We start from the raw sequence: 56978 nt of genomic DNA, 5'->3' as shown, positions 1-56978 counted from the left end.
GCCGATCTGTCGCCCGAGCTGACGGAGGAGCTTCAGCGCATCACGCTCGAGGCGTGGCGCGCCGTCGGTGGGCAGGGATACGGCCGCGCTGATTTCCGGATTGACGCCGAAGGACGGCCGTGGCTTCTCGAGGTGAATCCGAATCCCGACATTTCTCCCGACGCCGGACTCGCCCGCATGGCGCGCGTTGCGGGGATGGATTACAACGCGCTCATTCGTCGCGTGTGCGAGGCAGGGCTCAGTCTGCGCATAGACACGTCGCCGGAGCTGTGGCAGCGCGCGCTCCGTCTCTCGGGGATGGAGCTTCTGATGGCGGCGACGCCGTGATCATCCGGACTCCGCAGAAACCTCTCGTCGCTCCGCCGCGAATCCTCGTCGGAGATCTCGGCCCCGGGTACCGCGAGAGCGTACGCGACATTCTCGTCGCGACGCACGTCTTCCGCGAAGACGAGGTCGCGGTTGCGATTGAATTGTTCGACTCGGTGTACGGCGCGGATGCGGCGCATACCGGGGTTCCCGTGAATCCTCCAGCCAGCTCTGATTATTTCTTCCTCGGCGCCTTCACCCCGGAAGAGGAGCTGGTCGGCTTTGCCTGCTACGGGCCCACGCCCGGCACGGACCGCACCTACGATCTGTACTGGATCGCCGTGCATCCTGCCGCTCAGGGATCCGGCAGCGGAACCATCCTCCTTGGTGAGGTTGAACGAAGGCTAAAGGGACTGAACGCCAGAATAGTGGTAGTGGAAACATCGTCCCGATCCGACTACGGGAACACGCGCGGGTTCTACATCTGCCGTGGATACGTCGAGGCCGCGAGGGCGCGCGATTTCTACGCGCCGTCGGACGACCGGATCACATTCACAAAACGGTTGCAGAGCCGCGCCCCATCCCTGGGATGGCCGACGCATGGAGTGATGCCACAATGAGTGACTGGCAGAAAATCCTGAAGGAAGAGAGCATCGCCACACTCGACAAGCTGCACGAGAAGTTCGGCGACGCGATTGACGTCGAAGCGCTGAGGCCTGCGTTCGAAAATTTCCAGATGCGCCTCACGCCCTCGGTGCTCGATGCGATCAAGGAAGTCGGCGATCCGATGTGGCAGCAGTACGTGCCGACCGTCGAGGAGCTGGATGTCGTGGACGGAATCATCGATTCGCTCGACGAGGATGGCGACTCGCCGGTGCCGAACATCACCCATCGGTATCCGGACCGCGCGCTGTTCCTGGTCAGCCCGGTATGCGCCAGCTACTGCCGCTTCTGCACGCGGCGGCGGAAGGTCGGCGATCCGGAGAAGATCCCGCTCAACCAGTACGATTCGGCGTTCGAGTACCTGAGGCAGCATACGGAGATCCGCGACGTCATCTTGAGCGGCGGCGACCCGATGATGCTGAGCGACCGGCGGCTGGAGTACATCTTCCAGCAGCTCAGGGCGATCCCGCACATCGAGATCATCCGCATTGGAAGCCGCATCACATCGCACCTGCCCGAGCGCATCACGCCGGAGTTCTGCGAGATGGTGCAGAAGTACCACCCGATCTTCATGAATACGCACTTCAATCATCCCGACGAGCTGACGCCCTCCGCGGTGGCGGCGCTCGACCGCCTATCCAGGGCCGGCGTGTCGCTCGGCTGCCAGACGGTGCTGCTCAAGGGCGTCAATGACGACGCGAAGGTAATGATGAAGCTGATGCACGAGCTGCTGAAGGCGCGTGTGCGGCCCTACTACATCTTCATGGCCGACCAGGTCGCCGGCGGCGAGCATTTCCGCACCACCGTCCAGAAGGGTCTCGAGATCATTCAGGCGCTGCGCGGCTGGACGTCGGGCCTGGCGGTGCCGCAGTTCGTGATAGACTCCCCTGGCGGCGGAGGAAAAGTCCCGCTGCTGCCCGAATCTGTCGAGGAGATCAACGACGACGAGGTGATCTTCCGCAACTACGAGGGAAAGCGGTTCACCTACAAGCAGCCGAAGCAGATTCCGGCGGCCGAGCCGCTGCCCGCCGTTGCAGCAGAGATGGACGTCGTGCCGATCGGGCGAGGGAAGAAGAAGAAGGAGGGAGCGGTGCGCACGCGGCGGAGAAAAGCGGCGGGAGAGTAGTTCTCTTTGTCATCGGAAAGGCCGCCCATTCAGGCGGCCTTTCTTCGGTCAATGCAGTGTCCTGGAGAAAAAGGGCATGACTTTCGACTCTATTCGCGACCTGATGCGGCTGCCGTGAGTTCCCTCGTAAAGCTCGGCCGCGTGATGTATTCCGAGAGCGGTCATCAGCGAATCGAGCTTCTGAACGTTCGCCGGAATATCGCGGAATCCATCGGCAGTGCCGGCGTCGAACGCAATCGCCATCCGCGCGAGACCCGCGACATGCGCCGGTACGAGCGTGAGCGGCGTTACCGTCCAGCTTGTCGCGAGCGCCGCGTTCGAGATCAGCGAGTCGCCCTCCAGCGCGAGTGGAAACCGAACGTAGAATGGCGGGTTCGCCGGGTCGGGTGAATAGACGGCGGCCATGCCGTAGATGATGTTCGGAATGAATCCCGCCTTCGAGAACTGCGATCGATCCGTAAGGCCGAGCGCGATCTTCCACGCGCGTGTCATCCCGGCGTCGGGAGAGTCGGCCAGGCTTCCGAGGCAGCATGGGCTGAGCGCATACAGCGCCGAGAACATTTCGGGATGGCGCATGGCGACCCGGAGCGCGCCGAAGCCGCCCATCGAGTGACCCGCGAGACCACGGCCCGTCCGGTTGCGGACCGTGCGATACTTCCGGTCCACGTATGATACCAGGTCGCGGACGATGAAATCCTCCCAGTTGCCGGTAACGACTGAGTTCGCGTAGAAGCTGCCATCGTACGCATCCCGCGCATTGGGTGTGACGACGATCATCTCGCGTACTGCGCCGGCGCGGATCAGGCTGTCCATGGACAGCCTGATATTCAGATTCTGGTACGCGCCGCGCATGAACGCGCGGTGGTCAGCCGCGAATCCGTGCAGCAGGTACACGACGGGATATCGCTTCGCCGGCCGCTTCGAGTAGCTCGGCGGGAGATACACCGTCACTTCGCGCCGGTCGGGATCGCCGAGGAGGTTGGCGCGGAGCGACGGAGCGGCGACGGTGTCCACGTGCGTGACGCCGTCGTTCTGTGCCGGGAGGCGGGCCGGTACGACCGCGAGCGCGACTGATGCCGCAAGCAGGGAAAGCAGTTTTTGTGGGGATCTCATGGCGGGGAAGATCGCGACCAAACGGGTAACGGGTAACGGGTAACGGGTAACGGGTAACGGGTATCGGAAAAAGGGCCGCCCCTCATCAGGGCGGCCCTTTTTCACTACTCGACAGACGATTCAGTTTTCGGTCTGGTCTCCCTCGTTGTCATAGCCAAGTGCATCCGCTTCGCGAAATCTGTCGAAAATCCCCGCTACGAAGTCCGTTCCTTTCTCCCCGATGCTGCCGGCGGTCGTCCATCCCTTCTGGAACCACGCCCCGAGATTGAGCACGTCCTCCGCTCCTTCCGCGCCAACGCCAGCCTGGGGATCAGGCGTAGCGTGCGCTCCGAAGAGCTCCATCACAACCTCCACTGGAAAACCTCCTGTCCTTGTACGCCGCTCGACATAACAAGTTTCGGGCCGTCCCACGGAAACCAGAAACGCCAGCACATTAATCACGACTGGCGCTGCGAGCAACACTATATGTTACCTGGTTGACATCAATTCGTCGCGGCGGCCCGCCGGCGGAGGTCAGATCACGTTTTCGGGCGGAACTCCTCTCGTTGCGAAAAGCCGCGCCACCGCGTCACCGATCTTGTTATTGGGCGTGCTCGCTCCCGCCGTGATTCCGATCTGAAGCGGGCCCGGACTCGCCAGCCATCCCACCTCGTCCACGTCTCCGTTCGATCCGGGAGGACGGTGGCGCACCGTTCCGGTCACGGGATCGATGGCGGCCGCATCCTCGATATGATACGTACGGACCTTCTCCGAGCAGAGCGCGGCGAGGGAGATCGTATTGCTCGAGTTGTAACCCCCGATCACCACCATGACGTCTATCGGATGCTGGAGGAGCTCGATCACCGCGTCCTGCCGCTCCTGTGTCGCGCTGCAGATGGTGTCGAACGTCCGGAAGTTGGTCTTCGCGTAGTCGTCACCCTTCGCGCGCGCCATCGCCTCGCCCACCGCGACGCCGATCGCCAGTGATTCCCTCGCCAGCATCGTGGTCTGATTCGCCACGCCGATCCGCTGGAAATCGCGCACCGGATCGAAGCCCGGCGCTGCGGCGTGCGCGAACCTCTCCATCAGCTCATCGGCGGAAAGTCGTCCTTCGATGAAATCGCAGACCACCCTCGCCTCGTCCATGTTCCGGACCACGAAGTAGGGCGCGTTCGGATACTTCGCCGCCTGCGACGCTGTCGCCCGCGTCTCCTCGTGGTAGTACTTCCCGTGGATGAGCGACGTGAAGCTGTCCTTGGCGTAGCTCTCGACGCGCTTCCAGACGTTGAGCACCGACCCGCAAGTCGTGTCCACCATCACGCAGCCGATCTCGCGCAGCGTCTGGAAATCGTGGATGGTGACTCCAAACGCCGGCAGGATCACGACGTCGGAGGGTCCGACTACGCTGTAGTCAATTCCGTTCGGCCCGATGTCGAGAATCTCCACACCCATGTCACGCAGCTTGGTGTTGACGTGAGGGTTGTGGATGATTTCGCCGGCCAGGAATACCCGGCGGTCGGGGAACTTGCGCCGGGTCTGGTAGGCGTAGTCCACCGCCCGCTCCACCCCATAGCAGAACCCGAACTCCCGGGCCAGTCGGATCGTGGTGTCCCCGGCTTCGAGGCAGAACTCCCGCTGCCGGAGCAGATCCACCAGCCGCCCGCTATAATCAGACGCAAGCTCAGCCTGCACCTCGGCCTTGAGCCCGAATCCCTTCCGGAAGTAGACGTCCGGGCCCGCACCCTGCTTCTTGGCCGTGGCAATGGCGGCCGACGGGGCCGAATGTTCGGGGTTCAACTCCTTAACCGGCGAATCTGGCATATCACGCAATCTAGTGAGGGCACTACGGTCCCGCTTCCGTCGGGAAATGGTACTCCGGAGCCACTGAATCCGTCGCCGGTCATCGAGCTGATCCGGCCCACCGCCATCGCGCGCGGCGAGGCGATCGGCGTCGTGGCGCCATCGTATTCACCGCGCGAAGGCCAGCTCATGCGCGGCGCCAAGGCGCTGGAGCGCGCCGGCTACGAGGTCATTCTCGATCCGGACATCCTCGAGTTGCGGCGCTTCACCAGAAAACAGGACGAGCGCCGCGCGGCCAACTTCATGGGCATGTGGCTCGACCCGCGCGTGAAGGCAGTGATCGGCGGCACCGGCGGCTACGGCGTCACGAGAATGATCCCCTATCTCGAGCCCGAAGTTTTCCGTCGGAATCCCAAGATATTCGTCGGCTATTCCGACATCACGGCGCTCCACCTCTGGCTCATGCGTCAGGCGGGGCTGCGCGTGTTTCACGGCCCGACGGTGGACGACCTGATTCCCATCGCTCGCGATCCGACCACTGCGTCGCTGCTCACCGCGATCACGACGCCGAGGCCTCCGACGCGATTCGGAAAGGATGTAACCCGCGCCGTGAGACCCGGCCGCGCGACGGGTCGGCTCACCGGCGGGAACCTCTCGCTGGTGCAGCAGACCATCGGCACCGCCTATGAAATTGACACTCGCGACGCGATCCTGTTTCTCGAGGAGACGCACGATCCGATGTCGGTGGCCGACGAGCGGCTCGTGCATCTTCGCGCGGCGGGGCTGTTGCAACACGTAAAGGGAATCGTGTTCGGACAGCTCTCGCTCGACCGTTCGGAGGAAGACGAGTTCGAGGATTTCCTGCTCGACCTGCTGTCAGATCTGGACGTTCCCATCCTGATGGATTTCCCCGCCGGTCACGAGGTGCCGAACCTCACGCTCCCGCTGGGCACCGAGGTCGAGCTGGTCGCCGACGGCTCGACCGGATGGCTCAGCTACAAGGAGGACGCGCTCTCGACGGCAGAGCCGGTGGAGAGCGCGGAAGACGCGCCAGAAGCACCGCAGACCGCCGAGACGGTCACTCCCTAGCGTCGCCGCCCAGCGCCTTGTCCACGGCGCTGCACCAGACGTGGATGAGCATCAGGTGGACCTCCTGGACCAACGCGCCGTCAGTGCTCGGAACCGCCAGCACGTGATCCGCCTCAGCGCCGCTGAGTCCGGCGGCACCGGTGAGAGCGATCGTCACCACACCGCGCTGTCGCGCCAAGCGCAGCGCGCGAAGCACGTTCTCCGATTTCCCACTCGTCGTCAGCGCGACGGCGACGTCGCCCGGCTGCGCGAACGCCTCGATCTGCCTCTCGAATACAGCGTCGTAGCCGAAGTCATTGCTGATACAGGTAACTGTTGCCGAATCGGCCGAAAGCGAGATGGCGGGAAACGGCCGCCGTGTTTTCCGGAAACGGCCCACCAGCTCTTCCGCCAGATGACTCGCTTCCGCCGAGCTGCCGCCGTTGCCGAAGGTGAGCACCTTGTGGCCCGCGCCGAGCGCTGCCACGAGCGCTTCTCCCGCCAGCTCCGCCGCGGACTCGAGTGCGACAATGCTGTCGGAGACCGCCTGCTGGTGCCTGCTGAAATGACGGTGGAATTCTGTGCTCATCGCCCGCGAAATCTACGGCCCGACCCGCCACCCCGCCCCTTCGGGCCACCGTCTCCATTGTCCGGCCCTTCGCGCTTCCCTCCGCGCTTTTCGCCACGGGAGCCGCCACCACCTTTTCGCGGACCGCCTTGCCGCCCTCCCCGACCATCGCGCCCATCCCGGCCGCCCCGGTGCCGCGTGGCAAGCTCTCGCGCCCTCCGCTCCTCACTCGACTCATTGTCGCGCGCGTGACGCGCGTCATCCACCTCGTCAGGCGACCACGGCTGCGCCAGGGCATCCTGCAAATCCTCCAGCGTATCCGCGCGGATTGCGCCGCGCTGTCCGCGTATCACGACGAATCTCAGCGGACGATCGAGAACCGGGAGCTCCGCTTCGGTGATGGACCGCGCGAGTTTCTCCGGAAGCCGCAGCCGCGCCACCGCCGCGAGACCGCCGTCTCTTTCCTCCACGTCATATTCGATGTCCACTTCGCGATCGCGGATCACAGCCGTCTCCGGCAGCCCTGCGTATCGCTCGCGCACCTCACGCGGCACGATCTCGTCGCGGTCGAGCGTCAGGCGCGCGTTGCGGAAATCGTTCATCGAGCTCACGCCGGCCAGCCGCTCTTCGTACCATGCGGTTAGATCCTGCAATCCGAACCTCGGTGTCAGCCCGCCTGAGCGACGATACGTCTGCCTGATCTCCTCCACCGCTGCGCGGTTCCGCTTGACCGACAGATGCCGCGCCTGTCCGCGCGCGAGGGCTTCGGCCAGCGCGTCCCGCGCCCTCGCAGCGAGCTCGGGCGGGATCTCCTCGAGCACTTCGATCTCGCGCTCCAGCTCGAATCCGAAGTACTCGAGCGTGTGCTGGAGGACGAGCTGCCCTCCCTTGCGAGCAGGATCGTAGGCGATCTCGGAAATTCCGCGCGTGGCGTACTTCCGGATGAGCTGCATGGGAACCTGGGTTCCCTCGATCGCGGCGCGTGGATTTCCCGACCTGTCGGCGAAATAACGGAGGTCTCCGGCAATCGGACCCCAGCTTCCGCACACGCTCGTCTTCGATACTCGCGCTTCGCTACCGTCGGCAGTCTCTTCGTCAATGACGAGATCGAAAGGCATGAACCGCGCGAGCACCGCGGCAAACTTGCGGAGCACGTGGTCGCGCGCGACCGGCATCCGCGATGGCAGCTCCATGCCCAGACCGCGGAACACGCTCGCCATCCCGAGCGCAGTGTCCTCGATGGACTTCATCAGCACGCCGCGGCGCTCGGCCCACGCCTCGAGATCATCGGTGAAGAGATGCCGCGGCAGCCCGTACACTTCGCCCATGTAGCCGCACCGCGTGAACGCTTCGGCATAGAGGTTGTACGCGGTCAGATGATCGCTGCCCGGAATGACCAATCCATCGAGATCGCGCTCCTCGCGCGTCATGCGATGGAGCGACTCGATCGAGCTCATCACGGCGATGTACGGCACGAGCTCGTCGTCTGCGTTCACCAGAAGTTCGGCCCACTGGCGATCCACCGGCAGCGCTTCGACCGACTTGCCGTACACCGACAGTCGTCCGTTCTCGATGATTCCTCGGCTCTCGAGAAGTGAGACCGCGCGACGATACGCGATGCGATCGAGCGGCACCGGCAGATCGAGCTGCGACGCGTCCACGCCCATGTCGGCGCAAGTCATGGCGACGCGCTCGGAGTCGCCGGCAAGCTGGAACTCGGGCGCAGTTGGACGCAGCGCCTCGAAGCGGATATCGCGGTCGGAGAGAATGAACACGCGCCCGCCCTCGACGCGGCCGTGCACGCGACCCGCCATCTGAAGGATTTCGTTCGCGCCGAGATGCATGCGGGTGAGGACGTTCTTCCCGCGCTCGATGATGTTGCCGAAGCGCCTGTCATCAATGATGACCGTGTCGAGTCCCTTCACGTTGAGGGCGCTCTGCCCCGCCGCCGTCATCGCGAGGAAGTACGGCTTCTTCTCGCCGCCCTCGAGAAACGGGCGGATGATTCGAATCGGCTCGCCGCCGTGATAGTACGCGGTGTTGATGCGCGGGAACTGCGACGACACCCGCTCGGCCGCCTGCTCGACACCGGCGCGCGTAGGGAGGAACATTCCGACGCCGAGTCGGTCCTTGATCACGCGAAGGAGAAAGCGGTCGTCGAGAAACTCCTGGGGATCCTTCCGCACGACCTTCACGTCGGCGGCGCGCGCGGGGTCGAAAGCGAAGCTCTGCAGCACGGCGGCGGCGGCGAGGTAGGTGGCGTAAAACGTTGGATCCACCGTTGCGGAGAGCCAGATGAACCGGCAGCCCACGCGCTTCCCGAGCGCCAGACACAGTTCGAGCTCCGCCGATGTCTGGTGGATCTCATCAACGACCAGCGTGTCGGTGGGGAGAATGTCACCGTCCTGAAACCAGCGGCGGGCGATTCCGGTGGTGACGATGATGACGTTCCAGGTCGGCGTTTCGGGCGTCGCTTCACGCTCGCGATTGACGACCCCCACGCGAAGATCTGTCGTGCTCAGAATCGTTTCGGCAATCGGGCGGATGGAGAGCGTCTTTCCGGTGCCGGTTCCGGCGACGATGCCGAAACCCTTCCCGGCCGCAGCGAGATCCCTGATCTCCTGGCCGTGCTGCTGCTCGAGGATCGTCTCGATGTGGAGACCGAGCGCCAACTCGATCGTTTCGCATGCGGCGCGCGTCGGGGCGATGACGATGATGCGGCCGGTGGGAGGCTCCGCGGCGACGAACGCGGCGTGATCCGGAGGGAGGTATCTGTCGCGAACGGTTCGCATTGCAGCCCAAGTTGCAATAAAACGGCCCCGGGTGGAATCACTCCACCCGGGGCCGGGTCCTGCAGGCGACCGCGTTTTCAGTTAATCGCGGCGGTTGCCCTTGTTGTTACCCTTGTTGTTGCCCTTGTTCTTGTACCAGCCGTTGTGCTTGCCGTTGTCGTGACCGTTGTTCTGGTCCCAGCGGTCATTGCGGCTGCGGCCGTTGCGATCTTCCCAACCGTCGTTGTTCCGGTCGTTGTCGCCGCGATTGACCTGACCGTTGCGACGGTCGTTGGCGTTGCTGATGACACGACGGTCAATCACGCGATATCTGCCGAATGTGTCGCGGCGCGCGCGCTCCTGAATGAGATTGCCGTTCGAATCGTAGCGGGTGCGAACGTAGATGTTGTTCCCGTTGCGATCGCGCGACTCACGGCGCCACTGGCCATCTGCCCGTGTGCTGCCGTAGATGTTTCCGTCGCGAGTGTCAACGCGCGACGTGCTTCCGCTTCTCGTTCCCGTATTCGCCGGATCCCACCAGGGCCCGCTGTTGCGAGACTGCGCAGCGAGCGGAGCCGCGAACGTCGCCGCGGCGACGAGACCAAGTGCAAATGCAATGCGTTTCATCGTTGCTTCTCCTTATTGGTCAGGGGAGTCGTTGCTGTCCATGTCCTTGTCTTTTTCCTTCTTCGACTTCCCCTTCCTGGACTTTTCATTGCCACGCTTCGGCGAATTGTCGCCGAAGATGACGGAGCCATTGACTGGCCGGTTGCGGACAGCTGTGACGCAGTCAGTAGGTGCCGGCTGTTGTCCGGCAGGAACTCCCTCGATCCAGATACGGCACATTCCCGCCGGCGGCCGATAAGCCGGAGGCACCATCGGCCCTTGTGTGCGCTTCGGGAGCCCAGGAATCTGCATCGGGAGCTCCCGAGGGAACCCCTGCGCATTCGCTGGCCTCCCCGCCGCGAGGATCCCCGCGGCAAGGAGTGCGAACCCCCATCTATTGATCTTTCCCGCGTCATTCCGCGAGAACGAAAGGATTGTCATGGGGGAGTGGATTTGCATGGGGGATGCCAGGCATGGTATGATGACGTATCTAGCGACATTACAACCACTTACGCTATTGGCTGAGGACGAAGAGGCCCTCTCGATGTCCCCTTGGGAGGACATTTTTCCTGCAACGATTGGACGCTTTTTCGATCAGGTGGAATTCTCATTCAGCAGCTTCAGAATCTCGCCCGGCATTGCGTGGCGGCCGAGCTTCGATTTCTCGAACACGGGAATGCCATCGCGGGAGACTTCGAAGCGTCCGTGGCCGGACGGAATCATCTCGATATCCACGCCGGGAATGCGGTCTTTGAGCTCAGCCGCCAGACTGGCGGCTCGGGGCTGGTAGTTTCAAACGGTGCAGTATTCGATCGTGATCTTCATCGCTCTTCTCCGGTGAATCGGCGGTGGCTGTCGCCATAGATGTAACGCAATCGCCTGTCGAATGCGGTGGTTTGCTCCCCGTGGGAAGCAGGTGGTGTCATGACCCGCGGCGCGACTTGGTAGCAATTCTGCATCAACCGCGGCGGGGCGACATGACGGGACGAACGAGCGACGGATTCACTATCATCGAGGTAACCGTGGTCATGACTGTGGCCGCTGCGCTCTTCGTCATCGCTCTGCCGCGCGCGTGGGCGTTCGTAGACAGCATGGAGGTGCGCGGGGCGGTGACGGAGATAGAATCCATGTTCTCGCTCGCGCGCCACGTCGCCATCGCGCGCGGCACACAGGTGACCCTCGACATGGATGCGCCGCGTCGGGTCATCTCGATTCGCGCCGGGACGGAGCCGATCAGAGCTCGCGAGATCGGCGCCGCGCATGGGGTGTCGCTGTCGACGAACCGCACGTCCATCACGTATTCTCCGATCGGTGTCGGATACGGCGCCAGCAATTTCACGATGGTAGTGGCGCGGAATCGTGCCGCCGACACGATCATCGTCTCGCGTCTCGGCCGCGTCCGGCACTGACGGAATCGCAAGGCCGCGGCTAACGCTACGGCTATCGCTACGGCTATCGCTACGGCTATCGCTTTGGCCGCTATGCTTCCGCGGGCTCGGGCTCGACCTTCAGCGAGCCGAAGTCGAAACCGGGCACCGAGATGCGCGGGATCGGCTCGCCAATTACACGCTCGATCGCGCGCACCATGGCGATCTCGTCGGGCGCCATGAACGTGAACGCATCGCCCGTGGATAGCGCCCGCCCCGTGCGCCCGATGCGATGCACATAATCCTCGGCCTGTTGCGGCACGTCGTAGTTGATGACGTGGCTGATGCCCGAGACGTCGAGACCGCGCTGAGCGATGTCGGTCGCGACGAGGACGCGCACCGTTCCCTTCTTGAAATCCTCGAGCGCGCGCGTGCGCTCGCCCTGCGACTTGTCGGCGTGCATCGCGGTCGCGCTGATACCCTTCGATGAAAGGTGCCGCACGACCTTGTCCGCTCCATGCTTGGTGCGCGAGAAGATGAGAACGGAATCCATTCCGTCCTTCTGCAGGAGCTCGGCGAGGAGGTCGGTCTTCTTGTCGCGCGGCACCGGATAGACCGCGTGCGTGACGGTGCTCGCCGCCGACGACCTGCGCCCAACCTGAACAACGATGGGCTTACGCAGATACTTGCGCGCCAGCGCCTCCACCTCGGGCGGCATCGTCGCGCTGAACAGCAGCGTCTGCCTGAACCGCGGCACTTCCGCCACGATACGGTTGAGCTGCGGCGCGAAGCCCATGTCGAGCATCCTGTCAGCCTCGTCGAGAACCAGCACCTCGAGGTCGTCGAAGGCGACGTTCTGCCGCTCCATGTGATCGAGCAGCCGGCCGGGCGTGGCGACGATCACGTCCACTCCCTGTCGGAGTTCCTTCGTCTGCGGCTCGACGCCGACTCCGCCGTAGATCGCCGCGACTCTGAGCCCGGTGTGCCTGCCGTATTTGCGGAAGCTCTCATCCACCTGGACGCAGAGTTCGCGCGTCGGCGTAAGAACGAGAACGCGAACACGGTGCGCGCTGGCGCGTGCCTGGCCGTGCCTTTCCTCCAGCAGACGCTGGATGATCGGGAGAGTGAAGCCGGCGGTCTTTCCTGTTCCTGTCTGCGCGAGACCGATCAGATCGCGCCCCTTGAGGGCCAGCGGAATCGCCTGCTGCTGAATCGGCGTCGGATTTGTGTAGCCCGCGTCCTCGACCGCTCTCAGAAGTTCGGGCATGAGTCCGAGATCAGGGAAGCCGAGGAGCGAGGATTTCTTTTCGGCGGAGGGTTCGGCCGCCGGTTGCACTGGCTCCGCAGTGGTTTTCGATTTCTTCGTGGCGGAAGTGCTCTTTCGTCGGGAATTTCCGGCTGCCGGGGTTTTACTCATTCTGAGTCGAAATATAGCCGGACCGCGCATCCGTTCGGAAAAAATCGGCGATGGAGCGGTTCACGATCGCCGGTGTCTCGTCGAACATGACGTGTCCGCCGCCCTCGATCACTATCGCCGGCTGGCGCCCGCTGGCGCCCGCGTACCGGGCGACGTCGGACGCCGGCGACAGCGAGTCGTCAGTACCGACTACTGTCATCCACGGCACTTCCATGCGCGGAAACAGCGCGGCCCATTCGAACTCGTGAAGCAGATGACGGAGAGCGCGCGTGAAATCAGGAAACTGCGTCGGCGCCCAGAACTCATCCACGTCCCGCGGCGATGCACGTCGCCTCGATCCGTAGGCGACGCTCAGCATCAGACGAACCAGCGCGCGTGTCGCCAGCAATGGAAGAAGAGGGATCGCGAATCGCGGTGTGATTGCGCGAAACAATGTCATGCCCCGCACACCCGCGAATCCGACAGGCACGACGAGAACGACTCCGCTCACCCGGTCAGGAGCGAGCGCAGCGACGCTCGCCACGATGGCCGCGCCCATCGAGTGGCCGACCAGCGCTGCCTTCGACAATCCAAGCGAATCGAGAATTTCCAGCAGATGATCGCGCATGGAATCCGCGGTATACTCGCTCGGCTCCCGCGGCTTGTCCGACAGACCGTGGCCTTTGAGCTCGACGGCGATGACGTGGAATCCGGAATTCGCGATCTCGCGCAGGTTCTCGTGGAAGATCCACGCGCCGCATCCCCAACCGGGTACGAGAACGATTGCGGGGGCGCCGGCGTCGCCGGCTTCGACGACGCGCACTCGAAGACCGGATCGCAGCGCGACGAATCGGGTCCGCACTCCAGGCTCCCCCGCGGGATACATCTCTACGGGTCGGAGCCGGCGAGAGACCCACATCATCGCCTTGCCTAGATAACCTTTATTACGCGGCCGAGCAGCTTGCCGATGAGCCCGATGCGGAATGTGACGTCTGCCCAGGCGGCGCCGGTGGCTTTCGGCGTGCCGCCCGGCGAGAGGTCCTCGAGGGGGAACATCGGCCATACGCGCGGATTGCTCGTCGCGGGAATATTGGTGCCCTTGTGCGGGTGCCAGACTCCCGTCCGGCCGCGATCGTCCTCGAAGCGCTCGAACATCTTCACCCAGTTGTCGTTCCGGCGAAGGAAGCCGAGCCGCGCCATCGTTTCGAGCCACATGAGCGCAAAAGGCACGTCCGCCTCGACGACGTTGCGGTGCGGAAGTCGGTCGCCGAGCACGAACTGCGGCTGCTCCACCATCTTCTTGCCGATGAGTTGTACGGATTCCTGTCGCGGATGCGGCTGTGAGATGTACCGGTAGATGCGCTCCGTCTCGGTGTAGTTCTCGTTCCTGAAGATCGGCATGTGCGCGAGCATCGTCAGGATATGGAGGGTCGGCGGACAGACCTCTGGTGCGAGGACGTGTACGTTTCCGATTCTCTTCCATGGCCTCTCGGCGAGCGGAGAGCTGAGGTAGGCATCCACTCGCTCGAGAATTCGCCGCGCTGCGCCGCGAAGTCGCGGATCGCTCTCGTACCCCGCCTGCGCCAGCGCAGCTGCGGCTGCTTCGCGAAGCTGGAGACGTCCCCGCTTCACTGCTTCGTCGTCTTTCGCCTTCGTGCCAAGCTCGTAGAGATATGCTGGATCGTTGTCTTCCGCGAGCAGCCGGAACAACGGGCGGCGAGCCAGCGCGAGCGGCGGTGACTCGCGATCCCATCCGTACTCGAGGAGCCGGCGCACGGCCGGAATCGTTCCGACGGTGGAGAAATCGGCGCTCCGTCGCGGCACCGAGAGCATCGAGCCGTTCCAGATCCCGTCAACGTTCTGCGACAGTGCGAGGCGCAGCGCCGGACGGAATCCGTACGGGAGCCACTCCATCTCGCGGGCCGTCGACTCGGAAACGCGCGCGACCTCGGTGGCCGCGCGGTATTGCACCGGCCCCGAGGCGTTCTCCAGCAGCCAACCCAGCGGGAAGGACATGGTTTCACCAGTCCCACGGAGTGGCGGAAGAGTTATATCGGCGGCGGAACTGGGAACAGTCACAATCGGCGCTCGACGTCAGGTTCGTTGGAAAAAAGCCAGGGATCTCTCAGTCAGGCAGCCCGGCCGTGAGCGACGGCTTGAAAGCCGCCCGGCGAGGCATGGTAAGGAAAGTGGCCCTGTAGTGGCGCGTAAGAATAGCACTTTTTGTACTCGGCGCTAGGGCAGGCGGGTCAAGTCATTCGGAGGAAACGACTTACAGGGAATTGAGTGGCCTTCGCCCGACCGGCATCGAGCTTCATGAACCGTCGGTCAACCTTTTCCGCAGGGTCGGAGTATACAGAAGTGTCAACAGTACCCGAGCGGGTACTTCGCACAGTCTACTTCGGAGATGGGAATGAGCTGGATCAGAATGGCAGTGGCTGGAATCGCGCTGTGCGCTGGTGCAACGGTTGCGAGCGCGCAGGGTGCACCGCCTGCCGGAGCACCGCCGCAGGGTGGTCCCCCGGGCGGCGGAATGCGTGGCGGACGTGGAATGGCGATGCTCCTCGAGGGAATCACCCTCACCGAAGCGCAGCAGAAGCAGGCTGACGAGATCCGTACGAAGAACATGGCGGAGCGTCAGAAGATGATGCCGAACGGCATGGGAGGCGGCCCGCCCGACGAGGGCATGCGCGCGAAGATGATGGAGATGATGGGGAAGCAGCAGGCTGAGTTCCGCGCCATCCTCACCGCCGATCAGCAGAAAGTGTTCGACGCGAACGTCGAGAAGCGGAAGCAGATGATGCAGAGGCCTCCGCAGAGTCGTAACTAGCTCGCTCTACCCGGGTCTCGGTGGCAGATCGGCCTCCGAGGCTCAGGCGCGATGCATCACGACTCCGGTTCCAGCGCCGCCTCGGTGTAACGGCTGCCGGGGTTCCACAGTATCCAGCTCCGATAACCATTGTCGTAGCCGGCCTTCATCTGCGCGCGCACCTGCTCGGCGTAGTAGTGCGGTGGGCCCAGTGTGAAGTCCTGGTACCACGGGATAATCCTGGCGGCGTTAGGGACTTTTTCGCTGCGGCGCCTGATGTCCTTCATCGCGCGGTTTATCGTCGCGTACGGATTCGCGTTGGGGTTGCCCAGCTTGTACGTGCCGGGCGCGAAGTGGGACGGATAGACCATCGGAAGCACGACGTCCGCCTGATCCACGAACATCTCCCATCGCTGCCCAATTCCCATGTCGGTGGTATCGGTGGCGGTGAGGCCGAAGACGTCTATCGTCACCGGCACCGCCTGCGGTTTGAGCGCCGCGCGCACGTAGCCGATCTGGTCGCGAATCACCTGGGCCCGGACGCGGCCGTTGGATAACGGATACACGGCCTCCCTCACCAGCCGCTTCTCGTCGGGAAAACGCACGTAATCGAACTGCACTTCGCTGAAGCCGAGGCCATACGCTTCCTTCGCGAGATCCACAGCGTACTGCCACACTTCGCGATGGTGAGGGTCAAGCCACGGCTTGCCGTTCTTGTCGAGCCACGGCTGCATGTTGTCCTTCCGCTTGATCGCCCACTCCAGCTTCGCGCCGGCGAGGAGCGGATCCTTCGCCACGACGATGCGCGCGATCGGATAGATCCTGTGCGCGACCATCGTGTCGAGGATGGCGCGGAGCTTCGTGTGCGACATCGCGCTGTTGGTGTCGGCGCCTATCTGCACCGCAAGCGGAACGCGCGACTTGTACAGCACGAAGCCACGATCGTCCTTCACGTCAATGACCAGTGCGTTGACCTCGGTCTTCTTCGCCAGGTCAATGAGCTGTCCCATCTTCCTGCCGACTGCGGCCCACCGGTTCACGTACAGTCCGCGCACTACGTCCGGAGTCGGCACGCGAACTATTCGTGCCCGCTCGACCGAATCCTTTCTGATCGGGTCGGCGCGCGCCGACTGCGCGGCCACCGCCGGCCCGTCGCTGCACGAGGCGGCGATCAGAAATGCGACGACAGAAAGGCCTTTCAGGCTTTGCATGTGCTCATGTTGTTTTCCCGGAGGGGAGGCCCTGCGCTGCTAGAGCGCGTTGACCTCGGCGGCCGCGTCAGAGAGGTAACCCATCTCTTTTACCACGATCTGCGCCTGTTCTGTCACCATGGTGAGTCCATTGGGCGCACCACCCATGCCCGAAGAGCGATACCGCAGCAGCTCGAGGCGCATGCTTCGGAGGAGCTGACGGCAGTGCTCGAGCTTCGTTTCCGCCTCCGACCGCTTCTTCCCGAGATCGGCGACGACGCGGCGCTGACGCTTGAGATGCGCGAGACGGCGAACGCGCTCTTCGCTGGCGCGATAGTCGAGCGGATTCGCCTGTGCCTCGAGCAGGGTTATCTCCTTCTCGATGGATTCGGGTGTATCACGATTGTCGCGCAGGTCGAGCTCGGCCAGCGTCGTGGCGACCTGCATCGCCTTGCGGTAGATCGCGTCCGCCGATTGACCGACGTCGGGGATCTGCTCGCGCTCGTCCTTCGTCATCGTCTGGAGCTGGCGATAGATCTCGTCGCGATCCATCCTGACCGACGCCAGCGCTGATCCGTACGGCGAGTTGTCGGCCAGCAACGCGGGGGGCGGATTGCCTTCGCCGGGGAGCGGAGACCGGGGCATTCGGGCGCTCGACCCACGGCCGAGCGCCGGTGGCAAACGGTCATTGAACAGGCCGCCCGCAGCGCGCTCGCGCGCACGCGCACGCACCTTCTCGCGCTTCGTCTCGTCGAACAGCGCGCGCGCGTCGTCGATCGTCTCGGCAGCGACGTCGAAGATGAGCCGGTCGCGCGGCTGCCTGAACACGTCGCGCCAGTTGTAGCCTTCCTGCCAGAGCTTGGAGTACTGCACGGCCATGCCGATGGACCAGAACGCGGTGATAACGAGGAATCCGCCGTCTCCGAAGATCGAGAGCGGAATGAGGATCGCGTTCACGGCGAGATACGGCGCCAGCTTCTTCCGGAATCTCCGCACGGGATCGGCATTCCACCGTTCCATTTCATCGGGAGTCGGAACCGAGGAACCCCTGAGGCCGGAGCCGGTGCGTGTCGCTACCGCGCCGCGCTGCACCGTTCCCCGATTCGTCGCTGGCAATCCGGCGAATCCGTATGGCGCCGATGCCGGCGCCTGAGCGGTTCGCAGTGTCGGCATCACGCCGCTGCTCAGCGCCACCACCACCGACTCCGCATCGGGGAACCGATCAGCCGGATCCTTCTCCAGCATGATCATGATTGCGCGCGCAAGATCCATCGGCAGATCCGGCTGGCGCTCCTCCACCGGTGTCGGACGCTCCGACAGGTGCTTCACCAGCATGGATGGAGTATTGGGCGCGTTGAACGGCAGATCGCCACACGCCATTTGATATCCGACGACGCCCAGCGAATAGATGTCGCTGCGGCCGTCTATGTTCGAATCTCCCGCCGACTGCTCGGGCGACATGTAAGCGGGCGTCCCGATCGCCATTCCCGTCGCCGTGAGGCGCGAATCGCCCTGGTCCGTGAGCGCGCGAGCGATTCCGAAGTCGGTCACCATCGCCCGTCCGCTGTCGGCGTCGAGCAGAATGTTGTCCGGCTTGATGTCGCGGTGCACCACGTTGCGCTTGTGCGCGTAGGCGAGCGCGTCGGCTACCTCGCGGAGAATGCGCCGGACGTCGCCCGCTTCCAGCGGGCCGTGCTGCTGCAGTCGCGTGGCGAGATTGTCGCCCGCGATGAAAGCCATGATGAAGTAGACGAGATTGTCCCGCTCCTCGACATTGTAGATCGGGACGATATTGGGATGGCTGAGCTGCGCGGCGGTCTCCGCCTCACGCAAAAAGCGCGAGCGGATGTCCGCGCGAAACGCCAGCTCCGGGGGCAGGAGCTTGATCGCGACATTGCGCTTCAGACGCTTGTCCATCGCGCAATACACGATCCCCATTCCGCCGCGTCCGATCTCGCTGTCTACTTCATAGTACGGCTCGAGAACGGACGCCACATGGGCGCCAAGGGCATCGTCAGGTCTTAATGGCATGCTTGACGCGTCATCCCGACAGACAAGAATTGTGAATCATGCCCCCCTGGCGTGAATCAGTCGCTCAAAAGATGCAGTATTAGGAACACCACTAGAAAGACGTACTTCTAAAAGTAGTCGTTTCAATTCTCAGGGAAAAACATGGGACAGCGTCAAACTATACCCGTTCTGCCTCTTCGCGGAACAGTAATTTTTCCGGGCCTCACCGCTCCCATCGCCGCCGGCAGACCGGGAACGCTTCGCGCGATCGAGGCAGCGCTGAAGGGCGATCGACTCGTATTCGCCGTCGCCCAGCGCGACAACACCGACGAGCCCGCGCCGGAGATTCTCTATTCAATGGGAGTCATCGCGCGGATCGGGCAGATCCAGCGGGGACTTGGCGGTGTGCAGCTGCTGCTTCAGGGCGAGCAACGCGCAACCGCTCTCCAGTACACCACCATCGAAGGCTACCTCAGCGCGGTGATCGTCCCCGCCGAGGAGATGAGCCCGGTGGACGAGAACGATCCGGCGTTCACGGCTCTCCAGAAGGAGACCCGCGAGCGTGCCGCCGAGCTCGGCGAGCGGCGCGGGCTTCCGGAAGAAGTGGTGCATCAGGTGCTCGACGCCGTCACCGAGCCTGGCAAGTTCGCCGATCTCGTCGCCGGCTACATCGAGCTTTCCGTTCCTGAGAAGCAGGGTCTTCTCGAGACGCTGAACATCGAGGATCGCCTGCGTCGCGTGCTCGTCCACGTTCAGCGCCAGGTCGGACTGCTCGAGGCGCAGGAAGACATCAAGTCGCAGGTCCAGGAAGAGCTCGGCGAGCGTCAGCGCGAGATGTACCTGCGCGAGCAGATGAAGGCGATTCAGAAGGAGCTCGGCGACGACGACCAGAGCAAGGAGATGACCGATCTCCGTGACAAGCTCAGCAAGCTCGAGCTCCCGAAGGTAGCGCGCGCCGAAGTCGAGCGTGAGCTGGGTCGTCTGGAGCGGGCGGGCCGCGAATCAATGGAAGCCCAGGTGATCCGGACGTATCTCGAGTGGATCGCCGAGCTTCCCTGGAACACCCGCTCGGACGACCACCTCGATCTGAACAATGCATCGAAGGTGCTCGAGGAGGATCACTACGGTCTGACCGATGTGAAGGACCGCGTGCTCGAGTTCCTGGCCGTCCGCCAGCTTCGCGCGCAGCAGCTTGCGCAGGAGGTGGAGCGCGAGGGCGAGGTGCCCGCGTCGGTGCTGCGCGCCGAGAAGGATGAGGCGACTCCGTCGCTCGCGGTTGGCGTGGACGAGGAGCGTCCCATCACCGACCAGAAGGAGGCGAAGGCCAAGGCGATGGCCAAGGGCCCGATCCTCATCTTCATCGGACCGCCTGGCGTCGGCAAGACGTCCATCGCCAAGTCGGTCGCCCGCGCGCTCGGACGCGAATACGTCCGCGTTGCGCTCGGTGGCGCGCGCGATGAGGCCGATATCCGCGGCCACCGCCGCACGTACGTCGGAGCGATGCCGGGTCGCATCATCCAGGGAATGAAGCAGGCCGGAACGAAGAATCCCGTGTTCCTGCTGGACGAGGTGGACAAGCTGGGAACGTCGTATCAGGGAGATCCATCGAGTGCGCTGCTCGAGGTCCTCGATCCCGCCCAGAACGACACGTTCACCGATCACTACCTCGGCATTCCGTTCGACCTGAGCGAGGTGCTGTTCATCGCGACCGGGAACTTCGTCCAGAGCATTCCCGGACCGTTGCTCGATCGAATGGAAGTAGTTGATTTCGCCGGGTACACCGAGAAGGAGAAGGCGGAAATCGCCAAGAAGTATCTCATTCCGCGCCAGCTTGAGGAGTCGGGCCTGGGCGACAAGGGGATTCACTTCACGGACGACGCGGTGATGAGCGTCGTGTCCAATTACACGCGCGAGAGCGGCGTGAGACAGCTCGAGCGCCAGCTTGGTGCAGTGGCGCGAAAGGTTGCGCGCAAGATCGCGATGGGCGTGACGGGCGAGCTCGTTGACGAGGAGATCACCGCCGACGAGGTCCGTGAGCTGCTCGGCCGGCCGAAGGTGCATCCGGAGCGGGCGCAGGAAGCGAACGAGGTTGGCATCGCCACCGGCATGTACTACACGCCGATGGGCGGCGACATCATGTTCGTCGAGGCGTCAATTCGACGGTACTACGGCACGCGGCAGACCGATTCCGAAACCACAGGGCCGGCTGGAGCGGTGTCGCTGATTCTCACCGGACAGCTTGGCGACGTGATGAAGGAGTCGGCGCGCGCGGCGTTCACCTACGCGACGAACAACGCCGCGAAGCTCGGAATTCCGAGGGACCGGCTGGGCGCGATCGAGGCGCATATCCACGTTCCAGCGGGAGCCATCCCGAAGGATGGTCCTTCCGCCGGCATCGCGATGGCGACGGCGCTGGTGTCAGAGATGTCGGACCGCGAAGTGCGGCGCGATGTCGCGATGACAGGCGAGATCACTCTGCGCGGGCGGGTGCTGCCGATTGGCGGCCTGAAGGAGAAGGTGCTCGGCGCCCATCGTGCGGGCATCAAGCACATCATCATCCCCAAGGCGAACGAAGGCGACATCGAGGACGTGCCGGAGGAAGTGAGGAACACGCTGACCTTCCACCCGGTCGAGACGCTGAGCCAGGTGCTGGAGATTGCACTTGTGAAGCCGACGGCAACCGAGGACGTGAAGCCGCTGGAGAGCGCGGCGTAAAACCCCGTTACCTGCTACCCGCTGCCCGCTGCCCGCTGCCAACAGCTGAGAGCGTCGGGTAACAGGTAACAGGTAACGGGTAACGGTCTTACCACGCCCATCCGATCGACAGCCGCGCGATGGGCAGCCCGTCCGCGCCGAAGTCGTTTCGGAACAGCCGCTTCGCGCCGATTCCGCTGGCGACGGCGAATCGCTGATCGCGCCCGAGTATCCAGACATAGTCGCCGCGCACGCCGATCGTGAACGCGGTCGCGCTGTTGTTGCTGCACAGGTTGCAGTTGCTGCCAATGGCGACGAATCCCGCGCTTGCGCCGACGGACAATCCGCGAATCGCCTTCCCGGTGGGATAGTAACGAACGATGCCATCCACCGACGTGTAGTTGTCGCTATCGAAGTCGAATCTGGACGCTGCAACCGCGACAGAACTCGTCGGTGTCAGGGCGTGCTCAATTTCGCCGTTGTACCACTCGAAGATGAGTCCGATCGGGTTCGCGGATATGAGATTGACGCGCGGTACGTGGGAGGGGTCTGCATCCAGAACCTGCGCGGAAGCTGACGAAGCGACCAGGACGGACGCGAGTGACACGAGGACGGCCAGACGAAGACGATTCATTGGAATGGGGTTGAGGACACGTGACGAGGCCAGTCGTGGCAGCCGCGGGATAATCTAGGACGGTTGGAGCCTTGGTCCCACGGGATTCTTCTCAGAACCCGATCGGGCCCCAGCGGAAGATCTTCCACGGGTCGACGCGGAACGGCGCCGGTTCCGTGCCCTCCACGAAATACTCCGTGTAGCGACGATCGGCCGGCGTGGCGGGAGTCGCGAGCTGACCGGTGACGCGGTCCAGCTCCCCACTGATCACTCCGATCGGCGGTGTCCACTGGGAAGCGGAGCGCTCGAGTGACGAGCGGCCGGCGCTGCTGGCGTAGTAGCGAGCCATCATCTTCCCCCAGATCGGGGCCGCGAGCGAGCCACCCGCGGCTCCCGGAGTGATCGTCTTCGGCGTGTCGAAGCCGAGCCAGACGCCGGCGACGATGTCCGGCGTCAGGCCGATGAACCAGACGTCGGTATTGTCGTTGGTCGTGCCGGTCTTTCCGGCGACGGGGACGCTCGCTGGAAGGAATCGCCGGATGGACGATGCGGTGCCGCGCTCCACGACATCGCGCATCATGTCGCGCACGACGAACGCGGTACGCTGATCCATCGCCGGGGGAAGCGCGCGGACCGGCGCGGTAAAGACGGCATTGCCCGCCCGATCCTCGATGCGGTGGATGAATCGCGGCTCCACGGCAGTCCCGAGGTTGGCGAAAGTCGTGTACGACGCGATCATGTCGAGCGGTTGCACCGCCGACGCGCCGATGGCGCTGGAAGGATAGGGTGCGATCGTCCCCTGAATCCCCATCCGCCTGGCGAGCGCGATGACGCTGTCCATTCCGACTTCCTGCCCCAGCTGCACAGCGACGACGTTGCGCGACCTGGCCAGTGCCTCCCGCAGCGTGATGGCGCCGAGGAATTCGTGGTCGGAGTTGTCGGGCCTGTAATACGTGCCGTTGGGCAGCGGGATAGCGATCGCGGTGTCGCCGACGATGGCGTTGGGTGGAATGCTGTCGGCGATGGCCGCGGCATACACGATCGGCTTGAATGAAGAACCGGGCTGGCGTTTTCCGTCTATCGCCCTGTCGAACTGCGAGGCCTTGTAATCACGCCCGCCGACGAGTGCGCGCACATCCCCCGTCGTCGGGTCCATCGCCACGACCAGCCCCTGGAGATAATCCGAGTCCTTGCCCGTGCCGGCTGTCTTCGGATGACGATATCCCGCGCGCGCCTCGACCTCGGCGAGCCCTTCGGCGAGAGAGCTTACCGCGGACTCCTGAAGCGCGGGATCCAGCGCGGTGTAGATGCGGAAGCCGCCCTGATTCACCGGAATGCCGGCGCGCTCCGCCTGAATCTTGACGACGTCCACATAATACGGCGCCGGCGTCGAAATGCCGTAATCCGGCGCGGTGACGAGCGACGACGCCTGCGCGGCACGCGCCTGCGCCGGCGTGATGTACCGCTGCTGAGCCATCAGCGCGAGCACGGTATTACGCCGTTCGTGCGCGCGCGCGGGAAACTTCACCGGCTCATATATCCCGGGACCTTTGGGCATCGCCGCGAGCGTCGCCGCTTCGGCGAGAGTCAGCTTCGACGCGGTCTTGGCGAAGTAGTGTCTCGCGGCCGACTCGATTCCGTACCACCCGTGGGCGAATCCAATCTGATTGAGATAGGCTTCGAGGATCTGCTCCTTGGTGTAGTGCTTCTCCATCTCGCGAGCGGCGGCCTGCTCGCGCAGCTTGCGAGCGATGCTCTGGTCCCGGCGGTCAATGATGTCGGGATGCATGTTGCCGACGAGCTGCTGCGTGATGGTACTCGCGCCGCGGCGGTCGCCGAGGATGTTGTCCTTGATCGCGCCGGCGATACCGACCATGTCCACGCCGTCGTGCTGGTAGAAGCGCTGGTCCTCGACCGCGATGAACGCCTGGCCGACGTACTTCGGCAGAGTGCGGATGGAGATGCTGGTGCGGAGCTGCGTGCCGATCTCGCCGATGAGCGAGCCGTCGCGCGCGAGTATTTCCGACGACTGCGGCTGCGCCACGATCTGCCAGACCTGTCCGGTTCGTCGCGCCTGGGCGCCGAGTGCGGCGGGAGCGAGGAGCAGCACGGCCATCGCCAACCGCGCCGCCTGTTGCCCGCGCAGACGGCGAATGGCAACTTCAGTGTAATGCATCAATCCGTGCACCTGGCAATCATACAGTTCAAGCCGCGAAAGGGCGACTACGAAAACAATCTCGCGAAGCTGGGCGGGATTTTCGCCCAGCTCGATGCATTGACACCGCGACCGCAGGTTGCGTTCCTTCCCGAGACCGCGGTCAGTGGATACTTCCTCGAAGGGGGAGTGCGGGACCACGCGGTTACCGCAGGAACGCTGGTCCGCGATCTCGACGCGCAATACCGCGCCGCCGTTCCGTCGCTCGAGCCGATGGACGTCGGGCTCGGCTTCTACGAGATCTGGAACAACTCCATCTATAATAGTGCGCTGTACGTGACATTGGGGGGAGAATCGCCCATCGTCCGGCACGTGCACCGGAAGGTGTTTCTTCCGACGTACGGTCTGTTCGACGAAGAGCGGTTCGTGGACCGCGGCTTCGAGATCCGGGCGTTCGACACGAGCTGGGGACGCGCCGCGATGCTGGTGTGCGAGGACGCGTGGCACAGCCTGTCGGGAACCATCGCAGCGCTCGACGGGGCGCAGATGATCTTCATTCCGTCCGCCTCTCCGGCGCGCGGGCTTTTCCCGAGACAGGACGAGCTGGCGGGACCAGCGAATCTGGAAAGGTGGGAGCGGCTCGCGCGCGACGTTGCCTCCGAGCACGGAGTCTTCACCGGGCTCGTGCACCTCGTCGGATCCGAGGGTGGAAAGACTTTTTCCGGCGGGTCCATCGTTGTCGGACCGAGGGGTGACGTGAAGCTGCGCGCGCCTCTATGGGAGGAGGCGATCGCAACGGTGACGCTCGATACGTCGGAGCTGACGCGCGCGCGTGTGGAGCTGCCGCTGCTCACGGATCTCCAGACCATGCTGCCGCATCTCGTTCGCACGATCGGAAAAATTCAGCTTGGCGAGCCGTTGCCGCTGTCCTACGATCCGGCGACGAGCAACGGTGCATCACCTGTTGGGATCGTGTCGGGACAGCCATCGCGTGCATGGGCGACGAGCGATGCGCGAGCGTGGAAGCCCGAAGCAGGCGCCGGTGCGGAGCACGGTGGCGTGGAATCGCGTCCCGAGCCCGCACGGATTGCGGTCGTGTCCGCGCCGGCATCGGTGATGGGGCCGCCGCCGCTCGAAATCGATCCAGCGCTCACGGCGGACTGGCTCGTGTCGTTCCTTCGCGAAGAGCTCCGGCTGCGCGGCTTCTCGCGCGGAGTGATCGGCATCTCGGGCGGCGTGGATTCGGCCGTGACAGCGTATCTCGCTGCCCGCGCACTCGGCCCATCCAACGTGGTCGGCGTGAAAATGCCTTATCGCACGTCGAGCGCTGATTCTCTCGCGCATGCGCAGCTGGTGATCGACGAGCTGGGCATCGAGTCACGCACCATAGATATCAGCGCGGCGGTAGACGGATATCTCGCAAACGAACCCGGCGCGAATCCGGGAAGACGCGGAAATGTCATGGCGCGCACGAGAATGATCGTCCTGTTCGACCAGTCCGAGCGCGAGCGCGCCCTGCCGCTCGGCACCGGGAACAAGACCGAGCGCCTGCTCGGCTACTTCACCTGGCACGCCGACGACTCTCCGCCGATCAATCCGCTCGGCGACCTGTTCAAGACTCAGGTATGGGCGCTGGCGAGACACCTTGGAGTTCCCGAGGCAATAGTCGGGAAGCCGGCGTCAGCGGACCTGATCGCGGGCCAGACGGACGAGGGCGACTTCGGGATCAGCTACCAGCGCGCCGACGAAATCCTCAACTGGCTCGTGAACGGCTACGCCCCTGCGGACGTGGAAGCGCACGGTTTCACGCGCGAAGAAGTCGCGCTCGTGCAGAAGCGGCTGTCAGGCACGCACTGGAAGAGGAAGCTGCCGACGGTCGCGATGCTGAGCGGGAGCGCCATTGGGGAGACGTACCTGAGACCCGTCGATTATTGACTACCGTTACCCGTTACCCGCTGCCCGCTGCCCGCTGCCCGCTGCCCGCTGCCCGCTGCCCGTTACCCGCTGCCCGCTGCCCGCTGCCCGCTGCCCGCTGCCCGTTGCCCGTTGCCCGTTGCCCGCTGCCCGTTGCCCGAAGCTCTCACCAACGGGCAACGGGTAGCGGGTAACAGGTAACAGGTAACAGGTAACGGTCTTCAGACCATCCGTCCGCTAACCGTGCCAATCACGATGTAGATGACGACCACCGCAACGATGACGACGATCGTGTAGGTCATCGCTTTATCGGTGGGCGCCTTCATCAGCATCGGTAGGCCGATATAGAACAGGTAGAGGCTGTACAGCCCGCCGATCACCGCCAGGATCACGAGCGGCGGGTAGATGTTGAAGATCCCGGCGATCCACGAGGCAGTCGAGCTGTATGCCGCGACCTTGATCGCCTGATGCATGCTCTGCGTGGCACCGAAGGTCGGGGCGAGGGCGTTGATTACCCATGCGACGACGAACACTCCGACCACCGTCAGGCAGAAGGTCACGATCGCGGTGGTGATCAGACTCCCGCCGTAGCCGAACGTGGACCTTCCGATGATCTGAGCTATCGGCCCGATAGCAGCGAGCGGGAGAACGTATCCGACGAGCAGCGCGCCCACATTCAGCGGCTCGGCGTCTATTGCGGCCCACTCTTGACGCGGGTTGATGAGTATGCCTTTGGCGCGCGCAATGAGATTCATTCCACTGCCTCCGCTTGGATAGGGGGTTGGAGCTGCGCGTAGAAATTAACCCATGCCGGGGAGTGTCGCATCCGGCGAGGCCGGACGCTGGTCACACCCGCCGCGGGCAACGGGTAGCGGGTAAGCGGGTAGCGGTCTCTATCTGGCCACGCAGGACCCGCCGACCGACTCCACCAGCGGCGCAGTCCTGAACTCGCAGGTTGACACGGTGTTGTGCTTTCTGTTGTACTCCTGCTCGGCGCGCGCCACCTCGGCCAGCTTGCGGTAAAGCGCGGCCGAATCGGTGGTCTTCGCACACCACGGGATGTAGTAGCGGGGGCCGCCGCAGGCGCGCGAGCCTACAGGCGCGGAACGGCAATCGCCCGAGCTTGCGCAGCCATCCACTCTGGCGATGGCTTTCGCCTGCGTCTCGAGCTGCTCGATGGCATTCCATTCGGTCTCGGTCGGCATCGCCGGCTTGGCGCACGAGGCGGAAAAGGCTGCCGCCGCCATGGCTGCCGCCAGAATTGCGTATGAGTGCTTCATGTCGTCTCCTCCAGGGTGTCCGATGGAACGATATATGACAAGAAATACGCCACCAGCTACGGCGCGGGCGGTGGACCATAGACCGGCCCCGTCGCCGACTACTATAATTAGCGACAGTACCCCTCAAGCTGATCAGATGGCAACCACTACACGTCCCGACAGAAAATCAAAAGCGTCCCCCGGCGCGGCTCTCTCTTCCGAGGGCCTTGTCGCCGCCTGTCGCAACATGCTGCTCTCCCGCCGGCTGGACGACAAGGAAGTTCAGCTCAAGCGGCAGAACAAGATCTTTTTCCAGATCTCCGGCGCGGGGCACGAAGCGATTCTCACGGCTGCCGCGATGACCCTGCGGCCCGCCTACGACTGGTTCTATACCTACTATCGCGACCGCGCGCTGTGCCTGCAGCTGGGCGTCACTGCTACGGAAATGCTGTACGAGGCGGTGGGTGCGGCAAAGGATCCGGCATCGGGCGGCAGGCAGATGCCGAGCCACTGGGGACACAAGGACCTCAACATAGTGTCGGCATCGTCTCCGACCGGCACCCAGTTCCTTCAAGCCGTCGGGTCCGCCGAAGCGACGATGCGCGCGAAGATGCTCGGCATCACCGAGGGATTTCAGAACGACGAGGTCGTGCTCGTAACCGCAGGTGAAGGCACGACGAGCGAGGGCGAATTCTGGGAATCGCTGAACACCGCCTCGAACCTGAAGCTGCCCGTCGTCTATCTCGTGGAGGACAACGGATACGCAATCTCGGTTCCGGTCGAGGTCAACACGGCCGGCGGCTCGATCTCGAAGCTGGTCAGATCGTTTCCCGACTTCCACATCGAGGAAGTGGACGGCTGCGATTTCCTCGCCAGCTACGACGTGATGACGCGTGCCGTGCAGTACGCGCGCGATCGGAAGGGGCCGGCGCTCGTACACGCGAAAGTAATTCGTCCCTACTCCCACTCGCTGTCCGATGACGAGACGATGTACCGTCCGCCGTCCGAGCGTGAAGCCGACGCCGCGCGGGACCCGATCACAGTCTTCCCGAAGTGGCTGGTTGACGAAGGCCACGCGACCGAGGACGAGATCAAGCGCATGCAGGACGAGGTGGACGAGCTGATCCTCGCCGCCACTGACGACGCGCTGGCGCAACCGCAGCCCGGTCCGGAGACTATCTACTACGGAGTCTACTCGCCCGACGTGGATCCCACCGGCGAGCAGTTCGATACCGAGGACGACCCGCGATTCACCGGCGATCCGACCACGATGGTGGATCTGCTCAACGCCTGCATGAAGGACGAGATGCGGCGCGACGAGAAGATCCTGATGTTCGGAGAGGATGTCGCGGACGTTTCACGCGAGGAGAATCTCGACAAGGTCAAGGGCAAGGGCGGCGTCTTCAAGGTGACGTGGGGACTCCAGAAGGAGTTCGGGAGCGCGCGCGTTTACAACTCGCCGCTCGCCGAAGCCAACATCGTCGGCCGCGCGATCGGTCTCGCTCTGCGCGGGTTCAAGCCCGTGGTCGAGATCCAGTTCTTCGATTACATCTGGCCGGCGTACATGCAGCTCCGCGAGGAGCTGGCCACGATGCGCTGGCGGTCCAACGACAGCTTCTCGGCGCCTGTCGTCGTGCGAACCACATACGGCGGATACATTCGCGGCGCAATCTATCACTCGCAGACCGGCGCATCGCTGTTCACGCACTGCCCGGGATTGCGAGTCGTGTGTCCCGCGACCGCACTCGATGCAAACGGGCTGCTGCGTACAGCGATCCGCTGCGACGATCCGGTGATCTTCCTCGAGCACAAGCACCTCTACCGGCAGACGTACAACAAGAGCGCCAATCCCGGGCCGAACTTCATGATTCCGTTCGGGAAGGCGAAGGTCGTGCGCGAAGGCACCGACGTCACACTCGTAACGTACGGAGCGACGCTGCAGCGCGCGGTGACCGCGGCGAACGCGGTTGCCGAGGAGGGAATCTCGGTCGAGGTGATCGATCTGCGCACGCTGAGCCCGTGGGATCGCGAGACAGTGTTCGCGTCGGTGAAGAAAACGTCGCGCGTGATCGTCGCGTACGAGGACTCACTGTCGTGGGGCTACGGCGCCGAGATCGCGGCGGCGGTCGCCGACGAGTGCTTCGCGTGGCTCGACGCTCCGGTCAAGCGCGTAGCCTCAACCGATACATTCGTCGGTTACGCGCCGCAGCTCGAGGACGCGATCCTGCCGCAGGTGGACGACTTCAAGGCGGCGTACAGGGAGATCGCGGGTTACTGAGGCGCAACTCTCTCCTTGGAGAGGCCGCCGGCATTCGCCGGCGGCCTCTTTTCTATCGAAGAGTGCGCTATCTCGGCCTGCGTCCCCGGCCTGCGCCCGGTCTGGACGAAACCCCCGCCGCCTTCGGGGCCGGACGTCCTCCACCTTGCGACGATGCCCCCTTTCGCGCGGTCTTCGCGGCCGCTCGCGCCCTGTCCTCAGCCTTCTTCTTCCGTATCTCCGCGATTCTCTCCGCGAGGGGAACTTCGAACCGCTGCTGCGGCTTGGCCGAGTAGTCGAACCCCTCGAGCGTCACTCGCGGAAGCTTGCGGCTGATCGCGCGCTCGATCCCCTTGATGTCGGCTTCCTCGTCAGGCGCGAAGAACGTGAACGCCTCGCCCGTCATCTCCGCCCGTCCGGTCCTGCCGACCCGGTGGATGTAATCCTCAGGCGCCGGCGGTACGTCAAAATTCACCACGTGGCCCAGCGCCTCTACGTCAATGCCTCGTGCCGCGATGTCAGTGGCGACGAGCACGCGGTACTTGCCGCTCTTGAAGCCGGCCAGGGCTTCGGTGCGCTGCTTCTGCGACCTGTTGCCGTGAATGCGCTCCGACAGGATGCCGTTCTTCGCCAGATATTCGGCCAGCCGGTTCGCGCGGTGCTTGGTGCGCATGAAGACCAGCGCTTCCTTCATGTCGCCGCGTTTCAGAAGCTCGAGGAAAAGCGCCGACTTGAGCTCCTGCGGAACGGGATAGAGCGCCTGCGTGATTCCCGTCGGCGGGATGGAAGTCCGCTCGAGGTTGATCGTCGCCGGATGCTTCAGCATCTGTGAAGCGAGCGTCGCGATGGGGCCCGGCATGGTCGCGCTGAAGAAGAAAGTCTGCCGCTTGGTCGGAAGCGCTTTCAGTATCCGCCGGATGTCCGGCAGAAATCCCATGTCGAGCATCCGATCCGCCTCGTCGAGCACCAGGAACTCGATGCGATCGAGCTTCGCGTAAGACGCCTTCATGTGGTCGAGGAGCCGGCCCGGCGTAGCGACAATCACGTCCGTTCCGCTGCGGAACGCATGCTCCTGCGGGCCCATGCCGACTCCGCCGATGACCACGGCCGCAGTTACTGGAGTATGCGTAGCGATGGCATCGAGCTGCTCGACGATCTGGGCCGCGAGCTCACGCGTCGGCGTGATGACGAGCGCGCGGGTGACGCCGCGTGGGCGCGAGATGAGCTTGTCGAGAATCGGCAGAAGAAACGCGGCGGTCTTCCCGCTTCCGGTCAAGGCGCACGCGAGGAGGTCCCTGCCCTGCATCGCTGGAGGAATCGCGTCGGCCTGGATGGGCGTCGGGCGCAAGAATCCCATCTCCTTGATTCCCTTCACCAGATTGGGGTCGAGCTCAAATTTCGAAAAAGGCACTTGGTCCCTGGAATGAACTTGTCTCAGCACCGCAAATACCGAGCGCACGAGGCCGGAGGCTTCGCGCGCTCGGTGATACCTTGAAGATAGTCGGTCCCGCCCCTCTCTAGTGCGGCGTGTCGAACTTTCCCGGCTGAAGCCTCGGCGCCATGGGATGATTCCCCGGATCGCTCATCGCACTATCTCTTGATCGCGTAGTAGATGACGTAGAGCCACGAGAATACTCCGTGGATGATTGCCCACAGGATCGAGTGATTGACGCTCCACGAAATGGTGATCGCCAGAGCGCTTCCGAGGCTGATTCCCGCTTTTGCCGCACCTTCGATCCGCGTTGCCATGCCATCCTCGCTGTTGGAAATACGCCGGGATGATCTCTATCTGACCAGCCAGTTGAGCCCTCGAACCGCAAGCACGGCGAGCGCGACTCCGCCCGCGCCGAGCAGCACGATGCCTCCGATGGCGGCCATGACGGCGAACCGGCTCGACCGCCGCGTTGCCACCGGCTCGGCGAGATGCCGGTCGAGCAGCTCCGCGTTGCGTATGTTCGCGCGGAAGCCGACATCGAACAGATCGCCGACCAGTGGTACTGTCCCTACGAGAGTATCCACTCCAAGGTTCAGAATCATTCTGGCGATTACCGCGGGCGGCACTCCCATCCGGGCCGACGCGAGGACGATGTAGCCGGACATGACCGCGCCGGCGAGATCACCGACTCCAGGAAGGAGGCCGACGATCGGGTCGATTCCGAAGGTGATCCGCGTGCCTGGAATCCTGATCGCCGAGTCGAGCGCCCGGGCGACGGCACGCACCCGGACCGCTTCGTCGGTCACGGCCCCCGGGTCGCGAATGTTCGGCGGTGTGTCCACAGCGCTCTCGCCAGCACGAAGCCGGCGAATCCGAACACGAGGTGGAAGACCGCAAAGGCGTATTCGTGCTGCATCGCGAACATGATCGCGTTGTAGATCTGATACAGCGCAAGCGCGGACACGATCACGGTGAGGAGCGGCATCAGCCGACCGAATGAGCTCATGAAGGGTTGGAAGGGTTGAAGCATAATCACTCCGGCTGCTTCGGGAACACCACCGACGCCACGGCGGCGATGGTGAGTACGCCGGCGACGAGGAGGAGCGACACGAGAATCGGAATCTCGTAGACGCTGGCGAGCAGCATCTTCACCCCGACGAACGTCAGCACGACCGCGAGCCCGAGCTTCAGGTAGTGGAACTTGTGGATGACACCGGCAAGCAGGAAATACAGCGACCGCAGCCCGAGAATGGCGCACACGTTCGACGTATAGACGAGAAACGGGTCCCTCGTCACGGCGAAGATCGCCGGAATTGAATCGACGGCAAAAATGAGGTCTGTCGTCTCCACCAGAGCGAGCACCACGAACAGTGGCGTCGCCATGAGCGTCAGCGGCTCGCCGCGCTTCGGTGAGTCCTTGACGAAGAAGGCCTGGCCGCGGTAGTCGTGCGTCACCGGGAGAAGGCGCCGCACGAGGCGAAGGATGGGATTTGCTTCCGGCTCGATGTCGGTTTCGTCGTGCGTCGCCATCCGGATTCCCGTGAACACGAGGAATGCCCCGAAGACGTACATGATCCAGTGGAAGCGCGAGATCAGGAAAGCGCCGGCGGCAATCATCCCGCCACGCATCACGAACGCCCCGATGATTCCCCAGAAGAGCACGCGGTGCTGGTACTTGTCGGGAATCCTGAAATAGGAGAAGATCAGGACGATGACGAAGATGTTGTCTATCGAGAGCGAGTACTCGATGAGGTACCCGGTCACGAACTCGAGCGTTGGCTGGCTTCCCATCAGCCAGTAGATGATGCCGGCGAAGCCGAGCGATAGCGTGATCCACACTGTGCTCCACGCCGCCGCTTCCTTCACGGAGGGCGCGTGCGCCCTTTTGTTGAAGATGCCGAGGTCCACGGCGAGAACCGCCAGGACTCCGGCATTGAATGCGATGAAGAGCGCCATCCGGCTCACAGATGCGCTCTCAGCACTTCATCGCGGACTTGATGCCGGTTGGAGCTGTCAGCGCTTCTCCAGCGCATCGCGGACGTCGAGCAAAATCTCGAAGTAGAGCTGCTCGCGGCGGTACGCGAAATCGAGGGACGCCATCTGCGTCTTGTCGCCCGTTTCCTTCGCGCGCTCGAAGGCTTCGGTGTACATCTCGTCGAGGTTCTGAAGGATGCGGTCGCGACTGCGGGACATGAGGTCCTCTGGAATTTGGGAGCCGGGCAGGATGTTGCCGTGCCGGTCAATGCCCGAGATGCGCTCGAGAACCGTCTCAGGATCTCGACCGTCGAAGATGAACTTCCTCGCTGCGCCGAGGGCTAGTCTGCGCGGATTGAAGGGAGCGGGCATTTCGTTCAATTAAGATCCGGTGCTCGCGCAAGGGAAGCGGCGGCGTTCCCGGACGCCAGGTCAGGACAGCTTCTCCCGGGGCCGGTAGAACACCGCTTCCTCCACGATGCGGCTCCCTTTGAGGTGCTCGACGACGGTCCGCTCACGTCCCCGATTCTCCGTCCACGAGCTTGTTGTCGCCCGGAGGAGCGATGTACCTGTATTCGGCCACGATCCGTCCGCCGACCAGGTGCTCCTCCACGATCCGCCGCGCCCCCGCTTCATCCACGTGCGCGTACCAGATGTCGTCCGGATAGACCACGACCATCGGTCCATGCCCGCACTGATTCATGCACCCAGCGTGATTCACACGCACGGTGTCGCGGACGCCGGCGGACGTCACTGCTCTCTTCAGGACAGCATGAACTTCCAGACTTCCGGCAAGCGGACAGGTCTTTCCGCTCGTGCAGACGAACACGTGATGACGGTACTGGCCCATCCTGAAAGATATCAGGCACCGGAAACCCCCGAGCCGGCTGCGAGCCGGTTGACAGTCGCGGAAGCGGAGGATTGTTTCACATATAAGCATCTCCGGAGGGGAAATGGCGGCTACAACGGATGTCAGTACGCCCGATCCGATCATCGCGAGCAAGGGCTACGCACGACCCGAATCACTCGTCAGCACGGAGTGGCTGGCCGCTCATGCCGGAGACCCCGGAATACGCATCATCGAGAGCGACGAGGACGTGCTGCTCTACGATACCGGGCATATTCCCGGCGCACAGAAGGTGGACTGGCACGAGGATCTGAACGATCCAGTCCAGCGCGATTACATATCACGCGAGCAGTTCGAGAAGCTCCTTCGCTCGAAGGGAATCGACGACGGCACGACGGTCATCTTCTACGGCGACAAGAACAACTGGTGGGCTGCCTATGCCTACTGGGTTTTCCAGCTTTTCGGGTTTACGAACGCGAAGCTGCTGGACGGCGGCCGCATCAAGTGGGAGCAGGAAGGACGCGAAATGACGACCGACGTTCCGGGCTTTCCGCCTACCTCATACAAGGCGAAGGAGCGGGACGACGAGCGCATTCGCGCATTCTTCCATCAGGTTACAGAGCATGCCGCGGCCGGAAAACCGCTCGTGGACGTCCGCTCACCCGACGAATACAGTGGCGCGAAGACGCATATGCCCGACTACCCGCAGGAAGGCACGCTGCGCGGTGGGCACATCCGCGGCGCGAAGAGCGTTCCGTGGGCGCGCGCGGCCAACGCCGACGGAACGTTCAAGTCGGCCGACGAGCTCCGCGCTATCTACGAAGCCGAGCAGGGGCTGAAGCCCGGCGATGACATCGTTGCGTATTGCCGGATTGGCGAGCGCTCGTCTCACACGTGGTTCGTGCTGACGCATCTCCTGGGCTATGACAAGGTCCGGAACTATGACGGCAGCTGGACGGAATGGGGTAACGCCGTGCGCGCGCCGATCGAGAAAGGCGGACCGAAGTGAGTACACCGTCCCGGGTGCTCGTGAATTGGAAAGGTGAACGGAGATTCGAAGCGGGCCGCGAGGGGCGGCCTTCGATTCTCCTCGACGGCGACGGGACGGCTGCGCCAACTCCACCAGATGCGTTGCTCGCCGCGCTCGCGTCCTGCGTTTCCGTAGACGTGGTGGACATACTCTCCAGGCGCCGGACGCCTGTGGAGTCGTATGCGGTCGAGGCGCTTGGCGAGAGAGTGGACACGATTCCGCGGCGATTCAGGCACATCACTCTTAACATCTCGATCACCGGACCAGGTATCGAGCGGGCTCAGGCAGAGCATGCGATTGATCTGGCAGTGACGAAGTACTGCTCGGTGAGAGACTCTCTCGCCGCCGACATTCCGGTGGTCTGGAATCTCTCGCTGAACGAGCCCGCTGTGGCATGAGGACGCCGGGGACTTATCTCCCGCGTTTTTTCCTGTCGTAGGAGCCCGGCTTCATGACGGCCCACTTGCGCTCAGTGTCCTCCAGCTCGGTTCTCAACTTCACGTAGCTGTCGTAACGCGCGGCGCTGATCTCGCCCGATGCGACGGCGGTGCGGACGGCGCAGTCGGGCTCGATGAGGTGCGTGCAGTCGCCGAAGCGGCACCGATCCAGCATCGGACGGAATTCGGGGAAGCACGTGTCCAGGTGCTCGGACGGCATTCCCCACATGCCTACCTCGCGGAGGCCGGGGGTGTCCACCACGAACCCGGCGTCGGGAAGCGGATGGATGATCGCGCCGACTGTCGTGTGCCGGCCCTTGTTCACCGACTCGCTGATCTCGCCGACACGGAGATTGAGGCCGGGATACATGCCGTTGAGCAGCGAAGATTTTCCCACGCCTGACGGGCCGCTCAGCACCGACGTGCGGCCGGCGAGCGCGTCGTGCAGCTCGCCGAGCCCGATCTGCTGCTTCACGCTCGTGTAATGCAGGGGATATCCCGCCCGCGCGTAGTCCCTGAATCGCACGCGTGTTTCCGCTTCGTCAACCAGGTCAATCTTGTTGATCACGATGCGCGCGTCGAGCGCGTTGCCCTCGGCAATCACCAGGAATCGGTCGAGCATTCGCAGGTGCGGCTCGGGTTTCGCGGCGGCGAAGACGATCATCACCTGATCCACGTTCGCGGCGACGACCCGCTCGCCATGACCGCCGCCGGGCATCCGTCTCGCAAGTTGCGATTTGCGCGGAAGTATCTCGGCGATCGCCCATGTGTCCTCGTGCGATGCGGGCTCGAGCGTCACTGAGTCGCCGACGGTCAGCTTGAGCGCGTCGTCTGCTTTTTTCAGGCGGCCGCGCATGGACGCTTCGAGCGTTTCGCCGTCGGCGGTGAGAACGCGCCACACTCCGCCCGTGCCGCTCAGGACTAATCCCCTTCTCGTGTCCGGCGGCCGTTCGCTCACTCAGCGCCCTCGTCGCGCATCGCTTCCCACCACGGGCGCGACGGCGCGGAGCGCGCTTCGATGGCCTTGTTGAGCTCGGCCAGCGCGTCGTTCAGCTGCATCGCGCCGACCTGCGCCCGTGCGTCCTCTTCCGTCGCCCCGAAACGCAGATACTCCGTCTCGACATGGCCCGAGGCGACAGGATCGCCGGCGCGCCATCGAACGAACAGGAGATAGCCCGCCCACGGACGCACTGGATCACCCGTGGCGTCCGTCATCACCTCGACGCTGTAGGGCGTGCCGTCTTTCCCCTCGAATGCCGGCGGCCGCGCGTGAACCGCGGCGTAGCCGCCCACAGTATTGGCGTCTCCCTTGGAGTGATCTGCGGCGAGAAACTGGCCCATCGCTAGTGCCGGTTCCTGCCGACCATCTCCTTCACGATGTTGCCAGTGATGAAGGCGACGTTCGCAGGCCGCTCGGCCAGCCGGCGCATCAGATACGGATACCATTGCGTGCCGAACGGAACATAGACACGCATGCGGAATCCCTCACGCACGAGCTTTTCCTGCAGATCGCGTCGCACGCCGTAAAGCATCTGGAACTCGAACTGATCGCTCGAGATGTCGTTCTCGCGCGCGAAGCGCTTCGTCTCGACGACGATCGCCTCATCATGCGTGGCGATTGCGGGATAGTGCCCATTGGTGAGAAGCGCTCTCATGCAGCGCAGAAATGAGTCGTCCACCTCCTTCTTGTCGGGGTATGCGACCGTCGCCGGCTCCTTGTACGCGCCCTTGCACAGCCGCACGCGCGCGGACGCCTTGTTGGCCTCGTCCACGTCCGACGACGTCCGGTAGAGATAACTCTGGAGGACAATTCCGACGTTGCCCCGGTACGACGGATAGAGGCGCTCGTAGAAGAGATCGAGCGTCTTCTGCGTGTAGTCGCTGCTCTCCATGTCGAGACGCACGAAGCTCACGTCGTCGCGCGCCCGGTCGAGGATGTTCTGCATGTTCGCGACGCACAGATCCTCGGAGATGTCGAGTCCCATCGCCGTCAGCTTCACGGATACGTTGGCGTCGAGACGCTGGTCATCTATGCGATCCAGCATCTCGATGTACGCGCGCGTTGATTCACGCGCCTCAGCCTCGTTTCGAACGCTCTCGCCGAGGAGATCGAGCGTGGCGGTGATCCCCTTCGAGTTGAGCTTCCTGACGGCGGCGAGCGCCGTATCGAGTGTCTCCCCAGCGACGAACCGGCTGGCGAATCCCTTCGCCATGCGGTTGTTACGAACGAAGTTGAAGACGTGGGGCTGGGACGAGAGATAGAGGAGGACGTTGCGAAGCATGGGCTGTGTTGGATGCTATTGCGCGGGCGGCAAGCCGCCGATTCTGAATACGGGATAGATGGCGCCCGGCCGGAGCTGGGAATCGAAATAATTCCAGGCGACGAGACCGTCATCGCTCTGGGGCTCGAGCAGATAGACGGCGAGCTGGCCGAGTGGCTGTGAGACGTCCACGATAAACGAGCCGACGGGGATGGGTCTTGTCTCTCGCCGCCACTTGCCCGTGAGCCGCATTTCGCGGTGACCCTGGAAAGGACGCGGGGACACGATGGTCGAATCGATCGTGAAGACGTAGCCGTTTCCGACGGCCTCGGTGTTTCCGCCGAGCGATTCTGTAAACGGCGAGACAGTGATACCGTGGTCGCGCAGAACGCGGACCACCTGCGTGTCGGATGCGGCGATGACATACCGGTCGGGCGCGGAAACAGTGAACGTCGGCTTGAACCGGTCGAAGACCGGCATCTTCACGGTGACGAACCGCCCGGTTCGGCGGCGGCCTTTCGGAACTCCGGCCTGCGTGCGGGTCGAATCCCCGGTGCGCTCAATGATCTCGGCAACGACGCCGATCGCATCCGGCGCCGCGATAATCTCCGCACGTATGGGGATATCCTGGTGCACCTTGCCGGCAACTGCGGCCGACAGGTTCTTCAGCTTGCCTGATTTCTGCGCAACGAGAGAAAGAATCTCCTGCACGAACGCGTATGTGGATTTCACGCGCCGCTCGAAGGGATCGTGCGAGAACGCCTCGCTCAGAATCGCGATCCTTCCGCGCAGGCCGTAGTAGTTCGTTGCGTACCGGGGCCGCGAGTCGAACGTGACCCACCCTTTCGACAGCGTGTCGTCGGAGATGAAATCACCATAGTCGAACGTCGCGAAGCCGTGGCGCGCCTGCATCCTCTGGCGCAGCACCGGCATAATGGAATCGCGTGTGAACACACCGAGTGGCGCGGCTGGATTCAGCGTCGGCGCGTATGTGAGCGCGTAGCCGTGATAGCTGCCGTCCGTCGTGTGCAGATCGACGAACACGTCGGGATCCCACTTGTTGAACATCGCCAGCGAGGCACGCGTCTCTGGCGTCTCGGCCTTCATGTAGTCCCGGTTGAGATCGAGATTCTGCGCGTTCGCGCGCTGCCCGACCATCTCCGGCCCATTCTGAGATCCTCGAATCGCTTCCTGGGGAGTGAACCGCTCGTTCCCGTCGGCATTGTAGATCGGCACAGCGATCAGCACGATCGAATCGAGCGCATTGGGCCCGCCCGAGCTGGTGAGATCGCGGAGCAGCGCCATCAGCGCTTCCTTCCCCTCGACTTCACCAGCGTGGATGTTGCCCTGAACGTAAACGACAGGACGTCCGAGCCGGTATGCCTCGTCGGGAGTCGAAACTCGCGGGCGCGAGGCCACTACATATGGTATGTCCCGCCCCTCGCTGGTCTTGCCGATCGAGCCGAACGAAAGCTCGGGCCGCCCTTTCAGCGAATCCAGAAACGCAACGACATCGGCATAGTGCGACGTTTCGAGATATCCGCTTCGCTCGGCGCGCGTGCGCAGAACCGGCCCGCCTCCGCCGGCGTTGAGCGCCGAGCCGGTCGCGCATGCGGAGACGACGAAGAGCAACGCGGCCAGCGCGCCGCGGGAGAACAGATTCACGACGTGCCCTTTCACATCTCGGGGTAGAACCGATCTCCGCGCCGCGCCATCGCGACCAGAATCTCCGCCGGCTCGAAGCGCCCGGGGAACCGGTCGTTCAGCTCTTCGAGCTGCCTCACGATCTCGGCGGCGCCGACGGTGTCCATGTAGCGGAATGGTCCGCCACGAAATGGTGGGAACCCGAATCCGAATATCGCTCCGACATCGCCGTCGCGTGGCGACCGAATGACATTCTCAGCAAGACAACGCGCCGCTTCGTTCAGCATCGGCAGGATCGTTCGTTGCTGCATCTCGGCGGCAGGGATCTGCGCCGGGCCCCGCGATTCCGTTCCGGTGGCGGTCGTTTCCCGCGCTCCGGAGGCGAGAAGCGCATACACGCTCCGGTCCACTTCGCCCTTCTTTCCTTCATCATCGTAGAGGTAGAAGCCCTTCTTCGCCTTGCGCCCGAACCGTCCGGAAGCCACTACCGCCTGCATTGACGAAGGCGGAGCGAACCGCTCACCGAACGCGTCGTACATGATCTTCCCCGCCTTCGATCCAACGTCGAGGCCAACCTCGTCCACCAGCGTTATCGGCCCAACGGGAAATCCGAAATCGAGCAGCGCGTTGTCTATCGCATCAATCGCTGCGCCCTGGTCGAGAAGCCGCCCGGCCTCGTTGATGTACGGCGTGAGAATGCGGTTGACGTAGAAGCCGGGGCCATCATGCACGACAATGACGGTCTTGCCGAGCTTCTTTCCGTACGCCACCACGCTGGCCACTACGTCGGTCGCGGTTTCGTCGGCCTCGATGATCTCGAGCAGCGGCATCTTGTGCACGGGCGAGAAGAAATGCATCCCGACCACCCTGTCCGGCCGCACCGACGCCTCGGCGATCCTGGCGATGGGAATCGTGCTCGTGTTGGACGCAAAGATCGCCGTCGGCTTGAGCTCCGCCTCGACCTCGCGCAGCACCTCGTGCTTCACGTCGAGGTCCTCGAACACGGCTTCGATCACAAGATCCACATTGCCAAATCCGGAATAGTCTATCGTCCCGCCGAGGAGCGACATCGTGTCCGCGAACTGGACCTTCGTGATCTGGCGCTTCGTGAGCCGGTCCTTGAGAACGCTCCGGACTGCGGCAAATCCTTTCGCGACACGTCCGTGATCGGCGTCCTTCATTCGCACGAGCGTCCCCTGCTGAACGGCGATGGACGCGATGCCCGCACCCATGAATCCGGAGCCGAGTATGCCGAGCTTCTCGATCAGCATGATCTTCGGCGGCGGTGCGCCGTCGGCGAGCTGGACACCAGGGTCCTTCTTGAGAGCCGTGGTCGCAAAGAAGATGCTGATGAGCTGACGGCAGACGTTGCTCATCGCCATCTCGCCGAAGAGCCTCGACTCCTCGCGATAGCCGTGACTCGGACCGCCGCTGTATCCGGCGGCGACCGCGTCTATCGCGGCGAGAGGCGCCGGATAATGGCCACGCGTCTTCTTCATCGTCTCTTCGCGCGCCTTCTTCAGCACGACCCGACGGCCCGCCGGATTCTCGTCGAGAAGGAAGCCGGCCACCCCGCCGCGGTGCTTCTCGTGCTTTCGCGTGCCCTCGGCGACCTCATGCGCGCGCTGCATCGCGATCTTCTTCAGAGTGGCGGGATGCACCAGCTCGTCCACGAGTCCCATCTGCATCGCCTTCCTGGCGCGAATGTTTTTGCCCGTGAGAATCATGTCGAGCGCCGCGCGAACGCCGATGAGCCGCGGGAGACGCTGCGTGCCGCCCGCACCAGGAATGAGCCCGATCTGCACCTCCGGCAGAGCGAGCACCGTCTTCGGATGATCGGTGACGATTCGATAGTGCGCTGCGAGAGCGAACTCGAGCGCGCCGCCCAGGCACGCGCCGTGAATCGCGACGATGAGCGGAGTGCGATGCTCGTGAATCGAATCGAGCAGAAGCTGCCCCTCGTGGCTCAGGCGCTCGGCCTCCGCCGCCGTCTTCAGCTCGAGAAATTCCTCGATGTCGGCGCCGGCGATGAAGCTGTCCTTCTTCCCACTGATCAGCACCGCCGCCTTCACGTTGAGATCGCGCTCGAGGCGATCGAACAGCGCGACGAACTCATCCTTCACCGCGCGATTGAACTTGTTGACCGGCTCGCCCGGAAGATCGAGCGTGATGACGGCGACTCCGCCGACGATCTCGGTGCTCAGCGCGTATGGTGACGTCATCGGTCGCGCTCCACCACCATCGCGAAGCCAAGCCCGCCGGCGGCGCATACGGTCATCAGTCCGAACTGTCCGTCCCGCCGCCTCAGCTCGTTCAGCAGCGTCACGGTGATGCGCGATCCCGTCGCGCCGAACGGGTGCCCGATGGCAATCGACCCACCCATGACGTTGAGCCGCGACAAGTCCACTTCCCCGACGGGCTCGGAGAATCCGCCTCGCTCCGCCCAGTACTTCGACTCGAATCCCCGCAGGTTCGACAGCACCTGCGCGGCGAATGCCTCATGCATTTCGACAAGATCCATGTCGCGAAGCCCGAGCCCCGCGCGCGCAAGCGCGACGGGCGCGGCGAGAACCGGCGCCTGGAGCAGCTGCTCACCCGGGTCGAGCGCCGCGTAAGCGTACGACCTGATGTAGCCGAGCGGCTCGTAGCCGAGCGATCGGGCTTTCTCCTCGCTCATGAGGAGGACGCACGCGCCGCCGTCGGTCAGCGGCGACGCGTTACCGGCGGTGACACTCCCGTACTTCCGGTCGAAGACCGGCTTCAGCACGGCGAGCTGCTCGTAACTCGTGTCGGACCTGATTCCGTTGTCGGACGTGACCACGCTCTCGAATTTCGGCGGCACGTAAACCGGCATGATCTCGGCGGTGAGCCTTCCGTCAGCGGTGCCGGCGGCAGCGAGGCGGTGCGAGCGAAGTGCAAGCTGGTCCTGGTCCTCTCGCGAAATGTCGTTGATCTTCGCCATCTTCTCCCCCGACTGTCCCATCGTCTCACCCGTCGTCGGCTCAGCGATCGCCGGCGTGATGGGCACGAGATCCTTCGGTCGGACGCGGGCGAGGGCCTTCACGCGCCCGGCGAGTGTCTTTGCCTTGGACGCCATCACCAGCGCTTCGGACATCCCCCGCGAGTGGAGAATCGGAATGTTGGACAGCGACTCCGCTCCACCGGCGATCGCCACGTCTATATGTCCGAGCACGATCTGATCGGCGGCATCGGTGATGGCCTGATTCGCGGATGCGCACGCGCGACTCACGCTGTAGGCCTGGACTCCCTTCGGCATGAGTGGCATCAGCGCCACTTCCCGCGCGATGTTCGGCGCGATCACCGACGGAATCACCGTCCCGAAGACGAGCGCTTCGATTTCCTTCCCGCTAAGGTTAGTGCGCTGAATGAGCTCCGCCACGCAAAGCTTGCCGAGGTCAATCGCCGAGATCGACTTGAAGGCACTGCCGGCCTTTGTGAAGGGAGTACGAACGCCATCGACGATTGCGACGCGCCGGCCATTTCCGAACGTGGGCATGACAGGAAGTTAGGCTGAGTGAGGGTATCTTTCTAGGATGGTGCGATCCTTCGCGGCCCTTGAATCACGTGTATTCGACGTGCTCGTGACAGGGGGTGGTATTACTGGTGCAGGAATCGCGCGAGACGCCGCGATGAGAGGCATGAGCGTCGCCATCGTGGACAAGGGAGACTGGGCGAGCGGCACTTCGAGCCGGTCTTCCCGCCTGATCCACGGCGGAATCAGGTACCTCGAGCACGGCCAGATCGGGATGGTGCGCGAATCGGTGCGGGAGAGGGAGATCCTGCTCCGGATCGCCCCGCATCTGGTGAAGCCGCTGGAGTTCACGTGGCCCGTGTATCGCGGCGCACGCCTGCCTCGGTGGAAGCTGAGAATCGGACTTGCGATGTACGACTTGCTCGCCGGGAAGCGAGGCGTGAGGAAGCACGATGCCCTCGATCGCAAGGAGGTGCTGGAGCGCGAGCCGGCGCTGCGCCATAACGGACTGAGAGGCGGCGCCAGTTACTTCGACGCAGCGACGGACGACGCGGGGCTCACCCGGGCCAATATCGCGAGCGCCGTCGAGCACGGCGCCGTAGCCGTGAGCCATGCCATGACCGAATCCACGACCGCGACCGGCGGCCGAGCTGATGGAGCTATCGTTCGCGACATGCTCGGAAACGGGATCGCCAGAGTGAGGGCGCATGTGCTCGTGAGCGCGACCGGTCCCTGGCAGGCGAAGGGGACAAAAGGCTCGCACATCGTCGTGCCGCGGACCCGCATCGGCAATCACGGCGCGGTGACGATGATCTCCCCCGACGACGGACGCGTGATGTTCATGCTCCCTTCCGGCGAGAGCACAATCATCGGGACGACGGACATCTACACGGACGAGACCCCTGACGACGTGCGGGCGAGCGAGCGCGAGATAGCGTACCTGCTGCGCGCGGCCAACGCCTACTTCCCCGATTCGGCACTGACGCCAGCCGATATCACGGCGACGTGGGCGGGCATCCGTCCGCTCGCTACCGCACCGCCGGGCACCAAGCCGTCGAGCATTTCGCGCGAGCATCTCATCTCGCACGACTCACAGGGCGTAATCGTCGTGACGGGCGGAAAGCTCACCACCTATCGCTCGATGGCCGCGCAGGTGGTGGATCACACAGAGCGGGCCCTCGGCCGCGCCCATGTGGAATCCCGCACGGGCGAGGTTCCTCTCGGCGAGACTACGGCAGCGTAAGAACGACTAGCTACTCCCCGTGAATCGTCTTCAGCCAGACGATCCGGATACGTCGCACCATCGCGGGAAGCCTGAGCACGGTCGCCTCTCCCACGCCGCGGCCGACGAGCGCCAGGCCGATCGGCGACGACATGCTCACGTGCCCTTCCTCATACTCCACCGAGTCTCCGAAGACGAGATGGTAGGTCTCCTTCTCACCCGTTTCCTCGTCCTCCACGACGACCTTGGACCCCAGTCCGACCCTATCCGCCGAAATCTGGCTCACATCTATGGACGACAGCTTGCTGAGACGCTGGCGAAGCTGCCCCAGGCGCGCCTGAACAAACTGCTGCCGCTCGAGGGCCGCCTTGTACTCGCTGTTCTCGCGAAGATCGCCGTGCTCGACGGCTTTCCTGATCTCCGCGGGTAACGTGACGTTGAGCTCGCGCTGAAGCTTCTCAACTTCCGCCCCGAGCTTCGCCTTGAGTTGTTCGATCATCGGGGGCTGGATTGCGGTGAGAAAAAAAATCCGAGCGCCCTCCTGGTGGAGCGGACGCTCGATATCTGAAACTAGATACGGCGTCTGTGCGACGCTAGCCCGCCGCGTCTGCCGCCGCGCGCTCCTCCGAGACGATCACCTGCGACTCGTAGGCATTTATCACTGCGTTCGCCGCTTCGGCTGGGTCGTCGGTGAGAATCATGAGGTCAATGTCGCCGGGCGAGATCTTCCGCTCGGCGAGAACGCGCGCCTGAAGCCAGCGCAGCAGGCCGGCCCAGTAGCGTCTTCCGAAGAGAATGACCGGGAACTGGTAGATTTTCCCGGTCTGAATGAGCGTGATCGCTTCGAACAGTTCATCGAGAGTTCCAAATCCTCCCGGAAAGATGATGAACGCCACCGAGTACTTGATGAACATCGTCTTCCGGACAAAGAAATACCGGAAGTTCACGAGCGTATCCACGTAGGGGTTGGAGCCCTGCTCAAACGGAAGCTCGATGTTGCAGCCGATGGAGCGCCCGCCAGCGATACCGGCTCCCTTGTTCGCCGCTTCCATGATTCCAGGGCCGGCGCCGGTGATGATCGCGAAGCCCGCTTCCCCGAGGAGACGGGACACCTCCTGCGCGGCTTTATACATCGGATCCTCGGGCGACGTGCGCGCCGAGCCGAAGATCGTCACGCCTTTCTCGATGGCTGACAGCGTGTCGAACCCTTCGATGAATTCCCCCATTATCCGCATCACACGCCACGGATCTGTCCGGGTGAAATCGGCTCCCGGTCCCGGCTGCTGAAGAAGCTTCTCGTCTTCGGTTACCGGGGTGTAGCTCCTGATCGCGTCGTCGATCTTGCGCGTCGCTCCCACCTGTCGCGCCTGCGTCGCGCGCGACGGCGGCATGCGGCCCGCCATGAGGTGTCCTTCCTCGGTTCGCTCGCGGGTTCCTGCCCGCGCAGCCTCTTCTGCGGAAGCGCGGAGAGTGGCGTCAGCTTTCTTGCCGGTGGCGGTGCGGGCCTGCCTTGGCTTCACGGCACGTGTCTTCGGCGCCGGCGTAGCGGCGGTAGTTTTCTTCTTTCTCATCTATCGGAATACAGGCGCGACATTGACTGCTCCTCCTCACGAATGGCTCCGCCACACGGAAAATGTGGTCGCCGCTGCATGACAGTAGCGAGATGACCCGGTGTCCGTAATAGTCATCGTCGCCGACGGAGCGCGCCCGGATACGCTGTCCGGTGCGATGAGGCGCGGTATCGTGCCCGCGCTGAGCGCGCTTCGCGACGACGGCGGCCTGCACACGGTGACATCCGTATTCCCCTCGGTCACGGGACCCGCCTATGCACCGTTCGTCATGGGCAGGTATCCCGGCCCCATCGGTCTCCCGGGCCTGCGGTGGTACGATCGCGAGCGCGCCACATGCCGGCTCCCGGGCCACTCGCGCAGCTACGTCGGCCCCGAAATGAGGATGGTGGACAGGGATCTCGACCCCTCCGTGCCGACGATCTTCGAGCTGGCAAAGTCAAGCATGGCTGCCCTGAACGTCATTGGCCGCGGACTTCGCGCCGAGGACCGCATCGGAAGCGGGGCGGGATTCGCGATACGCACCGGGTGGACGCACTTCAGCGGCAAGGTGAGCGGATGGCTCGACATTGATCGCCGGATAGCGTCGCGAGTCGTGGCCCACGTCAGGCGCAAGCAACCGGATTTCGTCTTCGCCGCGCTCACTGGAATAGACAAGTCGTCGCATTTCGAAGGTCACACCGGCGCGTACGTGGATCTGGCACTGACAATCGTGGACGACACTGTCGCCGAGCTGCGCCACGACGCCGAGCGGCAGGGGACGTGGGAGTCTACGCATCTGTGGGTGGTGAGTGATCACGGGCATTCGCCGGTCCGTCAGCACGATGACATCGCCGGTCTGATCGGCAGACTCGGGTTCCGGACCATCGCGCACCCGTTCGTGTTCTCGCCGCGCGGAGAAGTGGCGGTGATGGTGAGCGGGAACGCAATGGCTCATGTCTATCTCGACCTCGCGCGCCGCGTGCGTCCGTGGCTCGGCGAGCTGGACGGGAGATGGCAATCGGTTCGCGACGCGCTTCTGGCGCGCGAATCCGTGGATCTGATGATTCTGCCATCGGCTCCGGGGGCGTGCGAGATACACGCGCGAGGTCGCGGCTCGGCACGGATGGCGTGGGGGAATGGCCGCATCTCGTATGAGCCAATGGACGGCGATCCGCTGGGGCTCGGATCGCAGCGGGATCTGACCGATGACGAATCCTACGACGTGACCTTTGCCAGCGACTATCCCGACTCACTCGTGCAGATATCGCGGCTCTCCGACTCGCCGCGAACCGGAGAGATCGTGTTGTCGGCTGCGCGCAACTGGGATTTCCGGGCGAAGTGGGAGCCCATTCCTCATGAATCATCGCACGGCGCGCTGCACCGCGAGCACATGCTCGTGCCGCTGTTGATGAATCGCCCGCCGGCGACTGCGCCGCGCAGAACGGTTGACGTAATGCCCAGCGCGCTGCGGGCGCTGGGCATTCCCGTTCCTCCAGGACTGGACGGCCGATCGTACCTGTAGGAGCTACTGGACGATGATCGAGCCGTTCATCCCCGAGTGTTGAGTGCAGTGGAACGCATACGTCCCGGTGTCATTGAAGGTCCGGTTGTTCGTTCCCGAGCTGTGAAGCGGTATGTCGGCGATGCCGGGCGGCCGCGTGCCATCCCAGTTCAGGTCGTGAGTGATTCCCGAGTCGTTGATGAACTGCACGCTCGCGCCTTTTCCGACGGTGAGCGATGCCGGTGTGAACGAGCTCGAAAGGAAGCACACCGCGCCTGTCGGGCAACTGGTGCCACCACCACCACCTCCTCCTCCTCCCCCTCCTCCACCGCCAGTGTTCGTAGCGGGACCGGTGCTCCCTCCGCCGCCTGAACAAGCCACCGCTGACGCGAGTGCGATCAACTCAAAAAAACGGACGTGATTCATGGCCTTGCCTCCTCACTGGGAATCCTGCGTGTGAGAGAAAGGCTGGTTATGCGCACGCGTGGCTGCCACGACCACACGGCGAAGGTGTCCTGTCAGGCGGTGAACTCCACCGGGGCGCATGCCGAACTTGTGAGAGCGAAGAGTGCGATGGCGATGCGAGTCCGCGCATTCAGATCAGATGACAGACGGCGCTCCCCGCATCACTACCCGCCAGTCATTTCCGCGCGCGACGACGACGCCCACGAAGTCGGGGCCGAGATCGAGCGGTACGACCGTCCATTCGCGCTTTTTCACCTGCTCGCGGTCGATCTCTCCATTCTTCCAGCTCGCCAGGCCGCGCCACACGCTGTCTCCCCTCGCCTTCGCGGTGCCTTCCCGCCTTACCCATATAGACAGGAAAGCGAGGTCTATCTCGTCTTCGGGAAGCGCGGACAGCATGCGATATTCGTCTTCCGAGAAAAAGCGCTTCGCCACCTGGAGTGCGCGCGGGATCGGCTTCAGCTTCTCGACGTCCACACCAACGTCGCGGTTTGCGGTCACCACGATGATGACGAGGTTCCCCGAATGCGTCGTGTTGAACGTGAGCCCAATGTCGTTCGGCTTCGAGAGCGTCGGCTTCCCCATCCCGACGACGCCGAAGCTGATGTCGGCTGGCGATCCTCCGACATAGCCGGCGAGAAGCTGTCGCTGCATTGCTCGCGAGACGACGTACTGATGCACCGCGCGCTCCTCCAGCAGCGCACCGACGCGCTTCTGCTCGCTCGGCGACAGACGGTGGAGCAGGGCGTTCATCTCGTCGGCGTTCACGTCGAGGGGAGCCATCCACACGTCCACCACGTCGGGCGCGAGCTCAATCGAGGGGAACAATCTCCACCTCCGCTTCACCGTCGGCGATCGTGAGACGCGCGACACTCGGCGCGAGGTTGAACCGGCGGGCGCCCGCGGCGCCGGGATTGATGACCAGCCTGCCGTCGGCGCGCGTGACGAGCTGTCGATGGGTGTGACCGTAAACGATGATCCGCTGTGGATACGCGGCGATGAGCTTCGCGGGCGTCGGGCTTCCCACCTCATGTCCGTGGCTCACGTGGATGTCGAGGCCTCCCATCTCCAGAACGAGCTCCTGTTCGAAACCGGGCTCCCCGATCGGATCGGTGTTGCCGTAAACCGCCTGCACTGGCGCAATGATGCGCAACTCGTCGAGGATTTCCGATCCCCCCACGTCACCCGCGTGCAGTATGAGATCCACGCCTTCCAGCGCGTTGTGGACGCTTGGCCGGAGAAACCCGTGTGTGTCCGATATGAGTCCGATGCGCATCCCGTTCGGGCCAGTCGCCATGGTTCCTATATTACCTGAGCAATGTCCTGGACACGACTATCTCTCACGCTGGCGCTGCGATCGCTCGCCCGACCACGGCTCGCCTTGGCTTTGATTCGTGTGGCGTGGAGATTCAGGTCGCGCAGATGGTATGTGCGTTTTCCATTCCTGCCGATTCCCGATGCGACGTACGTGCGCTGGCGGATGTACACCGCGTACGGCGATTACGATGCAGTTCCGCCCGCGCGCGACGTCGAGCGGTACGCGCGCTGGGCGGTGAGCGATCGGTGATCGCGGCGGAGCTGGAGCCGCAGGCGGATTTCTCGCGGCTCATCAAGGCGCAGACATACGGACTCGGATTCGACCTCGTCGGGTTCACCTCGCTTGGACCCGCGGAGACCGCGGACGCATTCGATGAATGGCTGTCAGGCGGATATGCCGGAGAGATGGAGTACCTGGCGCGTGGCGCGGCGAAGCGGCGCGACACGCATCTTCCCTTCCCTGGAGTCACGAGCGCGATCGTGGTCGGTATGAATTACGGCGGTACCGCTCCATCCGGTCCGATCGCCCGCTACGCGAGAGGTGACGACTACCACGACGTGATGTGGAAGAAGCTCGATTCTCTCCACGAGTGGATCGATTCGCAGGTCGGCCGTTCCGTAACGGGACGGTCATACGTGGACACCGGTCCGATTCTCGAGCGCGATCTCGCGCGCCGGGCCGGGCTCGGGTGGTTCGGCAAGAACACCAACCTGATCAATCCGAAGCTCGGCTCGTTCTTCTTCATCGGCGCGCTTGTCGTGGATCTCGACCTCGAGCCGGACGCGCCGTTCGAGGCCGACCGATGTGGCACCTGCACCCGGTGTCTCGATGCGTGCCCCACAAGTGCGTTCGTCGAGCCGAGGGTGCTCGATGCGACGCTATGCATCTCGTATCTGACGATCGAGGCAAAGGGTGATATCCCGATCGAGCTGCGTGAGGGTGTCGGCGACTCGATCTACGGTTGCGATATCTGCCAGGAGGTGTGTCCGTGGAACGTGAAGTTCTCACGGGACGCGACGGAGGGGGCGTTCGCAGCGCGTGAGGTGATTGCGGGGAAGGACGCGCGCACGCTCGCGCGTGAGATTCTCGCGATGGATGACGAGCAGTTCCGCACTGTGTTCAAGGGCTCGCCGATGAAGCGTGCGAAACGCCGAGGCCTCAAGCGCAACGCGGCTGTGGTGCTTGGCAATGCCGGTGACGAGCGCGAGCGGTGAGCGCCGAAGGGCTCGGCATTCTGACTGAGATCGACACTGGCATTCAGGACGCGAACAGCTTGCGACGGGCGCGCGCTTCGGCCTCGAGCCGATCGCACATGATCTCGCAGAGCGCAAACACCGACCGGTCAGCCAGGGCATAGTACGTGAAGAGCCCGTCCTTGCGACGCGTGACGAAGCCGAGCGTGTGCAGCAACTGCAGGTGCTTGGAGACGTTAGCTTGGCCGAGCCCCGTTTCGTCGACGAGCTCGGAAACCGTCATCTCGCCACGCCGCAAGCAGCTCAATATCTGCAGGCGTGCGGGCTCGGCCAGCGCCCGGAACCGCTGCGAGATGAGCTCGATGACTTCCGGCGTCAGTTTCAACTTGCTCATGCGTTCCTCCGCGCATCACACTTCATGGCCATACAGCGCTTTATTCCTCCAACCACGCTGACACAATCCGCGAGCGCGGCTCTTACAGCAATGACTATTCACGCCCGCGCGCCGGCGTGCAGCCGGCGAGCCCCGCCCAGCCGAGCATCCGCTCCAGTGGACAGAAGGCGGTGAAGCTCGACTGCAGCAGGTTGGCCCCCACGAACGCCGTGAACAGCAGCCACGCGGGGTGTACCCAGTAGCCGAGGGCGATCGAGACGAGGATGAAGACGCCAGCGAAGCGGCGAATGATATTGTCGTTGCACATGTGGACGATCCGGAGACAAAGATGAAGCACGCGTGCGCGCCGTGTGCGCGCACGCCCAAGGCAAGAGCTCAGAAGAACGATTCGGTGTAGCCAGCGCCATGCTGCCGGTCAAGCAATGTCGCGATGCGCTGCGGGCTGGAGCCACTGTACACCACCATCAGCATCTTCATCGGAGTGCCCTGGAATCGGAGCGGGCGCCGGCTCGCGCCGGCGCAGCTCCCAGTAGAGGATTGGAACGACGACCATCGTGAGCAGCGTGGCCACCACAGCGCCGCTCATGAGCGCCACGGCGAGGCCCTGGAAGATCGGGTCGAGCACCATCACCAATCCGCCGATCACGACCGCGGCCGCAGTGAGCGCGATAGGCCTGAAGCGCACCGCGCCCGCCTCGAGCACCGCCGCGCGCAGCGGGCGCCCACGCGCCTCGGCAAGCTGGATGAAATCCACCAGCAGAATCGAGTTGCGCACGATAATTCCGGCGAGCGCGATCATGCCGATCATGGATGTCGCCGTGAAGAACGCGCCCGTGATCGCATGCCCTGGCAGGATGCCGATGAGCGTCAGCGGGATGGGCGCCATGATCACGAGCGGCACCTTGAACGACTGGAACCAGCCGACCACCAGCACGTAGATCAGCACCAGCACGATGGCGAACGCGAGCCCGAGGTCGCGGAAGACCTCGATGGTCACCTGCCACTCGCCGTCCCACTTGATGGCCGTCTCGGTGAGCCGGTCCGGCTGCACCGCGTTGTAGCGCGCGATGCCCGCGCCATTCACGCGGATCTGGTCCAGGCGGCGATTCATCTCCATGATCGCGTACACCGGTGATTCGATCTGACCGGCCACGTCGCCCGTCACGTAGATGGCTGAACGCAGATCCTTGCGCACGCGGCTGCTCTTGATGGTTCCCCTGACCACGCTCACGAAGCGCGCGAGCGGCTGCGGTCCGGTGGCGGTCGCGATGGGGAGGGTGAGCAGAGCCTCCGCCGACGAGCGCTGCTCCAGCGGGAGTCGCGGCACGATGGCCACCCCTTCGCGCGCGGTCGCCGAGCTCGTGATACCGGCCGGGGCGCCCGAGAGGGCCAGATACAGCGTCTGCGTGATCTGCTCCACGCTCGCGCCGGCCTCCGCCGCGCGCACGGGGTCAACGCGGAACGTGCGCTGCTGCCCCGGCGCCTCGACTGTCCAATCGACGTCCACCACACCCGGCGTCGTCTCGAACACGTGCTTCACCTGTCGCGCCGCCGCCAGGCGCGTGGAGTCGTCCGCGGCGTACACCTCGGCCACGAGCGTGGAGAGCACGGGTGGGCCGGGCGGAATCTCCGCAACCTTGGCCGACGCATCGTAGCGGCGCGCGATCACGTCGATCCCTGGCCGTACAGCCACGACGATGGCGTGGCTCTGGCGCGACCGGTCACCCTTGGGCAGCAGGTTCACCTGCACGTCGGCCACGTTCGGCCCCGAACGCATGAAGTAGTGCCGCACCAGACCGTTGAAGTTGAACGGCGCTGCCGTGCCGGCGTACACCTCCGTGCTCTTCACCTCGGGTACGCGCCGCAGGTAGCCGGCGACCTCCTGACCCAGCGCATTCGTTGTCTCGAGAGTCGTCCCTTCCGGCAGATCGAGCACCACCTGGAATTCGCTCTTGTTGTCGAACGGGAGCATCTTCACCTTCACTGCCTTGACGAAGAGCAGTCCGACCGAGAGGAGCAACAGCCCTACGACTCCGCCGTAGAAGCTCAGCCGCCAGCGCCGGCGCTCCATGAGCGGCGTCATGATGCGCGCGTAGAATCGGCCGAAGCGCGACTGTTCCTCCGACTCATATGCGCGATCGGGCACCGTGGCGGGCGCACCGGCGACGGATGCCGGCGTCGCGTGTTCGTGTACGTGGCCCTTGAGCAACCGGTACGCCAGATACGGCGTCACCACGAACGCCACCGCGAGCGACGCGAGCATTGCGACCGATGCGCCCACGGGGATGGGGCGCATGTACGGGCCCATCATGCCGGAGACGAATGCCATTGGCAGGATCGCCGCGATCACCGCGAACGTCGCCAGGATCGTGGGATTTCCCACCTCATCCACGGCCTCCACCGCCGCCACCTCGGGTGTGCGGTCGCCCATCTTCATGTGGCGGTAGATGTTCTCCACCACCACGATGGCGTCGTCCACCAGGATGCCGATGGAGAAGATCAGCGCGAACAGCGTAATGCGATTGAGCGTGTAGCCCAGCGCGTAGTACGCGAACAGCGTGAGCGCGAGCGTGACCGGCACAGCCACCAGCACCACGACGGCCTCCCGCCACCCCAGGAACAGCCAGATGAGCGCCGTGACCGACACGGTCGCGATGAGCAGGTGCAGCATCAGCTCCCGCGCCTTCTCTCCGGCCGTCTCGCCGTAGTCGCGCGTCACCGTGAGGTTCACGTCGGCCGGAAGCAGCCGCCCCTTCGCCGCGTTCACGCGCTCCATCACGGCGTGCGTCACCTGCGTGGCGTTGGCGCCATGGCGCTTCGCGACCGCGATGGTGACCGCGGGCTCGGGCGCGCCGCGCCGTCCCTGGTGCGACACATAGGTGGTGGGCTCGCCGAAGTTGGCCGTCACGTCGGCGACGTTGCGGATGTACACCGGTGCGCCGCCGCGCATCGCCACCACCACGCTCCCAACCTCGGCGGGTGTCTCGAGCGGCGCCCCGACGTCGATGCGGTATACCTGATCGGCCGTGGCGAGCTCGCCAGCCTGGAGCCGGGCGTTCGCCCCCTTGATCGCCGCCGCCACCTCGCCCGGCGTCACCCCGCTCGCCGCCAGCCGCGCCGGGTCGAGCGTCACGCGAATCTGCTTCGGCTGGCCGCCCACCACGAATGTCTGCGCCACGTCGGGCACAGTGCGGATCTCGTCCTCCACATGCCCCGCCACCTGGCGCAGCATGTTCGCGTCGTAGCTCGCGGAGTGCAGCGTCAGCGTGAGCACCGGTACGTCGTCGATCGAGTGCGGCTTCACCACTGGCGGGAGTGCACCGGGAGGCGCCTGATCCATGGCGCTCGCAAGCTTGGCCTGGACCCTGGTCACGCTCCGCTCCTGGTCCTCGCCCACCTTGAAGCGGACGGTCACCATGGCGTAGCCGTCGCCCGACATCGTGTAGACGTGGTCCACACCCGGGATCTCGAGCATGCGCTGCTCGATGGGGCGGGCGAGCAGGTTCTCGGCCTCGCTCGGCGATGCACCCGGCATGGCCGAGATCACGTCGATCATCGGTACCGAGATCTGCGGCTCCTCCTCGCGCGGCGTCGCGAGAATACCGAGCAGCCCCACCGCGAGTGACGCCACGGCGACGAGCGGCGTCAGCTTGGATTGCAGGAATGCCTGCGTGATGCGTCCGGAGATGCCCACGGCTCAGTACCCCCCAGCCGAGGGCGGTGCCCCGCCGACGGGTACGACTACCCGATCGCCCGCGCGCAGGCCCCCGGTCACCTCGACCACACTTCCCATGGTGCGCCCCAGCCGCACCCAGCGCGTCACGTCGCCCTCGGCCGCGCGCACCGTGACCCCCGTGAGATCGCCGGAGCGTAACACCGCGCGCACCGGAACCACGCGCACTACCTGCTCGCCCTGTGGCAGCAGCAGCGCAGCAGTACTCCCGGGCAGGATCGTCCCTCCCGGGTTCGCGACGAGCGCATTGATCGTGTAGAGGTTGCCCGCGGCGGCCGGCACTACGCCCTCGATGCGCGCCTGCACCGTCGTCCCCTCGATTGTGGCACGCACGGTCTCGCCACGCCGCAGGGCGCGCGCTATCTCCGGCGTCGCGCTCGCCGCGATGCGAAGCTGCGTCCCATCCTGCACCGTCACGAGTGGCGCTCCCGGCGCCGCGAACGCGCCCGGATCCACGAAGCGTCGCGTGACCACGGCCGCGAACGGCGCGCGCACCACGGCATACGCGCTCATCGCGCTCACCTCCGCCGCCGAGGCACGCGCCGCGTGCACGCCCGCCTCCGCTCGCGCCAGGCCGGTCTCGACCGCATCGAGCTGTGCTCGTGTTGCCGCGCTGTCAGCATAGAGCGCACGAATGCGCCCGGCCTGCGTCGCGGCGTCTCGCCGCGCGGCCTCCGCGTCGGCGATCGAGGCTGCCACCTGCGCCTGCCTGGCCGACAGGTCGCGCGCATCGATCCGCACGAGCGGCTGCCCAGCGGCTACGGCGTCGCCTTCCTGCACGAGCACGGACAGGATGGTGCCCATGAGCTTGGTGCTGAGCGTCGCCTGACGGAGCGGTTGTGCAACGCCGTCGGCCTCGAACGCTGTCTGAACGGTCGTGTCCTTCACGGTGTAGACACTGCCGGCCACGCGCACCGGCGCGGCCTCGGTCGTCTTGGGTTCTGATGGTGAACACGCGGCGGCGATGGCGAGCAGCCCCGCGCCAGCGATGGCATCGAATCGGATGTGCATGGGAGAGTGTCCTCGGGGTGTGCGGCTCAGGTCAGCGCGTGCTGGGCGCGACTGGCGCTGGCGTGCGCGAAAGATCTGGGGGTGTGGGTGTGAGCGTCGTCGCGGCGGATGCGGCGGGCGATCGCGCCGCATCATCGAGCGCCGCCAGCGTCGCGGGATCGCCACCAAGCGCGCGGCGGCGCTCGGCCGCCCCGACGATGGCGCCATAGCGGGCCTGCGACAGCGCCAGCGCGCTCTGTACCTCCGTCGCTTGCGCGTCCAGCAGCTCGACCACAGTCGCCAGACCGCCCTCGTACTTCCGCGACACGATCCGGTGCGCTTCGGCGCTCTGCGCCGCCGACCGCTCGGCGATGGCGAGCCGCGTGAGCGCGACGGCGAGCGTGGTCCGGGTCTGCGCAATGTCGAGCGTGGCGTTGGCCCGAGCCGCATCAGTCTGGGCGCGTGCCGCCATGGCGCGGCCCGCGGTCGCGCGCACATCGGACAGCTCACTCGCGCCGCCGAACGGATTCCACGACGCCATCACGCCGACGGTCCAGTTCCGATCACCGCCATACGGCCGATTCGGCGCGTTCCAGTCGTACCGCGCGAACGAATTGATGCGCGGCAGATACGCAGCGCGCGCACGGAGGGCGTCGGCGCGCGCAGCCGCCAGTCCTTCCTGTGCGGCACGCACGTCGGCGCGCGGCTCGGCAGGAGCCGACGTGGTGTCGGCCGCCACTACCGCCCGGATGCGATCCGCCGACGGGAGCGCGGCTGGCGCGTTCATGCCGACTGGCAGATCACCCTGGCCGAATCCCAGCATAATGGCGAGCTGGTGACGCGCCGTCTCCGCGCCACCATCCGCTTCGGCGAGCTGCACGTCGATCTCGCCCGCGCGCACCGAGGCGAGGAGCGCGTCGGAGCGCGTCGCGAGTCCCTGCCGCACCATCGCTTCCGACTGGGACACGTGCGCGTGCGCCGCGCGGGCCGCCACCTGGAGCGTGGCGGCCCGCTCGGCGGCGAGCACGGCACCGTAGTACGCCTGCACCACGTCAACACGCGTCGAGAGCCGTGTCCAGCTTGCCGACTCGCGGCTGGCATCGGCGCCACGGCGCGCCGCCTTCCGACCGGCCCAGGCGTCGGCGATGAACACCGGCTGCTCGAGCACGACGCTGCTCTGGTAGTTTCCGATGGCGCCCGGGTAGTTCAACCGCTGCGGATCGAAGTCGGATGGCGTGACGATCCGCTGGCGCAGTTTCGCGCCGAACACGCCGATAGGATCGGTGGTGCGGACGTAGCCGGCCTCGAGATGTACGCTCGGCAGGATCCCCTTCAGCGGGGCGATGGCCTGGGCTGTCTGCGCGGCGGCCGTGCCCGCGGCAACGCGATTGGCGTAGGCCGACTGATCAGCCTGATGCATGGCTGCGGAGAGCGTGAGCTGTGCGCCGGCGGACTGGGTGGCCAGCCCGCTCAGGCCGAGCATGTACAACGCGATAGCGGAACTGGTCATGGTACCGGGTAGGAAGATCGATTGAATATCGCTCCAACGCTATATGAGTATAGAGTTATATACTTACCATGTCAAGCGGGATCGCCGCTCCCGTAGTGGGTCAGTTTCCAGTTGGCAGGATGGAGGCGAGCCGCCCTGCGTGCCACGGAGACACGAAGACACGGTGAAAAACGCCTCAATCTTCGTATGTCGATTCCAGCAATCCCAACAACCGTTTTCCTCCGTGTGCTTCGTGGCAAGTGCAGAGACATGGCTAAACTGACCCACTACCCGCCGCTCCGATGCCGGCGCAGCCCCAATCCTCACAGAGACAGGGC

The 56978-nt window shown here is 64.3% G+C and carries 55 protein-coding genes (1 of these 55 running past the window's edge); 15 read left to right on the top strand and 40 right to left on the bottom strand.

Annotated elements, in window-relative coordinates:
* The 3 genes in view from Q7S20_03960 to Q7S20_03950 are tightly spaced (each overlapping or abutting the next) and all read left to right on the top strand, a layout consistent with a single transcriptional unit that may run on beyond the window.
* On the top strand, window positions 1-327 hold the 3' end of the coding sequence (locus Q7S20_03960; GenBank protein MDO8500979.1) for a hypothetical protein. Its footprint begins 708 nt before the window's first position; only the last 327 of its 1035 coding nucleotides appear in the window; the start codon falls outside the window, past its left edge; the stop codon is at window positions 325-327.
* Window positions 324-926 (top strand): GNAT family N-acetyltransferase, encoded by a 603-nt coding sequence (locus Q7S20_03955; protein ID MDO8500978.1) that lies wholly within the window; start codon window positions 324-326, stop codon window positions 924-926. The genes Q7S20_03960 and Q7S20_03955 overlap by 4 nt, the downstream gene beginning before the upstream one ends.
* The gene (locus tag Q7S20_03950) at window positions 923-2095 is read left to right on the top strand and encodes a KamA family radical SAM protein (GenBank protein MDO8500977.1); all 1173 of its coding nucleotides are present in this window, start codon (window positions 923-925) and stop codon (window positions 2093-2095) included. Before Q7S20_03955 ends, Q7S20_03950 begins: the two co-directional genes overlap by 4 nt.
* A gap of 48 nt (window positions 2096-2143) precedes the next feature.
* Here the strand turns inward: Q7S20_03950 and Q7S20_03945 are convergent, their stop codons facing one another.
* The 3 genes from Q7S20_03945 to Q7S20_03935 all read right to left on the bottom strand — a co-directional run bounded on the left by Q7S20_03945 (window position 2144) and on the right by Q7S20_03935 (window position 4984).
* On the bottom strand, window positions 2144-3208 hold the full coding sequence (locus Q7S20_03945) for an alpha/beta hydrolase-fold protein (protein ID MDO8500976.1): 1065 nt from the start codon (window positions 3206-3208) through the stop codon (window positions 2144-2146).
* A gap of 120 nt (window positions 3209-3328) precedes the next feature.
* Entirely contained in the window at window positions 3329-3562 is a 234-nt protein-coding gene (locus Q7S20_03940) for a hypothetical protein (protein MDO8500975.1), read from the bottom strand.
* A 159-nt stretch (window positions 3563-3721) separates the two neighbouring features.
* Entirely contained in the window at window positions 3722-4984 is a 1263-nt protein-coding gene (locus tag Q7S20_03935; GenBank protein MDO8500974.1) for a 4-hydroxy-3-methylbut-2-enyl diphosphate reductase, read from the bottom strand.
* On the opposite strand from Q7S20_03935, the gene Q7S20_03930 reads away from it, so the two are divergent.
* Window positions 4970-6076 (top strand): LD-carboxypeptidase, encoded by a 1107-nt coding sequence (locus Q7S20_03930; GenBank protein ID MDO8500973.1) that lies wholly within the window; start codon window positions 4970-4972, stop codon window positions 6074-6076. The two genes, Q7S20_03935 and Q7S20_03930, sit on opposite strands and share 15 nt — an antisense overlap.
* On the opposite strand, the gene Q7S20_03925 is transcribed toward Q7S20_03930, so the two are convergent.
* From Q7S20_03925 to Q7S20_03905, 5 genes are all read right to left on the bottom strand, one after another.
* Window positions 6066-6644: an SIS domain-containing protein gene (locus Q7S20_03925; GenBank protein MDO8500972.1), complete on the bottom strand. Its 579-nt coding sequence runs from the start codon at window positions 6642-6644 to the stop codon at window positions 6066-6068. The genes Q7S20_03930 and Q7S20_03925 overlap by 11 nt on opposite strands.
* Window positions 6641-9415: a DEAD/DEAH box helicase gene (locus tag Q7S20_03920; protein MDO8500971.1), complete on the bottom strand. Its 2775-nt coding sequence runs from the start codon at window positions 9413-9415 to the stop codon at window positions 6641-6643. The genes Q7S20_03925 and Q7S20_03920 overlap by 4 nt, the downstream gene beginning before the upstream one ends.
* Before the next feature lie 81 nt (window positions 9416-9496).
* Complete coding sequence (locus tag Q7S20_03915; GenBank protein MDO8500970.1) at window positions 9497-10021, bottom strand: hypothetical protein; 525 nt, start codon at window positions 10019-10021, stop codon at window positions 9497-9499.
* Between the two features lie 12 nt (window positions 10022-10033).
* Complete coding sequence (locus tag Q7S20_03910; protein MDO8500969.1) at window positions 10034-10312, bottom strand: hypothetical protein; 279 nt, start codon at window positions 10310-10312, stop codon at window positions 10034-10036.
* Between the two features lie 282 nt (window positions 10313-10594).
* Window positions 10595-10825, bottom strand: a complete 231-nt coding sequence (locus Q7S20_03905; protein MDO8500968.1) for a SelT/SelW/SelH family (seleno)protein — start codon at window positions 10823-10825, stop codon at window positions 10595-10597.
* 152 nt (window positions 10826-10977) lie between these two features.
* Between Q7S20_03905 and Q7S20_03900 the strand changes: the two genes are divergently transcribed.
* Window positions 10978-11409: a GspH/FimT family pseudopilin gene (locus Q7S20_03900; GenBank protein MDO8500967.1), complete on the top strand. Its 432-nt coding sequence runs from the start codon at window positions 10978-10980 to the stop codon at window positions 11407-11409.
* A gap of 70 nt (window positions 11410-11479) precedes the next feature.
* Here Q7S20_03900 and Q7S20_03895 read toward each other — a convergent pair whose 3' ends face one another.
* The 3 genes from Q7S20_03895 to Q7S20_03885 form a co-directional block, all read right to left on the bottom strand.
* On the bottom strand, window positions 11480-12634 hold the full coding sequence (locus Q7S20_03895; GenBank protein MDO8500966.1) for a DEAD/DEAH box helicase: 1155 nt from the start codon (window positions 12632-12634) through the stop codon (window positions 11480-11482).
* Window positions 12635-12776: 142 nt separating this feature from the next.
* The gene (locus Q7S20_03890) at window positions 12777-13625 is read right to left on the bottom strand and encodes an alpha/beta hydrolase (GenBank protein ID MDO8500965.1); all 849 of its coding nucleotides are present in this window, start codon (window positions 13623-13625) and stop codon (window positions 12777-12779) included.
* 68 nt (window positions 13626-13693) lie between these two features.
* A complete protein-coding gene (locus Q7S20_03885) occupies window positions 13694-14779 on the bottom strand; it encodes a hypothetical protein (protein ID MDO8500964.1) in 1086 nt (361 codons plus the stop codon).
* Between the two features lie 397 nt (window positions 14780-15176).
* Here Q7S20_03885 and Q7S20_03880 point away from each other — a divergent pair, with 397 nt between their 5' ends.
* Complete coding sequence (locus Q7S20_03880; protein MDO8500963.1) at window positions 15177-15593, top strand: hypothetical protein; 417 nt, start codon at window positions 15177-15179, stop codon at window positions 15591-15593.
* Window positions 15594-15649: 56 nt separating this feature from the next.
* On the opposite strand, the gene Q7S20_03875 is transcribed toward Q7S20_03880, so the two are convergent.
* Window positions 15650-16783, bottom strand: a complete 1134-nt coding sequence (locus tag Q7S20_03875) for a putative glycoside hydrolase (protein MDO8500962.1) — start codon at window positions 16781-16783, stop codon at window positions 15650-15652.
* A 39-nt stretch (window positions 16784-16822) separates the two neighbouring features.
* Window positions 16823-18793, bottom strand: coding sequence for a protein kinase (locus tag Q7S20_03870; GenBank protein MDO8500961.1), 1971 nt, complete (start codon window positions 18791-18793; stop codon window positions 16823-16825).
* 141 nt (window positions 18794-18934) lie between these two features.
* Between Q7S20_03870 and lon the strand changes: the two genes are divergently transcribed.
* A complete protein-coding gene (lon, locus tag Q7S20_03865; protein ID MDO8500960.1) occupies window positions 18935-21487 on the top strand; it encodes an endopeptidase La in 2553 nt (850 codons plus the stop codon).
* Between the two features lie 88 nt (window positions 21488-21575).
* On the opposite strand, the gene Q7S20_03860 is transcribed toward lon, so the two are convergent.
* Window positions 21576-22100, bottom strand: a complete 525-nt coding sequence (locus Q7S20_03860; protein MDO8500959.1) for a hypothetical protein — start codon at window positions 22098-22100, stop codon at window positions 21576-21578.
* 91 nt (window positions 22101-22191) lie between these two features.
* Window positions 22192-24255, bottom strand: a complete 2064-nt coding sequence (locus Q7S20_03855; protein ID MDO8500958.1) for a PBP1A family penicillin-binding protein — start codon at window positions 24253-24255, stop codon at window positions 22192-22194.
* A 6-nt stretch (window positions 24256-24261) separates the two neighbouring features.
* On the opposite strand from Q7S20_03855, the gene Q7S20_03850 reads away from it, so the two are divergent.
* Window positions 24262-26169: an NAD+ synthase gene (locus Q7S20_03850; protein MDO8500957.1), complete on the top strand. Its 1908-nt coding sequence runs from the start codon at window positions 24262-24264 to the stop codon at window positions 26167-26169.
* A gap of 200 nt (window positions 26170-26369) precedes the next feature.
* Here the strand turns inward: Q7S20_03850 and Q7S20_03845 are convergent, their stop codons facing one another.
* Both Q7S20_03845 and Q7S20_03840 read right to left on the bottom strand, forming a co-directional pair.
* A complete protein-coding gene (locus Q7S20_03845) occupies window positions 26370-26903 on the bottom strand; it encodes a Yip1 family protein (protein ID MDO8500956.1) in 534 nt (177 codons plus the stop codon).
* 138 nt (window positions 26904-27041) lie between these two features.
* Entirely contained in the window at window positions 27042-27428 is a 387-nt protein-coding gene (locus tag Q7S20_03840) for a hypothetical protein (GenBank protein ID MDO8500955.1), read from the bottom strand.
* Between the two features lie 136 nt (window positions 27429-27564).
* Between Q7S20_03840 and Q7S20_03835 the strand changes: the two genes are divergently transcribed.
* Window positions 27565-29685 (top strand): dehydrogenase E1 component subunit alpha/beta, encoded by a 2121-nt coding sequence (locus tag Q7S20_03835; protein ID MDO8500954.1) that lies wholly within the window; start codon window positions 27565-27567, stop codon window positions 29683-29685.
* A gap of 67 nt (window positions 29686-29752) precedes the next feature.
* On the opposite strand, the gene Q7S20_03830 is transcribed toward Q7S20_03835, so the two are convergent.
* From Q7S20_03830 to Q7S20_03800, 7 genes are all read right to left on the bottom strand, one after another.
* Window positions 29753-31075, bottom strand: coding sequence for a DEAD/DEAH box helicase (locus Q7S20_03830; protein ID MDO8500953.1), 1323 nt, complete (start codon window positions 31073-31075; stop codon window positions 29753-29755).
* 179 nt (window positions 31076-31254) lie between these two features.
* The gene (locus tag Q7S20_03825) at window positions 31255-31413 is read right to left on the bottom strand and encodes a hypothetical protein (protein ID MDO8500952.1); all 159 of its coding nucleotides are present in this window, start codon (window positions 31411-31413) and stop codon (window positions 31255-31257) included.
* 36 nt (window positions 31414-31449) lie between these two features.
* Window positions 31450-31941, bottom strand: coding sequence for a DUF4112 domain-containing protein (locus Q7S20_03820; GenBank protein ID MDO8500951.1), 492 nt, complete (start codon window positions 31939-31941; stop codon window positions 31450-31452).
* The gene (locus Q7S20_03815) at window positions 31902-32105 is read right to left on the bottom strand and encodes a hypothetical protein (protein ID MDO8500950.1); all 204 of its coding nucleotides are present in this window, start codon (window positions 32103-32105) and stop codon (window positions 31902-31904) included. Before Q7S20_03815 ends, Q7S20_03820 begins: the two co-directional genes overlap by 40 nt.
* A 26-nt stretch (window positions 32106-32131) precedes the next feature.
* A complete protein-coding gene (locus Q7S20_03810) occupies window positions 32132-33055 on the bottom strand; it encodes a TerC family protein (protein MDO8500949.1) in 924 nt (307 codons plus the stop codon).
* A gap of 57 nt (window positions 33056-33112) precedes the next feature.
* Window positions 33113-33454: a hypothetical protein gene (locus tag Q7S20_03805; GenBank protein MDO8500948.1), complete on the bottom strand. Its 342-nt coding sequence runs from the start codon at window positions 33452-33454 to the stop codon at window positions 33113-33115.
* Between the two features lie 133 nt (window positions 33455-33587).
* Window positions 33588-33923 carry a (2Fe-2S) ferredoxin domain-containing protein gene (locus Q7S20_03800; GenBank protein MDO8500947.1) on the bottom strand — a complete coding sequence of 112 codons (336 nt, stop codon included), beginning with the start codon at window positions 33921-33923 and terminating at the stop codon, window positions 33588-33590.
* 103 nt (window positions 33924-34026) lie between these two features.
* Between Q7S20_03800 and Q7S20_03795 the strand changes: the two genes are divergently transcribed.
* Both Q7S20_03795 and Q7S20_03790 read left to right on the top strand, forming a co-directional pair.
* A complete protein-coding gene (locus tag Q7S20_03795; GenBank protein MDO8500946.1) occupies window positions 34027-34929 on the top strand; it encodes a sulfurtransferase in 903 nt (300 codons plus the stop codon).
* Window positions 34926-35348 (top strand): OsmC family protein, encoded by a 423-nt coding sequence (locus Q7S20_03790; protein ID MDO8500945.1) that lies wholly within the window; start codon window positions 34926-34928, stop codon window positions 35346-35348. The genes Q7S20_03795 and Q7S20_03790 overlap by 4 nt, the downstream gene beginning before the upstream one ends.
* A gap of 13 nt (window positions 35349-35361) precedes the next feature.
* Here Q7S20_03790 and rsgA read toward each other — a convergent pair whose 3' ends face one another.
* Genes rsgA through fadI form a run of 6 tightly spaced genes read right to left on the bottom strand, consistent with a single transcriptional unit; the run spans window position 35362 to window position 42809 of the window.
* Window positions 35362-36345 carry a ribosome small subunit-dependent GTPase A gene (gene rsgA / locus Q7S20_03785; GenBank protein ID MDO8500944.1) on the bottom strand — a complete coding sequence of 328 codons (984 nt, stop codon included), beginning with the start codon at window positions 36343-36345 and terminating at the stop codon, window positions 35362-35364.
* Window positions 36342-36728: a hypothetical protein gene (locus tag Q7S20_03780; protein ID MDO8500943.1), complete on the bottom strand. Its 387-nt coding sequence runs from the start codon at window positions 36726-36728 to the stop codon at window positions 36342-36344. The genes rsgA and Q7S20_03780 overlap by 4 nt, the downstream gene beginning before the upstream one ends.
* A gap of 2 nt (window positions 36729-36730) precedes the next feature.
* Window positions 36731-37669 carry a proline dehydrogenase family protein gene (locus Q7S20_03775; protein ID MDO8500942.1) on the bottom strand — a complete coding sequence of 313 codons (939 nt, stop codon included), beginning with the start codon at window positions 37667-37669 and terminating at the stop codon, window positions 36731-36733.
* A 15-nt stretch (window positions 37670-37684) separates the two neighbouring features.
* Complete coding sequence (locus tag Q7S20_03770; protein MDO8500941.1) at window positions 37685-39328, bottom strand: M14 family metallopeptidase; 1644 nt, start codon at window positions 39326-39328, stop codon at window positions 37685-37687.
* Complete coding sequence (gene fadJ / locus Q7S20_03765) at window positions 39325-41514, bottom strand: fatty acid oxidation complex subunit alpha FadJ (protein MDO8500940.1); 2190 nt, start codon at window positions 41512-41514, stop codon at window positions 39325-39327. The genes Q7S20_03770 and fadJ overlap by 4 nt, the downstream gene beginning before the upstream one ends.
* Window positions 41511-42809: an acetyl-CoA C-acyltransferase FadI gene (gene fadI / locus Q7S20_03760; protein MDO8500939.1), complete on the bottom strand. Its 1299-nt coding sequence runs from the start codon at window positions 42807-42809 to the stop codon at window positions 41511-41513. The genes fadJ and fadI overlap by 4 nt, the downstream gene beginning before the upstream one ends.
* 37 nt (window positions 42810-42846) lie before the next feature.
* Between fadI and Q7S20_03755 the strand changes: the two genes are divergently transcribed.
* Window positions 42847-44028, top strand: a complete 1182-nt coding sequence (locus tag Q7S20_03755; protein ID MDO8500938.1) for a glycerol-3-phosphate dehydrogenase/oxidase — start codon at window positions 42847-42849, stop codon at window positions 44026-44028.
* 10 nt (window positions 44029-44038) lie between these two features.
* Here Q7S20_03755 and Q7S20_03750 read toward each other — a convergent pair whose 3' ends face one another.
* Window positions 44039-44506: a GreA/GreB family elongation factor gene (locus Q7S20_03750; protein MDO8500937.1), complete on the bottom strand. Its 468-nt coding sequence runs from the start codon at window positions 44504-44506 to the stop codon at window positions 44039-44041.
* 94 nt (window positions 44507-44600) lie between these two features.
* The gene (locus Q7S20_03745; GenBank protein MDO8500936.1) at window positions 44601-45578 is read right to left on the bottom strand and encodes a TIGR00730 family Rossman fold protein; all 978 of its coding nucleotides are present in this window, start codon (window positions 45576-45578) and stop codon (window positions 44601-44603) included.
* A 100-nt stretch (window positions 45579-45678) separates the two neighbouring features.
* On the opposite strand from Q7S20_03745, the gene Q7S20_03740 reads away from it, so the two are divergent.
* Window positions 45679-47079, top strand: coding sequence for an alkaline phosphatase family protein (locus tag Q7S20_03740; GenBank protein ID MDO8500935.1), 1401 nt, complete (start codon window positions 45679-45681; stop codon window positions 47077-47079).
* Between the two features lie 3 nt (window positions 47080-47082).
* Here Q7S20_03740 and Q7S20_03735 read toward each other — a convergent pair whose 3' ends face one another.
* The 3 genes from Q7S20_03735 to Q7S20_03725 form a co-directional block, all read right to left on the bottom strand.
* A complete protein-coding gene (locus tag Q7S20_03735) occupies window positions 47083-47484 on the bottom strand; it encodes a plastocyanin/azurin family copper-binding protein (GenBank protein MDO8500934.1) in 402 nt (133 codons plus the stop codon).
* Window positions 47485-47658: 174 nt separating this feature from the next.
* The gene (locus Q7S20_03730; protein ID MDO8500933.1) at window positions 47659-48351 is read right to left on the bottom strand and encodes a 4'-phosphopantetheinyl transferase superfamily protein; all 693 of its coding nucleotides are present in this window, start codon (window positions 48349-48351) and stop codon (window positions 47659-47661) included.
* On the bottom strand, window positions 48335-48820 hold the full coding sequence (locus tag Q7S20_03725; GenBank protein ID MDO8500932.1) for a metallophosphoesterase family protein: 486 nt from the start codon (window positions 48818-48820) through the stop codon (window positions 48335-48337). The genes Q7S20_03730 and Q7S20_03725 overlap by 17 nt, the downstream gene beginning before the upstream one ends.
* 21 nt (window positions 48821-48841) lie before the next feature.
* Between Q7S20_03725 and Q7S20_03720 the strand changes: the two genes are divergently transcribed.
* The gene (locus Q7S20_03720) at window positions 48842-49090 is read left to right on the top strand and encodes a hypothetical protein (protein ID MDO8500931.1); all 249 of its coding nucleotides are present in this window, start codon (window positions 48842-48844) and stop codon (window positions 49088-49090) included.
* A complete protein-coding gene (gene queG, locus Q7S20_03715; GenBank protein MDO8500930.1) occupies window positions 49087-50055 on the top strand; it encodes a tRNA epoxyqueuosine(34) reductase QueG in 969 nt (322 codons plus the stop codon). Before Q7S20_03720 ends, queG begins: the two co-directional genes overlap by 4 nt.
* Before the next feature lie 43 nt (window positions 50056-50098).
* Here queG and Q7S20_03710 read toward each other — a convergent pair whose 3' ends face one another.
* The 5 genes from Q7S20_03710 to Q7S20_03690 all read right to left on the bottom strand — a co-directional run bounded on the left by Q7S20_03710 (window position 50099) and on the right by Q7S20_03690 (window position 56661).
* On the bottom strand, window positions 50099-50428 hold the full coding sequence (locus tag Q7S20_03710) for a metalloregulator ArsR/SmtB family transcription factor (protein MDO8500929.1): 330 nt from the start codon (window positions 50426-50428) through the stop codon (window positions 50099-50101).
* A gap of 94 nt (window positions 50429-50522) precedes the next feature.
* Complete coding sequence (locus tag Q7S20_03705; protein ID MDO8500928.1) at window positions 50523-50735, bottom strand: DUF2892 domain-containing protein; 213 nt, start codon at window positions 50733-50735, stop codon at window positions 50523-50525.
* A gap of 108 nt (window positions 50736-50843) precedes the next feature.
* Window positions 50844-54122, bottom strand: coding sequence for an efflux RND transporter permease subunit (locus Q7S20_03700; GenBank protein MDO8500927.1), 3279 nt, complete (start codon window positions 54120-54122; stop codon window positions 50844-50846).
* A 3-nt stretch (window positions 54123-54125) separates the two neighbouring features.
* Window positions 54126-55172 (bottom strand): efflux RND transporter periplasmic adaptor subunit, encoded by a 1047-nt coding sequence (locus Q7S20_03695; protein MDO8500926.1) that lies wholly within the window; start codon window positions 55170-55172, stop codon window positions 54126-54128.
* Window positions 55173-55203: 31 nt separating this feature from the next.
* Entirely contained in the window at window positions 55204-56661 is a 1458-nt protein-coding gene (locus tag Q7S20_03690) for a TolC family protein (GenBank protein ID MDO8500925.1), read from the bottom strand.
* Window positions 56662-56978: the final 317 nt, after the last annotated feature.

The organism is Gemmatimonadaceae bacterium, assembly GCA_030647905.1.
Classification (GTDB): Bacteria; Gemmatimonadota; Gemmatimonadetes; order Gemmatimonadales; family Gemmatimonadaceae; genus UBA4720.
The sequence above is the reverse complement of the archived record's forward strand: the minus strand, read 5'-3'. Positions and strand labels throughout refer to the sequence as shown.

What these genes read in the sequence shown, in the direction of transcription:
- Q7S20_03950 (MDO8500977.1), top strand. Translation starts at nt 923, where the DNA reads ATGAGTGACTGGCAGAAAATCCTGAAGGAAGAGAGCATCGCCACACTC.
- Q7S20_03945 (MDO8500976.1), bottom strand. Translation starts at nt 3,208, where the DNA reads ATGAGATCCCCACAAAAACTGCTTTCCCTGCTTGCGGCATCAGTCGCG.
- Q7S20_03930 (MDO8500973.1), top strand. Translation starts at nt 4,970, where the DNA reads ATGTTCGGGGTTCAACTCCTTAACCGGCGAATCTGGCATATCACGCAA.
- Q7S20_03925 (MDO8500972.1), bottom strand. Translation starts at nt 6,644, where the DNA reads ATGAGCACAGAATTCCACCGTCATTTCAGCAGGCACCAGCAGGCGGTC.
- Q7S20_03920 (MDO8500971.1), bottom strand. Translation starts at nt 9,415, where the DNA reads ATGCGAACCGTTCGCGACAGATACCTCCCTCCGGATCACGCCGCGTTC.
- Q7S20_03915 (MDO8500970.1), bottom strand. Translation starts at nt 10,021, where the DNA reads ATGAAACGCATTGCATTTGCACTTGGTCTCGTCGCCGCGGCGACGTTC.
- Q7S20_03910 (MDO8500969.1), bottom strand. Translation starts at nt 10,312, where the DNA reads ATGCAGATTCCTGGGCTCCCGAAGCGCACACAAGGGCCGATGGTGCCT.
- Q7S20_03900 (MDO8500967.1), top strand. Translation starts at nt 10,978, where the DNA reads ATGACGGGACGAACGAGCGACGGATTCACTATCATCGAGGTAACCGTG.
- Q7S20_03895 (MDO8500966.1), bottom strand. Translation starts at nt 12,634, where the DNA reads ATGCCCGAACTTCTGAGAGCGGTCGAGGACGCGGGCTACACAAATCCG.
- Q7S20_03885 (MDO8500964.1), bottom strand. Translation starts at nt 14,779, where the DNA reads ATGTCCTTCCCGCTGGGTTGGCTGCTGGAGAACGCCTCGGGGCCGGTG.
- Q7S20_03880 (MDO8500963.1), top strand. Translation starts at nt 15,177, where the DNA reads ATGAGCTGGATCAGAATGGCAGTGGCTGGAATCGCGCTGTGCGCTGGT.
- Q7S20_03875 (MDO8500962.1), bottom strand. Translation starts at nt 16,783, where the DNA reads ATGCAAAGCCTGAAAGGCCTTTCTGTCGTCGCATTTCTGATCGCCGCC.
- Q7S20_03870 (MDO8500961.1), bottom strand. Translation starts at nt 18,793, where the DNA reads ATGCCATTAAGACCTGACGATGCCCTTGGCGCCCATGTGGCGTCCGTT.
- lon (MDO8500960.1), top strand. Translation starts at nt 18,935, where the DNA reads ATGGGACAGCGTCAAACTATACCCGTTCTGCCTCTTCGCGGAACAGTA.
- Q7S20_03860 (MDO8500959.1), bottom strand. Translation starts at nt 22,100, where the DNA reads ATGAATCGTCTTCGTCTGGCCGTCCTCGTGTCACTCGCGTCCGTCCTG.
- Q7S20_03855 (MDO8500958.1), bottom strand. Translation starts at nt 24,255, where the DNA reads ATGCATTACACTGAAGTTGCCATTCGCCGTCTGCGCGGGCAACAGGCG.
- Q7S20_03845 (MDO8500956.1), bottom strand. Translation starts at nt 26,903, where the DNA reads ATGAATCTCATTGCGCGCGCCAAAGGCATACTCATCAACCCGCGTCAA.
- Q7S20_03840 (MDO8500955.1), bottom strand. Translation starts at nt 27,428, where the DNA reads ATGAAGCACTCATACGCAATTCTGGCGGCAGCCATGGCGGCGGCAGCC.
- Q7S20_03835 (MDO8500954.1), top strand. Translation starts at nt 27,565, where the DNA reads ATGGCAACCACTACACGTCCCGACAGAAAATCAAAAGCGTCCCCCGGC.
- Q7S20_03825 (MDO8500952.1), bottom strand. Translation starts at nt 31,413, where the DNA reads ATGGCAACGCGGATCGAAGGTGCGGCAAAAGCGGGAATCAGCCTCGGA.
- Q7S20_03815 (MDO8500950.1), bottom strand. Translation starts at nt 32,105, where the DNA reads ATGAGCTCATTCGGTCGGCTGATGCCGCTCCTCACCGTGATCGTGTCC.
- Q7S20_03810 (MDO8500949.1), bottom strand. Translation starts at nt 33,055, where the DNA reads ATGGCGCTCTTCATCGCATTCAATGCCGGAGTCCTGGCGGTTCTCGCC.
- Q7S20_03800 (MDO8500947.1), bottom strand. Translation starts at nt 33,923, where the DNA reads ATGGGCCAGTACCGTCATCACGTGTTCGTCTGCACGAGCGGAAAGACC.
- Q7S20_03795 (MDO8500946.1), top strand. Translation starts at nt 34,027, where the DNA reads ATGGCGGCTACAACGGATGTCAGTACGCCCGATCCGATCATCGCGAGC.
- Q7S20_03780 (MDO8500943.1), bottom strand. Translation starts at nt 36,728, where the DNA reads ATGGGCCAGTTTCTCGCCGCAGATCACTCCAAGGGAGACGCCAATACT.
- Q7S20_03775 (MDO8500942.1), bottom strand. Translation starts at nt 37,669, where the DNA reads ATGCTTCGCAACGTCCTCCTCTATCTCTCGTCCCAGCCCCACGTCTTC.
- fadJ (MDO8500940.1), bottom strand. Translation starts at nt 41,514, where the DNA reads ATGACGTCACCATACGCGCTGAGCACCGAGATCGTCGGCGGAGTCGCC.
- fadI (MDO8500939.1), bottom strand. Translation starts at nt 42,809, where the DNA reads ATGCCCACGTTCGGAAATGGCCGGCGCGTCGCAATCGTCGATGGCGTT.
- Q7S20_03755 (MDO8500938.1), top strand. Translation starts at nt 42,847, where the DNA reads ATGGTGCGATCCTTCGCGGCCCTTGAATCACGTGTATTCGACGTGCTC.
- Q7S20_03750 (MDO8500937.1), bottom strand. Translation starts at nt 44,506, where the DNA reads ATGATCGAACAACTCAAGGCGAAGCTCGGGGCGGAAGTTGAGAAGCTT.
- Q7S20_03745 (MDO8500936.1), bottom strand. Translation starts at nt 45,578, where the DNA reads ATGAGAAAGAAGAAAACTACCGCCGCTACGCCGGCGCCGAAGACACGT.
- Q7S20_03735 (MDO8500934.1), bottom strand. Translation starts at nt 47,484, where the DNA reads ATGAATCACGTCCGTTTTTTTGAGTTGATCGCACTCGCGTCAGCGGTG.
- Q7S20_03725 (MDO8500932.1), bottom strand. Translation starts at nt 48,820, where the DNA reads ATGGCGACTGGCCCGAACGGGATGCGCATCGGACTCATATCGGACACA.
- Q7S20_03720 (MDO8500931.1), top strand. Translation starts at nt 48,842, where the DNA reads ATGTCCTGGACACGACTATCTCTCACGCTGGCGCTGCGATCGCTCGCC.
- Q7S20_03710 (MDO8500929.1), bottom strand. Translation starts at nt 50,428, where the DNA reads ATGAGCAAGTTGAAACTGACGCCGGAAGTCATCGAGCTCATCTCGCAG.
- Q7S20_03705 (MDO8500928.1), bottom strand. Translation starts at nt 50,735, where the DNA reads ATGTGCAACGACAATATCATTCGCCGCTTCGCTGGCGTCTTCATCCTC.
- Q7S20_03695 (MDO8500926.1), bottom strand. Translation starts at nt 55,172, where the DNA reads ATGCACATCCGATTCGATGCCATCGCTGGCGCGGGGCTGCTCGCCATC.
- Q7S20_03690 (MDO8500925.1), bottom strand. Translation starts at nt 56,661, where the DNA reads ATGACCAGTTCCGCTATCGCGTTGTACATGCTCGGCCTGAGCGGGCTG.